This is a genomic window from Geobacillus sp. CAMR5420 (genome assembly GCF_000691465.1).
Classification (GTDB): domain Bacteria; phylum Bacillota; class Bacilli; order Bacillales; family Anoxybacillaceae; genus Geobacillus; species Geobacillus thermoleovorans.
In genome coordinates this window covers 1-56,850 of the sequence record NZ_JHUS01000028.1, presented here as the reverse complement: position 1 = coordinate 56,850, position 56,850 = coordinate 1, and the positions used below count along the sequence as shown (strand labels likewise).

At 52.7% G+C, this 56,850-nt stretch carries 57 protein-coding genes and 2 pseudogenes; 15 read left to right on the top strand and 44 right to left on the bottom strand.

Annotated features, from left to right (window positions below; translation table 11 throughout):
• Positions 1-97 precede the first annotated feature (97 nt).
• Positions 98-298 (top strand): YlaI family protein, encoded by a 201-nt coding sequence (locus DI44_RS11060; protein ID WP_013145887.1) that lies wholly within the window; start codon positions 98-100, stop codon positions 296-298.
• Positions 299-357: 59 nt separating this feature from the next.
• On the opposite strand, the gene DI44_RS11065 is transcribed toward DI44_RS11060, so the two are convergent.
• The 3 genes from DI44_RS11065 to typA all read right to left on the bottom strand — a co-directional run bounded on the left by DI44_RS11065 (position 358) and on the right by typA (position 2,879).
• Entirely contained in the window at positions 358-639 is a 282-nt protein-coding gene (locus tag DI44_RS11065) for a hypothetical protein (RefSeq protein ID WP_013145888.1), read from the bottom strand.
• A complete protein-coding gene (locus DI44_RS11070; protein ID WP_011230571.1) occupies positions 636-944 on the bottom strand; it encodes a YlaH-like family protein in 309 nt (102 codons plus the stop codon). Before DI44_RS11070 ends, DI44_RS11065 begins: the two co-directional genes overlap by 4 nt.
• Before the next feature lie 90 nt (positions 945-1,034).
• Positions 1,035-2,879: a translational GTPase TypA gene (gene typA / locus DI44_RS11075; protein WP_033025018.1), complete on the bottom strand. Its 1,845-nt coding sequence runs from the start codon at positions 2,877-2,879 to the stop codon at positions 1,035-1,037.
• A 521-nt stretch (positions 2,880-3,400) separates the two neighbouring features.
• Here typA and DI44_RS18975 point away from each other — a divergent pair.
• On the top strand, positions 3,401-3,571 hold the full coding sequence (locus DI44_RS18975) for a DUF5325 family protein (protein ID WP_157832555.1): 171 nt from the start codon (positions 3,401-3,403) through the stop codon (positions 3,569-3,571).
• A 50-nt stretch (positions 3,572-3,621) separates the two neighbouring features.
• Here the strand turns inward: DI44_RS18975 and DI44_RS11080 are convergent, their stop codons facing one another.
• From DI44_RS11080 to DI44_RS11090, 3 genes are all read right to left on the bottom strand, one after another.
• Positions 3,622-4,416, bottom strand: coding sequence for an inositol monophosphatase family protein (locus DI44_RS11080; RefSeq protein WP_013523314.1), 795 nt, complete (start codon positions 4,414-4,416; stop codon positions 3,622-3,624).
• A gap of 105 nt (positions 4,417-4,521) precedes the next feature.
• Positions 4,522-4,737 (bottom strand): hypothetical protein, encoded by a 216-nt coding sequence (locus tag DI44_RS11085; protein ID WP_013145893.1) that lies wholly within the window; start codon positions 4,735-4,737, stop codon positions 4,522-4,524.
• A gap of 232 nt (positions 4,738-4,969) precedes the next feature.
• Positions 4,970-5,929 carry a nitronate monooxygenase family protein gene (locus DI44_RS11090; protein WP_033025016.1) on the bottom strand — a complete coding sequence of 320 codons (960 nt, stop codon included), beginning with the start codon at positions 5,927-5,929 and terminating at the stop codon, positions 4,970-4,972.
• Between the two features lie 157 nt (positions 5,930-6,086).
• Between DI44_RS11090 and DI44_RS11095 the strand changes: the two genes are divergently transcribed.
• Positions 6,087-7,559 (top strand): aminotransferase class I/II-fold pyridoxal phosphate-dependent enzyme, encoded by a 1,473-nt coding sequence (locus DI44_RS11095; protein ID WP_011230565.1) that lies wholly within the window; start codon positions 6,087-6,089, stop codon positions 7,557-7,559.
• Positions 7,560-7,673: 114 nt separating this feature from the next.
• Here DI44_RS11095 and DI44_RS11100 read toward each other — a convergent pair whose 3' ends face one another.
• The gene (locus tag DI44_RS11100) at positions 7,674-7,799 is read right to left on the bottom strand and encodes a GapA-binding peptide SR1P (protein WP_011230564.1); all 126 of its coding nucleotides are present in this window, start codon (positions 7,797-7,799) and stop codon (positions 7,674-7,676) included.
• Positions 7,800-7,996: 197 nt separating this feature from the next.
• Between DI44_RS11100 and DI44_RS11105 the strand changes: the two genes are divergently transcribed.
• Positions 7,997-8,377, top strand: a complete 381-nt coding sequence (locus DI44_RS11105) for a DUF1885 family protein (RefSeq protein WP_013145895.1) — start codon at positions 7,997-7,999, stop codon at positions 8,375-8,377.
• 25 nt (positions 8,378-8,402) lie between these two features.
• Here the strand turns inward: DI44_RS11105 and DI44_RS11110 are convergent, their stop codons facing one another.
• The 5 genes from DI44_RS11110 to pdhA form a co-directional block, all read right to left on the bottom strand.
• Complete coding sequence (locus DI44_RS11110; RefSeq protein WP_011230562.1) at positions 8,403-8,645, bottom strand: hypothetical protein; 243 nt, start codon at positions 8,643-8,645, stop codon at positions 8,403-8,405.
• Positions 8,646-8,907: 262 nt separating this feature from the next.
• Positions 8,908-10,320 (bottom strand): dihydrolipoyl dehydrogenase, encoded by a 1,413-nt coding sequence (gene lpdA, locus DI44_RS11115; protein WP_011230561.1) that lies wholly within the window; start codon positions 10,318-10,320, stop codon positions 8,908-8,910.
• Positions 10,321-10,324: 4 nt separating this feature from the next.
• Complete coding sequence (locus DI44_RS11120) at positions 10,325-11,629, bottom strand: dihydrolipoamide acetyltransferase family protein (RefSeq protein ID WP_013145897.1); 1,305 nt, start codon at positions 11,627-11,629, stop codon at positions 10,325-10,327.
• A 72-nt stretch (positions 11,630-11,701) separates the two neighbouring features.
• On the bottom strand, positions 11,702-12,679 hold the full coding sequence (pdhB, locus tag DI44_RS11125; protein WP_011230559.1) for a pyruvate dehydrogenase complex E1 component subunit beta: 978 nt from the start codon (positions 12,677-12,679) through the stop codon (positions 11,702-11,704).
• A 3-nt stretch (positions 12,680-12,682) separates the two neighbouring features.
• Positions 12,683-13,792 (bottom strand): pyruvate dehydrogenase (acetyl-transferring) E1 component subunit alpha, encoded by a 1,110-nt coding sequence (gene pdhA, locus DI44_RS11130; RefSeq protein WP_033025015.1) that lies wholly within the window; start codon positions 13,790-13,792, stop codon positions 12,683-12,685.
• A gap of 527 nt (positions 13,793-14,319) precedes the next feature.
• On the opposite strand from pdhA, the gene def reads away from it, so the two are divergent.
• Positions 14,320-14,874, top strand: a complete 555-nt coding sequence (def, locus tag DI44_RS11135; RefSeq protein ID WP_011230557.1) for a peptide deformylase — start codon at positions 14,320-14,322, stop codon at positions 14,872-14,874.
• A 52-nt stretch (positions 14,875-14,926) separates the two neighbouring features.
• On the opposite strand, the gene DI44_RS11140 is transcribed toward def, so the two are convergent.
• Positions 14,927-15,709, bottom strand: a complete 783-nt coding sequence (locus tag DI44_RS11140; RefSeq protein ID WP_020278630.1) for a Cof-type HAD-IIB family hydrolase — start codon at positions 15,707-15,709, stop codon at positions 14,927-14,929.
• Positions 15,710-15,885: 176 nt separating this feature from the next.
• Here DI44_RS11140 and DI44_RS19630 point away from each other — a divergent pair, with 176 nt between their 5' ends.
• The 3 genes from DI44_RS19630 (at position 15,886) to rnjA (ending at position 18,046) form a co-directional block, all read left to right on the top strand.
• Positions 15,886-16,020, top strand: a complete 135-nt coding sequence (locus DI44_RS19630) for a hypothetical protein (protein ID WP_014195339.1) — start codon at positions 15,886-15,888, stop codon at positions 16,018-16,020.
• 146 nt (positions 16,021-16,166) lie between these two features.
• Positions 16,167-16,382, top strand: a complete 216-nt coding sequence (locus DI44_RS11145) for a DNA-dependent RNA polymerase subunit epsilon (protein ID WP_011230554.1) — start codon at positions 16,167-16,169, stop codon at positions 16,380-16,382.
• A complete protein-coding gene (gene rnjA, locus DI44_RS11150) occupies positions 16,379-18,046 on the top strand; it encodes a ribonuclease J1 (RefSeq protein ID WP_011230553.1) in 1,668 nt (555 codons plus the stop codon). The genes DI44_RS11145 and rnjA overlap by 4 nt, the downstream gene beginning before the upstream one ends.
• Before the next feature lie 71 nt (positions 18,047-18,117).
• Here the strand turns inward: rnjA and DI44_RS11155 are convergent, their stop codons facing one another.
• The 9 genes from DI44_RS11155 to fadH form a co-directional block, all read right to left on the bottom strand.
• Positions 18,118-18,780, bottom strand: a complete 663-nt coding sequence (locus DI44_RS11155; protein WP_033025014.1) for a TrkA family potassium uptake protein — start codon at positions 18,778-18,780, stop codon at positions 18,118-18,120.
• A 168-nt stretch (positions 18,781-18,948) separates the two neighbouring features.
• Positions 18,949-19,191 (bottom strand): YkuS family protein, encoded by a 243-nt coding sequence (locus DI44_RS11160; protein WP_011230551.1) that lies wholly within the window; start codon positions 19,189-19,191, stop codon positions 18,949-18,951.
• A gap of 55 nt (positions 19,192-19,246) precedes the next feature.
• The gene (locus tag DI44_RS11165) at positions 19,247-20,380 is read right to left on the bottom strand and encodes an N-acetyldiaminopimelate deacetylase (RefSeq protein ID WP_011230550.1); all 1,134 of its coding nucleotides are present in this window, start codon (positions 20,378-20,380) and stop codon (positions 19,247-19,249) included.
• Positions 20,381-20,439: 59 nt separating this feature from the next.
• On the bottom strand, positions 20,440-21,150 hold the full coding sequence (dapD, locus tag DI44_RS11170) for a 2,3,4,5-tetrahydropyridine-2,6-dicarboxylate N-acetyltransferase (protein WP_011230549.1): 711 nt from the start codon (positions 21,148-21,150) through the stop codon (positions 20,440-20,442).
• A 196-nt stretch (positions 21,151-21,346) separates the two neighbouring features.
• The gene (gene cbpB / locus DI44_RS11175) at positions 21,347-21,820 is read right to left on the bottom strand and encodes a cyclic-di-AMP-binding protein CbpB (RefSeq protein WP_011230548.1); all 474 of its coding nucleotides are present in this window, start codon (positions 21,818-21,820) and stop codon (positions 21,347-21,349) included.
• A 102-nt stretch (positions 21,821-21,922) separates the two neighbouring features.
• Positions 21,923-22,126 (bottom strand): antirepressor AbbA, encoded by a 204-nt coding sequence (abbA, locus tag DI44_RS11180; protein ID WP_013145903.1) that lies wholly within the window; start codon positions 22,124-22,126, stop codon positions 21,923-21,925.
• Between the two features lie 125 nt (positions 22,127-22,251).
• On the bottom strand, positions 22,252-22,485 hold the full coding sequence (locus DI44_RS11185) for a hypothetical protein (protein ID WP_033006687.1): 234 nt from the start codon (positions 22,483-22,485) through the stop codon (positions 22,252-22,254).
• Between the two features lie 48 nt (positions 22,486-22,533).
• A complete protein-coding gene (locus DI44_RS11190; RefSeq protein WP_011230545.1) occupies positions 22,534-23,751 on the bottom strand; it encodes an EAL-associated domain-containing protein in 1,218 nt (405 codons plus the stop codon).
• Between the two features lie 216 nt (positions 23,752-23,967).
• Positions 23,968-24,735 (bottom strand): 2,4-dienoyl-CoA reductase, encoded by a 768-nt coding sequence (fadH, locus tag DI44_RS11195; RefSeq protein ID WP_011230544.1) that lies wholly within the window; start codon positions 24,733-24,735, stop codon positions 23,968-23,970.
• Positions 24,736-24,878: 143 nt separating this feature from the next.
• On the opposite strand from fadH, the gene DI44_RS11200 reads away from it, so the two are divergent.
• On the top strand, positions 24,879-25,748 hold the full coding sequence (locus DI44_RS11200; protein WP_033025013.1) for a metallophosphoesterase: 870 nt from the start codon (positions 24,879-24,881) through the stop codon (positions 25,746-25,748).
• Positions 25,749-25,816: 68 nt separating this feature from the next.
• On the top strand, positions 25,817-26,251 hold the full coding sequence (locus DI44_RS11205) for a YkyB family protein (RefSeq protein ID WP_014195334.1): 435 nt from the start codon (positions 25,817-25,819) through the stop codon (positions 26,249-26,251).
• A gap of 305 nt (positions 26,252-26,556) precedes the next feature.
• Here DI44_RS11205 and DI44_RS11210 read toward each other — a convergent pair whose 3' ends face one another.
• The 5 genes from DI44_RS11210 to corA all read right to left on the bottom strand — a co-directional run bounded on the left by DI44_RS11210 (position 26,557) and on the right by corA (position 32,506).
• Complete coding sequence (locus tag DI44_RS11210) at positions 26,557-27,966, bottom strand: glycosyltransferase (protein WP_033025011.1); 1,410 nt, start codon at positions 27,964-27,966, stop codon at positions 26,557-26,559.
• Positions 27,963-28,865 carry a HEAT repeat domain-containing protein gene (locus DI44_RS11215; RefSeq protein WP_241766375.1) on the bottom strand — a complete coding sequence of 301 codons (903 nt, stop codon included), beginning with the start codon at positions 28,863-28,865 and terminating at the stop codon, positions 27,963-27,965. The genes DI44_RS11210 and DI44_RS11215 overlap by 4 nt, the downstream gene beginning before the upstream one ends.
• Positions 28,866-28,984: 119 nt before the next feature.
• Positions 28,985-30,613 (bottom strand): diguanylate cyclase, encoded by a 1,629-nt coding sequence (locus tag DI44_RS11220; protein WP_033025008.1) that lies wholly within the window; start codon positions 30,611-30,613, stop codon positions 28,985-28,987.
• Positions 30,614-30,786: 173 nt separating this feature from the next.
• Entirely contained in the window at positions 30,787-31,437 is a 651-nt protein-coding gene (locus DI44_RS11225; protein ID WP_033025007.1) for a glycoside hydrolase domain-containing protein, read from the bottom strand.
• A gap of 76 nt (positions 31,438-31,513) precedes the next feature.
• On the bottom strand, positions 31,514-32,506 hold the full coding sequence (corA, locus tag DI44_RS11230; RefSeq protein ID WP_011230537.1) for a magnesium/cobalt transporter CorA: 993 nt from the start codon (positions 32,504-32,506) through the stop codon (positions 31,514-31,516).
• A gap of 195 nt (positions 32,507-32,701) precedes the next feature.
• On the opposite strand from corA, the gene DI44_RS11235 reads away from it, so the two are divergent.
• Both DI44_RS11235 and DI44_RS11240 read left to right on the top strand, forming a co-directional pair.
• Positions 32,702-32,929 carry an IDEAL domain-containing protein gene (locus DI44_RS11235; RefSeq protein ID WP_011230536.1) on the top strand — a complete coding sequence of 76 codons (228 nt, stop codon included), beginning with the start codon at positions 32,702-32,704 and terminating at the stop codon, positions 32,927-32,929.
• 153 nt (positions 32,930-33,082) lie between these two features.
• Positions 33,083-34,240 (top strand): aminotransferase A, encoded by a 1,158-nt coding sequence (locus tag DI44_RS11240; protein WP_031212926.1) that lies wholly within the window; start codon positions 33,083-33,085, stop codon positions 34,238-34,240.
• Between the two features lie 236 nt (positions 34,241-34,476).
• Here the strand turns inward: DI44_RS11240 and DI44_RS11245 are convergent, their stop codons facing one another.
• The 13 genes and pseudogenes from DI44_RS11245 to DI44_RS11305 all read right to left on the bottom strand — a co-directional run bounded on the left by DI44_RS11245 (position 34,477) and on the right by DI44_RS11305 (position 50,750).
• A complete protein-coding gene (locus DI44_RS11245; protein WP_011230534.1) occupies positions 34,477-35,451 on the bottom strand; it encodes an NADPH:quinone oxidoreductase family protein in 975 nt (324 codons plus the stop codon).
• On the bottom strand, positions 35,448-36,230 hold the full coding sequence (locus DI44_RS11250) for a 2-phosphosulfolactate phosphatase (RefSeq protein WP_033008456.1): 783 nt from the start codon (positions 36,228-36,230) through the stop codon (positions 35,448-35,450). The genes DI44_RS11245 and DI44_RS11250 overlap by 4 nt, the downstream gene beginning before the upstream one ends.
• A 9-nt stretch (positions 36,231-36,239) precedes the next feature.
• The gene (locus tag DI44_RS11255; protein WP_011230532.1) at positions 36,240-37,298 is read right to left on the bottom strand and encodes a phosphotransferase family protein; all 1,059 of its coding nucleotides are present in this window, start codon (positions 37,296-37,298) and stop codon (positions 36,240-36,242) included.
• 98 nt (positions 37,299-37,396) lie between these two features.
• Positions 37,397-37,981: a TetR/AcrR family transcriptional regulator gene (locus DI44_RS11260; protein WP_011230531.1), complete on the bottom strand. Its 585-nt coding sequence runs from the start codon at positions 37,979-37,981 to the stop codon at positions 37,397-37,399.
• A 92-nt stretch (positions 37,982-38,073) separates the two neighbouring features.
• A complete protein-coding gene (locus DI44_RS11265) occupies positions 38,074-39,693 on the bottom strand; it encodes a long-chain fatty acid--CoA ligase (protein WP_033025005.1) in 1,620 nt (539 codons plus the stop codon).
• A 21-nt stretch (positions 39,694-39,714) separates the two neighbouring features.
• A complete protein-coding gene (locus tag DI44_RS11270; protein WP_011230529.1) occupies positions 39,715-40,497 on the bottom strand; it encodes an SDR family oxidoreductase in 783 nt (260 codons plus the stop codon).
• Positions 40,498-40,515: 18 nt separating this feature from the next.
• On the bottom strand, positions 40,516-41,727 hold the full coding sequence (locus DI44_RS11275; protein ID WP_033025004.1) for an acyl-CoA dehydrogenase: 1,212 nt from the start codon (positions 41,725-41,727) through the stop codon (positions 40,516-40,518).
• A gap of 174 nt (positions 41,728-41,901) precedes the next feature.
• Positions 41,902-42,771: pseudogene (locus DI44_RS11280) on the bottom strand (NAD(P)-dependent oxidoreductase); the annotation flags it as partial.
• A 23-nt stretch (positions 42,772-42,794) separates the two neighbouring features.
• Complete coding sequence (locus DI44_RS11285) at positions 42,795-43,580, bottom strand: SDR family oxidoreductase (RefSeq protein WP_033025003.1); 786 nt, start codon at positions 43,578-43,580, stop codon at positions 42,795-42,797.
• Between the two features lie 102 nt (positions 43,581-43,682).
• Positions 43,683-43,901, bottom strand: coding sequence for a hypothetical protein (locus DI44_RS11290; protein ID WP_033008438.1), 219 nt, complete (start codon positions 43,899-43,901; stop codon positions 43,683-43,685).
• A 119-nt stretch (positions 43,902-44,020) separates the two neighbouring features.
• Positions 44,021-45,289, bottom strand: coding sequence for a 2-oxoglutarate dehydrogenase complex dihydrolipoyllysine-residue succinyltransferase (gene odhB, locus DI44_RS11295; protein WP_033025026.1), 1,269 nt, complete (start codon positions 45,287-45,289; stop codon positions 44,021-44,023).
• A gap of 31 nt (positions 45,290-45,320) precedes the next feature.
• Complete coding sequence (locus DI44_RS11300; protein ID WP_033025001.1) at positions 45,321-48,173, bottom strand: 2-oxoglutarate dehydrogenase E1 component; 2,853 nt, start codon at positions 48,171-48,173, stop codon at positions 45,321-45,323.
• Positions 48,174-48,773: 600 nt separating this feature from the next.
• Positions 48,774-50,750, bottom strand: a complete 1,977-nt coding sequence (locus DI44_RS11305; protein ID WP_033025000.1) for a methyl-accepting chemotaxis protein — start codon at positions 50,748-50,750, stop codon at positions 48,774-48,776.
• A 150-nt stretch (positions 50,751-50,900) separates the two neighbouring features.
• Here DI44_RS11305 and DI44_RS11310 point away from each other — a divergent pair, with 150 nt between their 5' ends.
• The 3 genes and pseudogenes from DI44_RS11310 to DI44_RS19420 form a co-directional block, all read left to right on the top strand.
• The gene (locus DI44_RS11310; protein WP_011230519.1) at positions 50,901-51,098 is read left to right on the top strand and encodes a YbxH family protein; all 198 of its coding nucleotides are present in this window, start codon (positions 50,901-50,903) and stop codon (positions 51,096-51,098) included.
• A 77-nt stretch (positions 51,099-51,175) separates the two neighbouring features.
• A complete protein-coding gene (locus DI44_RS11315) occupies positions 51,176-51,856 on the top strand; it encodes a GNAT family N-acetyltransferase (protein WP_033024999.1) in 681 nt (226 codons plus the stop codon).
• Positions 51,857-52,042: 186 nt separating this feature from the next.
• Positions 52,043-52,144, top strand: a pseudogene (locus DI44_RS19420) (ISL3 family transposase); the annotation flags it as partial.
• Between the two features lie 421 nt (positions 52,145-52,565).
• On the opposite strand, the gene DI44_RS11320 reads toward DI44_RS19420, so the two are convergent.
• The 4 genes from DI44_RS11320 to DI44_RS11335 all read right to left on the bottom strand — a co-directional run bounded on the left by DI44_RS11320 (position 52,566) and on the right by DI44_RS11335 (position 56,788).
• Positions 52,566-53,702, bottom strand: coding sequence for an IS110 family transposase (locus DI44_RS11320; protein WP_033024998.1), 1,137 nt, complete (start codon positions 53,700-53,702; stop codon positions 52,566-52,568).
• Positions 53,703-54,254: 552 nt separating this feature from the next.
• Positions 54,255-55,103, bottom strand: a complete 849-nt coding sequence (locus DI44_RS11325; RefSeq protein WP_015374308.1) for a sugar phosphate isomerase/epimerase family protein — start codon at positions 55,101-55,103, stop codon at positions 54,255-54,257.
• Positions 55,104-55,136: 33 nt separating this feature from the next.
• Positions 55,137-55,781, bottom strand: a complete 645-nt coding sequence (locus DI44_RS11330; RefSeq protein WP_015374307.1) for an SDR family oxidoreductase — start codon at positions 55,779-55,781, stop codon at positions 55,137-55,139.
• A 62-nt stretch (positions 55,782-55,843) separates the two neighbouring features.
• Positions 55,844-56,788: an LLM class oxidoreductase gene (locus tag DI44_RS11335; RefSeq protein WP_033024997.1), complete on the bottom strand. Its 945-nt coding sequence runs from the start codon at positions 56,786-56,788 to the stop codon at positions 55,844-55,846.
• Between the last annotated feature and the right edge of the window lie 62 nt (positions 56,789-56,850).

Genomic DNA, 56,850 nt, shown 5'->3' with positions numbered 1-56,850 from the left:
AAATGCATTTGAATCAACAAACGATGGCGGGAAATGTGGTATAATGGGAACGAAAGAACACTCTACCATTTCGCGTTTGGATGTATTGAGGTGAACAATGAGAGTCAAATGCGTGCTTTGCGACCAAATCGATACGATCGACGATGAATCGCCGCTCGCCAAGCGGCTGCGCAACCGCCCGATCCACACGTACATGTGCCGCGAATGCCACGACCGCATCACCGAAAAAACGAAACAGCGGCTGGCAACAGGAAAGTTCCGCTTCTATCGCGGCCGCCGCGCAGACGATGATTGGTGATCCCGCAAAAAAAAACGGTGCGGAAGAGCGATCGCTTTTCCGCGCCTTTTTGGTTGTCATCATCCATACTTTTCCGGTTCGGCTTCGATCTGCCGCCACATCGCCTCAGCCAGCTCAAGCGGGAAACACGCCGCCCTTGTTTCCCCGCCGCGCACATATTCGACGATGTATTGCCCATTCGTTTCATCTTTGACGGCGTCTACGGCCGTCACACCAAAGTCGTTTTCCAAGATGGCGCGGAAAAACGAGGCCGTATCGCGCGCCGCCGCATCGTGCGGACGGGCTTTGGCGACGATGTGGATCGTCAGCCAGTTATAAAGGGCATCCTGCACGGATTTCATGACTTTTCTCCCTCTTTCGCCTGCTTCAGGCGCACTTTATAAATGATTAATACGAGGGCGGCGACGGCCAATCCTTCTGCCACCGGCAAAAAGACAGCAAAAAAGGTCAAAACCGTGCAGCCAAGCGCCAGCAAAACGTAAATGATGACGTTTTTCAACAGCGGCAGGCGGCGGGCAAAACCGAGTCGATACACAAGCGCGGCAAGCAACAACACTGTCACATACAATAGCCACATACCTCGCTCGGGATGATCGTGCACCTTATAAAGCGAGGCGAAAAACGTGAGCCGTTCGAGCACATTCACATCATTCCCCTCCCGTTCATCCTAATAGCGCCCTTCTCCAAGGCGTTTTCGATTGTTCGCAAACTAAAGACGCGCGCATGGCGCTTCCGGCTATTTCGCCTGCTCAACCGCTTTCTTTTTCTTCTCCGCCTTTTCACGCTCGCTTTTATTCAAGATTTTTTTGCGCAACCGGATCGAGGCTGGCGTCACTTCACAATATTCATCATCATTCAAATACTCGAGCGCTTCTTCAAGCGTCAACAGACGCGGCTTTTTCATCGTCACCGTCTGTTCTTTCGTCGATGAACGCATGTTGGTGACATGTTTTTCGCGGCAAATGTTGACGACCAGGTCGTTTTCGCGGTTATGCTCGCCGACGATCATCCCTTCGTACACTTCAGTGCCCGGCTCAACAAAAATGGCGCCGCGATCCTCAAGTTGCATGATGCTGTAAGCCGTCGCCTTTCCGGTTTCCATCGAGACGAGCACCCCTTGGCGGCGGCCGCCGATGGCGCCAGGCTGCACGGGGGCATAATGGTCAAACGAATGGTTTAAAATTCCATATCCGCGCGTCAACGACATAAATTCACTCCGATAGCCGATCAAGCCACGCGACGGCACAAGGAAGACGAGACGCACTTGCCCGTTGTCGCCGTGCACCATATCGACGAGCTCGCCCTTGCGGCTGCCGAGCGACTCCATGATCGCTCCCGTATATTCCTCCGGGATGTCAATGACGACCCGCTCGATCGGCTCGCACGTGACACCGTCAATCTCTTTTAGAATGACTTCCGGCTTCGATACTTGCAGTTCGTATCCTTCGCGGCGCATGCTTTCAATCAAAATCGCCAAATGAAGCTCCCCGCGGCCGGAGACAATCCACGCATCCGGCGACTCGGTCGGCTCAACGCGCAGACTGACATCCGTCTCCAGCTGGGTGCGAAGCCGCTCCTCCAGCTTTCTCGCCGTCACGTATTTGCCTTCGCGCCCCGCAAACGGGCTGTTGTTGACGAGAAACGTCATTTTGAGCGTCGGCTCATCGATGCGAAGCGGCGGCAGCGGCTCTTGATGATCGGGCGGGCAAACCGTTTCACCGACATTGATGTCCTCCATCCCGGCGACCGCGACGATGTCGCCAGCGTGCGCTTCTTCAATCTCAATCCGCTTCAACCCAATAAAACCAAACAGCTTCGTGACACGAAACATCTTGACGGCACCGTCGCGCTTTAAGAGAGCGACTTGCTGGCCTGTTTTCATCGTGCCGCGGAAAATGCGGCCGATGCCGATGCGTCCGACATATTCATTATAGTCGAGCAGCGCCACTTGAAACTGCAACGGTTCGCTGCGGTTGTCCGCCGGCGCCGGAATATGCTCGATGATCGTCTCAAACAAGGCGGTCATGTCACCGTCCTGGCGATCCGGATCGAGGCTTGCCGTCCCGCGCAGCGCCGATGTGTACACGACTGGAAACTCGAGCTGCTCCTCAGAAGCACCAAGTTCGATAAACAGGTCGAGCACCTCATCAACGACTTCCGCCGGCCGAGCAAATTCGCGGTCGATTTTGTTGACGACGACGATCGGCACAAGTTGCTGCTCAAGCGCCTTTTTCAGCACAAACCGCGTCTGCGGCATGCAGCCTTCATACGCATCGACGACAAGCAAGACGCCGTCGACAAGGCGCATGATCCGCTCCACTTCCCCCCCGAAATCAGCGTGTCCCGGCGTATCCAAAATGTTGATGCGCGTTCCTTTATACAAGACAGCCGTGTTTTTGGCCAAAATCGTAATGCCGCGCTCCCGCTCCAAATCGTTGCGGTCAAGCGCCCGCTCCGCGACTTGTTCGTTTTCGCGGAACGTCCCTGACTGCCGAAGCAGCTGATCAACGAGCGTCGTTTTCCCATGGTCGACGTGAGCGATGATCGCGATATTGCGGAGATCGATTCGTTTGTTCGTCAATGTCGGTCACTCCTGTTCGGCAAACTGCTTGTCTATTATATCACAACCGATAGAAAATCGGCATGTTTTCCTGTACACTAGAAAAAGACGCCCACTTTGCCAGAAAGGAGTCAACCCAGTCAACTACCCCCACTTCGCTAACGCTTGAAGTGGGGGCTTGCAACTCCCCAGAAGTGCAAACGGACTTCGTCCTCCTTCCTTGACTTGGGGTTGCATCAGGGGGCAGGTTGACGACTACCCAACGACGCAGGTCATGCCTGCATCGTTACCGATTCTCTCGGTGTGTCTGTTGGCAGTACTTGGCTTCCACACACAACAGACGGACCTACGCTCGATGTTTGACGGTTGCAACGTTTCCTGCAACCAACTCCATACATCGAGTAGCAGCTATTGGAGTGCCTTTATTGAACGGTTTTCTCCACGCCTTTATTCTATCATATAGAAAAGAAAGGGGGAACGCGCATTCCTCTCCCACTTACTCCCTTTGGTCGTTGAAGTGGGAGTCTCCTGCGCGAAATAGGATGAAACGGATCGAGCCTGTACCTCTGTTGCTCGCCATTCTTGCCGTCGCCGCCATCATGGCGATCGGCGTCTTCATCGCCGAGCAAAGTTTGATCGGCATCGCCGCTTCCACGCTCATCTTGATCGCCGCCATGGGCGCCGGGTTCGCCCATAAAAAACGGACGCGTTGAAAAACGGGACAAGCTGGATGCTTGTCCCGTTTTCGCGATTTCGCGCCCCATCAATCGTGAAGATAGCGCCGCAAAATTTCTTCGTGCACCCCAGGTTTCGCAGCAAGCACCGAATTGCGGCCAAGCAGATCCAGCGGCTTCCCGTCAAGGGTCGTCACCATTCCGCCCGCTTCTTCAATCAAAATCATCCCGCCGGCGAAATCCCACGGCGACAGGCGCGGCGAAATGTAGGCGTCCAAACGGCCGGCGGCAACATACGCGAGCTCAAGCGCCGCTGAACCATACGAGCGCGTGCCGCGCGCCTCTTTCGCCAGCCTCATGAGCGGGCGATGGTCGAGGCGCTTGTTTTCCATGAGCCATGTCCCGTTGATGGCGATGATCGACTCCGCCACTGGCGCGGGCTGCAGGAGGCCGAGCGGCTCCCCGTTCAAAAACACCCCCCGCCCTTTTTGCGCCGCATACAGTTCGTCAAACACGACGTCATACACGTAGCCGAGCTGCCCGATGCCATCTTCAAAAATGCCGATCGATACAGCAAAATGGCGCCGCTGATGAACGAAATTCATCGTGCCGTCGATCGGGTCAATCACCCAAACAACGCCGTCCAAGGCATCGATCCGGTCGCCAAATCCTTCTTCCCCCAACAGGCGGTGGCTAGGGAACTGGCGACGGATGTGCTCGGCGAAAAACTGCTCAATGGCGCGGTCAACATTCGTCACTAAGTCGTTCGGGTTCTCTTTCGCTTCCACCGTCAGCTGTTTGGCAAACGAGGCGCGGATGCGCTTTCCTGCTTCGTCGATCCATTGCCGGGCGTATCGGTCGATTTCTTCCCATTTTTCTGCCATATTGATTCCTCCTGCCTTCGGTTATGTATAGATCGCAACCGGAACGGGGGCGGACACCGCTCAAGAAAAAAACGAACCGGAAAGATGGTTCGCCTTGAATCAGAATCATACTTGAAGGCGCATCAGTTCTTGGCGCAGCTTTTCAAGCCGCCGTTTGCACTCTTTTTTCTTTTCTTCATCGTTTTCCATCATGGCCTCGTACAGCGTCGCTAATTCGTAATCGAGTTCGAGCCGCAACACCGCCATGCGTTTGTCTCCATCTGGTCGCTTCAGCGAATTGGCGGTTTTTTTCATATTCGTCCGCACCCCTTTCTCGATCATCCGCTAAACTTCCGGCGCCCGTCACGAATGTGCTGCTTCATTTTGTTTTATATTATATTATGTGGAAAAAGGGGTGTGTGCAACTAATTTGTGCGTTTACCTACCGCGCTTCCGTTGTGGCTCGAATGATACCACAGCGATAATCCCAGGGGAACTATGACCATCAATGATTTCTTGTGTTGACCAGTCGTAGGAAAATGGATAGGAATAACCCATTGTTCCACCTCCACCGTTAGTTTGCCCAACGGCGCCGAATTTGTTCCGCCTCTTCAATCATGCGGGCAAACAACTCAGCGACGGACGGAACGTCGTGAATGAGCCCGATCGCCTGCCCGGCCCAAGCGAATCCTTCGTCCACCTTTCCTTCGTAAATGAAGCGCCGGTTCGCTTCTCCGCTAATATATTCTTTTAAATCATCATACGTACCGCCTTGGCGCTCGATTTCCAATATTTTTTCCGCCCAGGCGTTGGCCAGCACCCGCCCTGGCGCCCCGAGCGACCGTTTAATGATGACCGTATCGTTTTCGGTGGCGTTGAGAATCATTTCTTTATATGCGGGATGAGCATGAACGCATTCTTTCGTGGCGATAAACCGCGTTCCCATCTCAATCCCTTCCGCTCCAAGCGCCAATGCCGCCATCAACCCGCGTCCATCGGCGATGCCGCCCGAGGCGATGACCGGAATCGATACGGAGTCAACGACTTTCGGAATAAGGACGAACGTGCCAGTATCGTATTTGCCGAGATGCCCGCCCCCTTCCTGACCGACGACCATCACCGCATCAGCACCGAGCTCCTCTGCTTTCACTGCCTGGCGGACGGCGGCAACGAGCACGAGCTTTTTCACGTTCGTTCCTTTCAATTGTTCAAAAAACGGCGCCGGATTGCCGCCGGTGACCGAAACGACCGGCACCCCCTCATCAAGCGCTGCTTCAAGCATATGAGCAAACGGGCGGCTGTGCTGGCCAATGGCGAAATTGACGCCGAACGGCCGATCGGTTTTTTCCTTCACCTTGCGGATTTCCTCGCGCAGTTGCTCCGGTCCATCGAGCGACATCGCCGTAATTTGTCCGAGCCCACCGGCGTTCGAGACCGCTGCGGCCAAATCAGCGTACGCCAAGTAAGCGAGCCCCCCTTGAATGATCGGATATGTAATGCCGAGCAGCTCTGTCACCCTCGTTCTCCATTTCATTTCGATAACGCCCCCTTTTTGCTTTGTCTTTCTTTTATTTCTCTCTTGAACCGCTGTTTTCCTTTTTCAGCGTCCATTCATTTCTTCTTTGCAAACGGAAAAATCCATGCTATAATGCACTTGTTTTATCCTCGAGATAAAGAGGTGTGAAAAACCATTGTCGCAACTCGAGACACCATTGTTTACCGGTTTGTTGGAGCATATGAAAAAAAATCCGGTTCAATTTCACATTCCCGGCCATAAAAAAGGGGCCGGCATGGATCCGGAGTTTCGCGCTTTCATCGGAGACAACGCCTTGGCGATTGATTTAATCAACATCAGCCCGCTCGATGACTTGCACCATCCAAAAGGGATGATCAAACGGGCGCAGGAGCTCGCTGCCGAAGCGTTCGGCGCCGATTATACGTTTTTTTCCGTGCAAGGAACGAGCGGCGCCATCATGACGATGGTCATGTCGGTCGCCGGGCCGGGCGATAAAATCATCGTGCCGCGCAACGTCCATAAATCGGTCATGTCGGCCATTGTCTTTTCTGGAGCGACGCCCATTTTCATTCATCCCGAAATCGACAAGGAGCTTGGCATTTCCCATGGCATTACGCCGCAAGCAGTGGAAAAAGCGCTCCGCCAGCACCCGGACGCCAAAGGGGTGCTCGTCATCAACCCGACGTACTTTGGCATTGCCGGCGATTTGAAAAAAATCGTCGATATCGCCCACTCGTACAACGTTCCGGTGCTTGTCGACGAAGCGCACGGCGTGCACATTCATTTTCATGAGGACTTGCCGCTTTCAGCGATGCAAGCGGGCGCCGATATGGCGGCGACAAGCGTCCATAAGCTCGGCGGATCGCTGACGCAAAGCTCGATTTTGAATGTGCGCGAAGGACTCGTCTCCGCGAAACACGTGCAGGCGATTTTAAGCATGCTGACGACGACTTCAACGTCGTACTTGTTGCTCGCTTCGCTTGATGTCGCCCGCAAACAGTTGGCGACGAAAGGGCGTGAACTCATCGACAAAGCCATTCGACTCGCCGACTGGACGCGCCGGCAAATCAACGAGATTCCATATTTGTACTGCGTCGGCGAAGAGATTTTAGGCACGGAAGCAACGTACGACTACGATCCGACAAAGCTCATCATTTCGGTTAAAGAGCTCGGGCTGACCGGCCATGACGTCGAACGGTGGCTGCGCGAAACGTACAACATTGAAGTCGAGCTTTCCGATTTATACAACATTTTGTGCATCATCACCCCGGGCGATACCGAACGGGAGGCGAGCCTGCTCGTTGAAGCGCTCCGCCGCTTGTCGAAGCAGTTCAGCCATCAGGCAGAGAAAGGGATCAAGCCGAAAGTGCTCCTTCCGGACATCCCGGCGCTCGCCTTGACGCCGCGCGATGCGTTTTACGCCGAAACGGAAGTCGTGCCGTTTCACGAATCGGCCGGCCGAATCATCGCCGAATTTGTGATGGTGTATCCGCCTGGCATTCCAATTTTTATTCCAGGCGAAATCATCACGGAAGAAAACTTGAAGTATATTGAGACGAACTTGGCTGCCGGCCTCCCTGTCCAAGGGCCGGAAGACGACACGCTGCAGACGTTGCGTGTCATTAAGGAATATAAACCGATCCGCTGACCGCACAAGCCGGTTTGCCTGGCTTGTGCTTGTTTGCCAAAAATAAACGGCGCGCATGTGACTTGTCGACATGCGCGCCTCTATCCGTTCCTTTCCCCCATCGGTTTGACCGTTTTATTCTTTTTCTCCGCCCTCATTGTCATGCTCGCAGCAATCACATTTCCCATAAAGCGTCGTCACTTTTTCATCTTCGAAATACGCAATCGTCGCATCACACGTTTGACATACGATCGTGCCCATCCCCAAAACCCCTTTGTGATGATAAATTCGCTTGTTGATTTCATAATAATATATCACATTTCAATTGTCAATCCTAATTTGTATATCACATTTAATAAAAAAGAACTTTTTTGAAAACGCCCTTTTTCCATTTATTGTCCGCCAACATATGGTACAATAAGGATAAAGACGCAATGGAAATGGTGGGAGGGGAAGGAATGATGAACACCGATCTAAAGCTGCCTGCGGGGAAAACGATGACCATCGAGGACGTCAAACAGCTGCTCGAGCGCTACCAGATGGCGCTCAAAAAGACAGGGGAACAGCTTGGTTGGGCGTACGAACAGGCCGCTTTCCCGTATACGGTCCGCATACACGAATCCGTTCTCTACTTGCAAGGCGACGGCCGCTTGTACAAAGGGATGGCGATTTCCGTGCGAACAGCTGGAGAAGAGACATTCATTGACATCGCACTGCCGCCGGGGGCGACGCATGGGGATAAAGGGAAGGCCAATGAATTCAGCAAATGGCTGGCGAAAACGCTCGGCGGTGAACTGCACTTGTTCAGCGGCCGGACAATGGTGTTTGGCAGCGCGTAAACAGCGGGCATTCGACCGCTGTTTTTTATTGAACGGCCTGCCAAATGACATGCTGACCGGCAAAGTACACCGCCGCCGTCCCAATCGTCGTCAGCGCCGCCTTGCGCGTCGCCAAGCCGAGCTGGCGGGCCAGCAAAAACGCGATGTACATAAAGATGCACAGCATCAGCCCGCGGAAAAACAGGCGGTCTCTTCCTGACAGCCACTCGATCAATGAGAAACTGCTCCAAATCATCATCTGCATCAAAAATGCAACGTAAGCTTTCATTTCAACTCCATCTCCCGCTTGTTCTTTACCATAACGATATGAAGCGAGAGCGGAAAATAGTATGGGAAATTGGACAAGAAATGGACCAGGCCGCTCCTTCGGACAAAAGACTGTCGACCGGGCGCAGCAACAGGCGAACATACAGCTGTCGCCGCAGATTCATTTCTTTTCTGCCAATCATCTTGCTTCTGGATGATGTTCCCTGCTTATTGCACCGCAGGAAAAAGGTGCCCCGCTGTGTTTGGGGCACCTTCGTTTTCCGTTACTTCGCAATGATATGAATCGGCGTGCCAAGCGCCACTTCCGCCGCTTCCATGGCGATTTCGCCAAGCGTCGGGTGGGCATGAATCGTCAACGCGATATCTTCCGCCGTCATGCCGGCTTCAATGGCCAGCCCAAGCTCGGCGATCATATCCGAGGCGTTCGGGCCGATGATTTGCGCTCCAATCACAACGCCGTCTTCTTTGCGGACGACAAGCTTCAGGAAACCGTCCGTATCGTTGAGTGACAGAGCGCGGCCGTTGGCGGCAAACGGGAATTTCGCCGTAATGACGTCGATGCCTTCCTCTTTCGCCTGTTGTTCAAAGTAGCCGACCGAGGCGCATTCCGGATCGGAGAAGACCACAGCCGGAATGGCGATGTAATCCACTACCGACGGATGGCCGGCGATGGCTTCCGCCGCCACTTTCCCTTCATACGACGCTTTATGAGCAAGCGCCGGGCCTGGAACGATGTCGCCGATGGCGAAAATGTTCGGCACGCTTGTCCGGCATTGTTGGTCCACTTCAATCAAGCCGCGGTTCGTCATTTTGATGCCGATTTGTTCAAGACCAAGTTCATCTGTATTCGGTCGGCGGCCGACCGTCACCAACACATAGTCGGCGTCGATCGTTTTCGTTTCGCCGTTCGCCTCATACGTGACCGTCACGCCGTCTGCACGCTCTTCGGCTCCTTTTGCGAGCGCATTCGTCACAACTTCGACCCCTTTGTTCTTCAGACGGCGCTTAATGATGGACACCATTTGCTTTTCAAAGCCGGATAAAATCTCACCGGCCCCTTCAAGAATCGTCACTTTCGCACCAAAATTGGCGTAAGCCGTACCGAGTTCGATGCCGATGTAGCCGCCGCCGATGACAACGAGCGATTTCGGGATTTCCCCGAGGTTGAGCGCACCGGTCGAGTCGAGAATGCGGCCGGAAAACTTGAAGTTCGGCAGCTCGATCGGACGCGAACCGGTGGCCAGAATCGCGTTTTTAAACGTATACGTCTGCGCGCTATCGCCGTTGACCACGCGCACCGTATTGGCGTCGACGAAGTACGCTTCCCCCTTGACGATGTCGACTTTGTTGCCTTTGAGAAGTCCTTCGACGCCGCCCGTCAATTTTTTGACGATGCTCGCTTTCCATTCTTGCACTTTCGAGAAATCAACCGTGACGTTTTCCGCCTTGATGCCCATCTCTTCGGAATGCTTCGCCTGCTCGTAGCGATGGCTTGCCGAGATAAGCGCCTTGGACGGGATGCAACCGACGTTTAAGCAGACGCCGCCCAAATTTCCTTTTTCCACAATCGTCACTTTTTGGCCGAGCTGTGCGGCGCGGATGGCGGCGACATAGCCGCCAGGGCCGGCGCCAACGACGAGCGTTTCTGTTTCAATTGCAAAATCGCCAACTACCATCGTTTTACGCCTCCATTAATAATAATTCTGGATCGCTTAACAGCTGCTTGATATGGTTGAGCGCTTTTTGCGCCGTCGCTCCGTCGATCATCCGATGGTCAAAGCTCAACGAGAGCGCCAAGACCGGAGCAGCGACAATTTCACCGTCGCGGACGATCGGTTTTTCGGCAATGCGGCCGATGCCAAGAATCGCCACTTCCGGATGGTTGATGACCGGCGTAAACCATTGCCCGCCGGCTGAGCCGATGTTCGTGATCGTGCACGATGCGCCTTTCATTTCGTTTGGCATCAGTTTGCCTTCGCGCGCTTTTTCAGCGAGTTCGTTGATTTCCTTCGCCAGCGCGAAAATCGGCTTCCGGTCGGCATGTTTAATGACCGGCACGAGCAACCCTCGATCCGTATCAGCGGCGATGCCGATGTTGTAGTAATGCTTATGAATAATTTCCTCCGTCGCATCGTCGATCGACGTATTCAGCACCGGATATTCACGCAGCGCGGAAACAAGCGCTTTGACGACATACGGCAAGAACGTCAGCTTGATGCCTTTTTCCGCGGCAATGGCCTTGAATTTTTTTCGGTGAGCAACAAGCTTCGTCACATCGGCTTCGTCCATCAGCGTCACGTGCGGGGCCGTATGTTTCGAATGCACCATGGCCTTGGCGATCGCCCGACGGATGCCGCTCATTTTCTCGCGCGTTTCCGGGAATTCGCCTTCCGGCACAACCGGTTTCGCCGCTGGCGCTTGCGGCGCTGCCTTCTCTTCCGCCGCTTGCGGCGTCGGCTCAGCCGCGGCTTTCGCGCCGCCGGCGAGGAAGGCATCAATATCTTCTTTCAAAATGCGGCCGTTTTTCCCCGTGCCTTGGACGAGGCGGATATCGACGCCTTTTTCACGCGCATATTTGCGCACAGACGGCATCGCGATGACGCGGCGGTTCGGGTCGGCTTCCGCTTCGGCCGCCGGTGCGCTCGGAGCAGCGGTCTCAACCATTTCCTTTTTCGACACCGTTTCCGCTTTTTCCTCTTTTTTCACTTCTTCGTGTTCTTGTCCTTTAAACGTCATGTTTTCATAGCCCGGCGCATCGAGCGTAATGAGCGTTTGCCCGACCGTCGCCACCGTTCCTTCCGGGACGAGAATCTCAAGCACTTTCCCCTTGACAGGAGATGGGATCTCGACGACCGCTTTGTCGTTTTGCACTTCGCACAACACGTCGTCTTCGTTCACTTCATCGCCCGGCTTGACGAACCATTTGACGATCTCGCCTTCGTGAATGCCTTCGCCAATGTCCGGCAGCTTAAATTCAAATGCCACTGTAGGTCGACCTCCTATCGTTTGCCGAAAATGAGCGGGGGAAGGCGCTTCGCTCCCCCGGACTTGTCCACATTAGAAGTTGATCACTTTTTTCGCCGTCTCGATCACGTCTTTAAAGTTCGGCAGCCACACCGATTCTGCTTGAGCGAACGGATAGACGGTATCCGGCGCGGCGACGCGCAATACAGGCGCCTCAAGGCTTAAAATCGCGCGCTCGTTAATTTCAGCAACGACGTTGGCGGCGATGCCGGCTTGCCGTTGTGCTTCTTGAACGACGATGGCGCGGCCCGTTTTTTCGACCGAACCAATGATCGTCTCAATATCGAGCGGCTGCACGGTGCGCAAGTCGACGACTTCGGCAGAAATGCCTTCTTTCTCTAATTCTGCCGCCGCCTTTAACGATTCATGCACCATGGCCCCGTACGCGATAATCGTAATGTCTTTCCCTTCACGCTTAATGTCTGCTTTACCGATCGGAATTGTGTACTCCCCTTCGGGCACCTCTTGTCGGAACGAACGGTACAGTTTCAAATGCTCAAGGAAAATAACCGGGTCGTTGTCGCGGATCGCCGAGATGAGCAATCCTTTCGCATCATACGGCGTCGACGGGATGACGACTTTCAAGCCCGGCTGTTGGGCGACGAGTCCTTCTAAGCTGTCTGAGTGCAATTCTGGCGTATGGACGCCGCCGCCAAACGGCGAACGAATCGTAATCGGAACATGGTAGCGGCCGCCAGTGCGGTAGCGGATGCGCGCCATTTGTCCGCAAATCGCATCCATCGCCTCATAGACGAACCCGAAAAACTGAATTTCCGGCACTGGGCGAAACCCTTGCAAGGCCAAGCCGATCGCCAAACCGCCGATCCCCGATTCGGCCAGCGGCGTATCAAACACACGTTCTTCGCCAAACTCAGCTTGCAGCCCTTCGGTCACCCGGAATACGCCGCCGTTGACCCCAACGTCTTCGCCAAACACCAGCACGTTCGGATCGTTTCTCATCTCGATGCGCAGCGCATCGGTGATCGCTTGAACCATTGTCATTTGCGCCATGGCTTACTTCGACTCCTTCTCTTTATAAATTTCATACTGCTCTTTTAAGTTCGCCGGCAGCTCTTCGAACATGATGCTGATTAAGTCGGTCACTTTTTGTTTCGGCGTTTCGTCCGCTTTTTTGATCGCTTCCTTGATGTCCTCTTTCGCCTGCTCGATGACGCGGTTTTCTTCCTCTTCGCTCCATAAACCTTTCGCTTCTAAAAACTTGCGGAAGCGGACAAGCGGGTCTTTTTTCGCCCATTCGTTTTCGAGTTCTTTCGAACGATAGCGCGTCGGATCGTCGCCGGACATCGTGTGCGGACCGTAGCGGAAGCAAAGCGTTTCGATGAGCGTCGGCCCTTCGCCGTTAATGGCGCGTTCGCGGGCTGCTTTCACCGCGGCGTAGACCGCAAGCGGATCCATGCCGTCGACTTGAATGCCCGGAATGCCGGCAGCGACCGCTTTTTGCGCCAATGTTTTGGCGATCGTTTGCTTCTCCACTGGCGTCGAGATGGCAAAGCGGTTGTTTTGCACAACAAAGATGGCCGGTGCCTTAAACGCCCCCGCGAAGTTGATCCCTTCATAAAAGTCGCCTTGCGATGTGCCCCCATCGCCGGTATATGTAATGGCCACCGCCTTTTTGCCCCGCATTTTCAAGCCGAGCGCCACGCCGGCCGCTTGAATGTATTGGGCGCCGATGATGATTTGCGGCGGCAAGACGTTGACGCCTTCAGGAATTTGGTTGCCATGAAAGTGGCCGCGCGAGAACAAAAACGCTTGATAAAGCGGAAGCCCGTGCCAAATGATTTGCGGAACGTCGCGATATCCCGGCAAAATGAAATCTTCTTTCTCAAGCGCAAAATGGCTGGCGATTTGGCTCGCTTCTTGCCCGGCGGTCGGCGCGTAAAACCCGAGTCGGCCTTGGCGGTTCAACGAAATGGAGCGCTGGTCGAGGATGCGCGTATACACCATGCGGCGCATCAGCTCTTTCAGCTGCTCATCGCTTAACTCCGGCATCGCCTCTTCGTTGACGATTTCGCCTTCTTCATTCAAAATTTGAAACATCGGGAACTGCTCGGCTACTTTCTCGAGCTGCTCCGCAAATCGAAACTGGGAGGTTTTCACACCCATGTCATCCACCTCTGCCTTTCATTAGAAATTTTAGAAATGAGAATACATTCGCCCATATACTATTAATGTACCCAAAATGAAAGAGAAATAAAAAACGGCCGCCATCCGGCGCCAACACAAGCAACAAAGGCGCCGAAATCTGTTTCACTATTTTTCAAGACTGAATTAGTACAATATGCATTTGCAAGTTTTAGTTTACACGTTCTTGGATCAACCGTCAACGACTTTGATTTCTCATGTTTTTTTGCTTTATTTTTTGGGTGAAATTGGAATTGGCAATATTCCGCCCACAAACTGTTATATTACATTCCTCACCATCTGTATGAGTTCTGTATTATATTTTCACAAAATATAAAACACACAGTGGCTTGACAAGATAATGAAAACGTTTTCTCGAATTTGTCTTATTGTTTTCCTTATACTCGAATAATATATTCGTGCGGTTGCGTTTTTATTTACGATCGATGCTCATTTTGTTAGACTAAACGATAGACAGCGATGCCAAACGTAGGGAGTGAACGAAGCGAATGATCACGATGAAGGACATCATCAAAGAGGGGCACCCGACATTGCGGAAAATCGCCGAACCCGTTCCGTTGCCGCCTTCAGAGGAAGATAAGCGCATTTTGCAAAGCTTGCTTGACTACGTGAAAATGAGCCAAGACCCGGAGCTGGCAGCTAAATACGGCCTGCGGCCCGGCATTGGCCTTGCCGCCCCGCAAATCAACGTCTCAAAGCGGATGATCGCCGTCCATGTCACCGATGAAAACGGGACGCTGTACAGCTACGCCTTGTTCAATCCGAAAATCGTCAGCCATTCCGTCCAGCAATGTTACTTGACGACCGGGGAAGGCTGCCTGTCGGTCGACCGCGACGTGCCAGGGTATGTGCCGCGCTATGCCCGCATCACGGTCACTGGGACGACGATCGACGGCGAAGAAGTCACACTGCGCTTGAAAGGGCTGCCGGCCATCGTCTTCCAACATGAAATCGATCATTTAAACGGCATTATGTTCTATGACCGCATCAACCCCGATGACCCGTTTCAAGTGCCGGACGGGGCGATTCCAATCGGGCGCTAAAAAGCCCGCTGTCAATGGCGAGCGGCCTCGCCGAAAAGGCCAAGGCCGCTTTTTATCGGATGAGCTGCAGCTGTTTCAATCCGTACCAAATGCCTTCCTTATCGACCGGTTTCGTAACGAAGTCGGCGACCCTTTTCACTTCCTCATGGGCGTTGCCCATCGCCACCCCGGTTCCGACGAACGAGAGCATTTCAATGTCATTCAATCCGTCGCCGAACGCGTACACATCCTTCTTATCGATCCCGAGCTTTTCGATCATCATGCGGATGCCTTCCGCCTTCGAGCCCCCTGCCGGCAGCACATCCGTCGAGACGTCATGCCAACGGACGAAGCGAAATTCGGGATAGTTGCGCACATACGGTTCTTCTTCCTCGGCGCGGCAAAACAGAAGCGCTTGATAAATGTCTTTGTTCTCATAATAAAGAGGGTCGACAGGCGGGTGGGCGAATTTTAGACTCGCCATGCTGACGTGGATGTGCGGATGGTCGCCGATGCTCGCTCTCATTTTCTCCGCATCCATAAAGACGAGCGGATGGCCGTTTTTGTGGGCTTCCTCTGTCAGCGCCCTGACTTTCTCGCGCCGGAGCGGCTGCTTGTATAACACGTTCCCTTCAAAAACGACGTACTGACCGTTGAAGCTGACGAACGAATCGATGCCAAGCTGTTTGCGCACATGCTCAAACATAAACGGAGCGCGTCCGGTGGCGATGGCGACATAAACGCCCGACTGCTTCAGGCGGCGAACCGCTTCGATCGTTGACAGCGGCAGCTGCTTTTGCTCATCAAGAAGCGTGCCGTCGATGTCGAAAAAGACGATTTTTCTGCCCACGTTCACTTCCCCTTGTTAAAAAATTGTTCATTGTCTACCGTACTGAAAAACGCCCGGAATGTCAACCAAGAGGCACGATCTGTTCCATTTTTACCCATGAAAAACAAACCTCCGCCTACATATCATATATAATAGAACATTTACTTTCGCCGCAAAATGAGTACAATAAAAGGTAAGGAGTGATGAAACATGTTGAAAAAGCTGAAAAAAAAGCTGCTTCAACAGTGGAAAGACCTGCTCCGGAAAAAATTGATCGCCTGACCGTTACAACAACAGCCCTTCCATTCGAAGGGCTTCTTTCCCACTTTGGCGAATAAAGCGGGCAACATTCGTCAAAGATGATGCATATCGTCGGCACATCTCACGCCTGTTTTTTGCTTTTGGCAACAAAATACATGAAAAGAACGTTACATTCTTATATAATAGATAGAGCAACCATTGTACGATAAGGAGAGATTTCACGATGATTTTCAAAGTGTTTTACCAAGAAAACGCAGACGAGGCGCCCGTGAGAGAAAAAACGAAAACACTCTACATCGAAGCAGAATCAGAGCGGGATGTACGCCGAAAACTCGAAGGCCGTCCGATCAATATTGAGTATATTCAGCCGTTAGAGGGAGCGCATCTAGAATACGAAAAGAAAAGCCCGAACTTTCAAGTATTGGAGATTTCATCATGAAGCTGTTGACAGATCAGCAAGTTGGCGTTTTTGCCCTCGGCGGACTGGGTGAAATTGGAAAAAATACATACGGCGTACAATTCCAAGACGAAATCATTGTCATTGACGCAGGCATTAAGTTTCCGGAAGATGAGCTGCTCGGGATCGACTATGTCATTCCAGACTACTCCTATTTAGTGAAGCACGCGGACAAAGTGAAAGGACTGTTCATCACCCACGGGCACGAAGACCATATCGGCGGCATTCCGTATTTGCTCCGGCAGGTGAACATCCCGATTTACGGCGGCAAATTAGCGCTTGGGCTGATTCGCAATAAGCTTGAGGAACATGGATTGTTGCGCCAAGCGAAACTCATTGAGATTCGCGAAGACGATGTCATCCGCTTTCAAAAAACGGCCGTCACCTTTTTCCGGACGACACACAGCATTCCGGACAGCTACGGTATTGTTGTGAAAACGCCAGTCGGGCAAATCGTTCACACTGGGGATTTTAAATTCGACTTTACGCCGGTCGGCGAGCCGGCCAATTTGACAAAAATGGCCGAAATTGGGAAAGAAGGAGTTCTTTGCCTGCTGTCGGACAGCACGAACAGCGAGATCCCGCATTTTACGATGTCGGAGCGGCGCGTCGGTGAAAGCATTCACGACATTTTCCGCAAGGTGGAAGGACGCATCATTTTCGCCACATTTGCATCAAACATCCACCGTCTCCAACAGGTGACGGAAGCAGCCGTCGCCAACAACCGAAAAATCGCTGTCTTCGGTCGAAGCATGGAAGCGGCGATTGAGATCGGACAAGACCTCGGCTATATCAAATGTCCGAAAGGCACGTTCGTCGACGCGAACGAAATCAACCGCCTACCGGCCAACCGGGTGACGATTTTATGCACCGGCAGCCAAGGGGAGCCGATGGCCGCCTTGTCGCGCATCGCCAACGGCACGCACCGGCAAATTCAAATCATCCCAGGCGACACGGTCGTCTTTTCCTCATCGCCGATTCCGGGCAACACGGTGAGCGTCAACCGGACAATCAACATGCTGTACCGCGCCGGCGCAGAAGTCATCCATGGCCCGCTCAACGACATCCATACGTCCGGCCACGGTGGGCAGGAAGAACAAAAATTGATGATCCGGCTGATGAAGCCGAAATATTTCATGCCGATCCACGGCGAATACCGCATGCAAAAAATGCACGCCAAGCTCGCCATCGACTGCGGCGTGCCGGAGGAAAACTGCTTTATTATGGACAACGGCGAAGTGCTTGGCATCAGCGACAAAGAAGCGCGCATCGTCGGCAAGATCCCGTCCGGCTCCGTCTACATCGACGGCAGCGGTGTCGGCGACATCGGCAACATCGTCTTGCGCGACCGCCGCATTTTGTCTGAGGAAGGGCTCGTGATTGTCGTCGTCAGCATCAACATGAAAGAGTTCAAAATCGCCGCCGGCCCGGACATTATTTCTCGCGGCTTCGTCTATATGCGTGAGTCAGGTGACTTAATCAGCGAAGCGCAAGTGTTGATCTCCAAGCATCTCGAAAAAGTGCTGGAACGGAAAACGAACCAATGGTCGGAGATCAAAAACGAAATTACGGAAACGCTCGCTCCGTTCTTGTACGAGCGGACGAAACGGCGGCCAATGATTTTGCCGATCATCATGGAAATCTAAAGAAAAAAGGGCGTCCTTGTAAAAGGATGCCCTTTTTCCGTCATCATCATGCACAGGCCGCCTGCCAGCCGTCAACCGACCACTTTTTCCTCAAACCGGTCAATGTCGCTGTCAGCGCCGATGACGACCAACACGTCGCCTTTGCGGATGATTTCCGAGGCGAGCGGGGAGACGATGACGCTTGTTCCACGCTTGATGGCGACGATGTTGATGCCATAGCGGGCGCGGATGTCAAGCTCCAAAAGCGAATGGCCGTCAAGCCGCTCGCTTGCCACGATTTCGACAATGCTGTATTTGTCCGACAGCTCCAGATAATCTAGGACGTTGTTGGAAATCAAGTTGTGGGCGATCCGCTCGCCCATGTCCCGTTCTGGATGCACGATTTGGTCAGCGCCGATTTTTTTCAGCACTTTCTCATGGTAATCGTTCGTTGCCTTGACCGTAATATAGTTGACGCCGAGCTCTTTTAAAATCAGGGTCGTCAAAATGCTCGCCTGGATGTTGTCGCCGATCGCGACAATGACATGGTCGAAGTTGCGGATGCCTAAACTTTTCAGCACGTTTTCATCGGTCGTGTCGCCGACGACGGCGTGCGAAGCGATCGACGCAAATTCGTTTACCCGGTCTTCATCAATATCGATGGCCAATACTTCCATCCCTTGTTCGCTCAGCGTCCGGCAGATGCTGCCGCCAAAGCGCCCGAGGCCGATGACGGCAAACTGTTTCTTTTTCATTGACACTCCTCCATCGTTGATCAAGCATTGTTTCTTCCCCTTATTTTAGCAAAAAAGAAAAAGGAACGAAAACGTTCTTCGTTCCTTTTCCACCATTCCTTTACGCTATGCGATTTCGCCATTTCGCCAAAAACGGGCTGCCAGCGCACACAGTCCGAACGTTCGTCATCAGCGAAGTTTTTCTTCGACTTTTTGGCAAATCTCTTCTGCGGTGAGCCCGCTCGCTTCAATGACCGGACCGGACGTCACGATGTTGTGAATGCCGGCGATATTGGCGTCCAGGCCGGTAATGACGCAGCAGTCGCAGCCTCTTGCGTCTTGCTCCCCTCGGAGCGGCACAACGTCATATCCTCGCTCTTTCAACGCTTCCTGTACGTCCGTCAACGATGGCTCAACACCAATTTTCGCCATCACAATCCACCTCCTCACACTCATTAATGTGTGTTGCTAGAGGCGGAACTATACTTCATTCTGCGTTTCCTTTCCATGAAAAATAGTCGATTAAAAACGCGATGGCGCGGTCGATCGCTTCCTCGTTCGGAGCCAGTTTTGCATGGTGCAGCCCATATGGTGAGGCGACGCCAAGCCAAAACATAAAACCCGGGATGTCCGCCAGCATATAGCCGAAATCTTCGCCAGTCATCGCTTCTTTGCAACGGATCACATTCACGCCGCCGTGCGCCTTGGCAAACTTCATAAATTCCGCTGTCAGATCCGGATCATTATACACTTCATGGTACATGGCACCGTAATCGATGGATGCTTCACATTCGTACGCGACTTCAATGCCATGCACGATCGCTTCAATCCGCCGCTTCACCTTCTGCATCGCTGCAGTCGACAGCGTCCGAATCGTTCCTTCGAGCCGGGCGTGCTCCGCAATGACGTTCTGCACCGTCCCGCCGGCAATTTTTCCGATCGTAATGACCGCGCTGTCGAGCGGATCGACGTTGCGGGCGACGATCGACTGCAGCTGCGTCACCAATGCGCAGGCGGCGACGACCATGTCATTCGCTAAATGCGGAAACGCCGCGTGGCCACCTTTCCCCTTCAGATCGATAAACAGCTCCGACGTATTGGCAAACAGCAACCCTTCTTTCGTTGCAATCGTGCCGACGGGATATTCCGGCGCAATATGCAAGGCGACGATGATATCCGGCTTCCATTCCCGCATGATGTCGCTTTCTAACATCGGCTTTGCTCCGCCCGGTCCTTCCTCGGCCGGCTGGAATACAAACAGCAAATCGTCTTTCAGTGGATGATGAGCAAAATGGGTGAGCACACCAAGAGCGATGCTCATATGCACATCGTGGCCGCACGCGTGCATGCGCCCTTCATGTTTCGACCGATACGGCAAGCCGGTCTCCTCGCGAATCGGCAGCCCGTCCATATCGGCGCGGTAGCCGATCGTTTTGCGCGGCGATGTTCCGTTGACTTTGACGAAAATCCCCGTTTTCCACGTCCGGACTTGAAGCCGCTCTTGCGGCAGGGACTGGATATAGCGAAGCAAATATTGCTGCGTTTTAAACTCCTGAAACCCAAGCTCCGGAATTTGATGCAAGTCGCGGCGAATGGCGACAAATGGGCTGATCGCAGACATCGTCTCTCCTCCATGGGCAAAAAAGCTGTCCTCGTGTGAAGGGACAGCTTTTATGATGATTATAATTGGCGAAGCTCCTGCTTAATCTCCGTTTTCGCCCGCGTTTGCTCGTCGATCTGCTTAATGACGCGCGCCGGCACGCCGGCCACGACCGTATACGGCGGCACGTCTTCGACAACAACGGCGCCGGCAGCCACAACCGCTCCTTTGCCGACCGTGACGCCTTCCAAAATAACGGCATTCGCCCCGACGAGCACATCGTCTTCAATGACGACCGGCTTGGCTGATGGCGGCTCGATCACGCCTGCCAACACCGCGCCGGCGCCGATATGGCAGTTTTTCCCGACCGTCGCCCGGCCGCCGAGCACCGCATTCATGTCGATCATCGTTCCTTCGCCGACGACGGCGCCGATATTGATGACCGCTCCCATCATAATGACGGCGTTGTCGCCGATTTCGACATGGTCGCGGATGATGGCGCCCGGCTCAATGCGCGCCTTGATGCCTTTCAAATCCAGGAGCGGAATGGCCGAGTTGCGGCGGTCGTTCTCGACGACATAGTCCTCGATTTTGTCTTGATTCGCTTCGATTGCCGCTTGAATGTCTTGCCATTCGCCAAACACGACGCCGACGTTGCCCGTGATAAATGTTTTGGCGCTTGAGCCGAAATCGATGCCTTCGAGATCCCCTTTTATGTATACTTTGACTGGTGTCGATTTTTTGCTGTTTTGAATAAAGGAAATGATTTCATTGGCGTCCATCATCTTCATGGGCGATATCCTCCTTTACACCTGTATTCTTTTTTACTTTAGCAAAACAGAGATCATTGTGACAAGCACAAATTCATCGAGCAAAATGCTGTAAATATCTTCTCGAAGGCTTGCACTTGCGGAAGTTGCCACGCAGCTTCCGAACTGATCAGCCAAAGCCAGCTGCTCTTGTTATTGCACACGATTATCTTTCTGCTCATTGTTCAGCCTCTTTTCGGCCTAGCTTCCGGCCGCCATTAGGCCTGTGCAGCTGTTTATTCAGTTGCTTCAGTACTTCCCGTCGAGTGAAAATGCCTGCAAAATATCCGTCGTCATTTTCCACACACACGAACGGATGATTGACAATAAGCCCCACTGCCTTCATCAGGCTGTCGTCAAGCCGCAGGCGCGGAATGTTTCGGTTCATCACTTCTTCGACCTTCATCGTCTCGAGACGTTCAAATTCGATGCGCTCCAATCCTAAAATTGCATCCATCATCATCGTCATGCTGATGAGCCCATGCAGTTTATACGATGTATCGAGAACTGGAATCGCTGAATAGCCGGTTTTCGTCAGGACGAGCAGCGCATGATCCAAATAATTTCCCGGCTGCACATGCGCCACTTTATCCGCCGGAATCAGAAATGGCTTGACAGTCATTTGCATGAATTCATTGTGTTCCCATGTCATGCCGATGTTCCGCCTTTCTTCTGCATCTTCTCCTCTCCACATTGTTATCATACCATAAAAAAGACTATCGCTTCCTGCGATAGCGATAGTGCACAACAATTTTTATCCTTCCTCTTCCTCTGTCAACAGTCGGTCGTATAAACGCAACAGCTGCCGGTACCGGTGTTCATCGACCTCCTTGTCTCCGTTTTCGATATCCGCCAGCTCGGAGCGGATGAGCTCGAGTGCATATTGCTGGCTGAACAAAACGTCAAGCAATAACGCCGCTTCCTCGCCCGACAGCCTTGTCGGCAGCCGCTTCGTCATCTCCATTCCCCCTTTGCCTCTTCCGCTTCCATATATATTCGCCGGCAAAGGAAAAAAGTCGTGGAAAAAAGCGTCATTTGCGGACAGGCAAAAAGGCCACCCATATGAATGGAATGGCCTTTTTTTCAATAATAGCGCAACGCCAAATAACCAATGGCAAAAATGGCGAGCAAGACAGCGAGTACGTAAGCGAGGAACACCGGGTTGCGCAAGTAGGCATGCTCCTCGACCGTTTTCGGAATCGGCCCGTCAAGCTCCCCTTGCCAACGCTGTTGGCGGCCGAGACGGACCGTATAGATAAATCCAATCACCGCAATCAATACAGAAAGGACAGATAATACGAAAGTCAGCTGTGCCATACGTTTCACCTCATGCTTACTTTGCCGCAATGAGGCGATTTTATGCAGTCAATAATGGGCGTCATGCTCAAACAAATAGCTGTACGACAAGTCAATAAACAAGTAATGGCGCTCATCGATCGGATACGAATACGTCCGGATCGTTTCCCCTGTTTCAATATCCGTGTATAAATCGGACAAAATCCCTCTTCGGCGCGAGCGCATGCGAATAATGTTTTCCAAAAAATACGGGCGCCAGCTCCAGTTTTTCATATAATATTGCGGCTGAAGCTCCCACCGGCCGCCGCGCTTGAACATATTGCCCGACTGCTGGAAGCCGTCCTCATCACAAACATAAATGCGGAAGCAAACATCGTCGAGCTCGCCGGCCAACAAGGAAATGAGCTCGTTAAAATCGGCGGCTTTTTTGTATTTGCCAAGCAGCGCGCTGATCCGCTGCTGAAACTGCTCAGCAATTTGATACAGCGTTTCAAGCTTTTTCTTTTCCTGCTGGATGAAGCGATGGCACTCTTGGCGGAGCAAGTCTTTCAACAAATCGCGCGGCACAACCTCTGGCGCCGGCTTGGCCAAATAATACCCTTGATAATAGCGGCCGCCATGCCGCCAAGCATACTGAAGCTGAAATGACGTTTCGATGTCCTCATACAGGAGCGTCGCTCCGATTTTGCGCGCCAACAGCGAAATCGAGTGAACGATTTCCTGGTATGCTTGATGAACGGACGTTTTCCGCAATTCACGCAAATCGATTTTTAAAATGTCAGGCGACAAGACGCCGATTCGCTCAAGATGAATGCTATGTTCGGCGATGTTGTCGACCGCCACTTTAACGCCGTATGTACGAAGATACGTCAATAAATGGCTGAGCTGATCGACGTCTCCCTTGAAATGCTGCTCGTTGATTTCCAAAACGATGCGGCTTGGGGCCAACCCTTTCGCTTCATAGGAGAGAAGCAGCTGCAAAAACGACTCGCCGCGGTCAAGCATCAGCAAGTTGGCGTCGCGGTTTAAAAAAATGAGCAGCGTTTGATCATCAAGCGACAGAAAATAGTCGAGCGCTTTTTTCGTGATCACATCATCCACTTCGATGCGAAATTCTTCTGGAATGGTTTCATCGTGAAAAAACGGCCCAAGGCTGACCGGCCCTGTTTCCGTTTGAAACCGACCGAGCACTTCATAGCCGACGACCCCATGCTCATCGGCGCTGAAAATCGGTTGATAGTGCGGAATCACTTGCGGCAAGTTGGCCATCACGTCTAATGCATCCATCGTGTTCACCTCATCCCCATCGACCATCTTTGCCTTTATTATAGCATAATTGCCCAATCGTTCCTGACTCGTAAAAAAAGCGGCTCCCCTGACAGCAGGGAATCCGCTTGTGACAAAGGCCGTTGCGTGCAATGAGCCGGTTGCCCGCGATAAATGAAGAAATACCGCCTGCAATCCCTTTTGGGTGAGGACCATCTTGCTTTATGGCAAATTTGATTAAAACGGCCGCCGGTTCAGCCATTGGCCGCCGTCGACTGTGATGCAAGCGCCGTTAATGTAAGCGGCTTCATCCGAAAGCAAAAACGAAGCGACCGCCGCGATTTCTTCCGGCGTCCCGAGCCGCCCGAGCGGCACGCTTTCCAACGTCATCCGCTCCGCTTCCTCTGATTCCCAAAGCCGCTCCGCCCCGCCGGTCCGCTCAATCGGTCCGGGAGCGATCGCATTGACGCGGAAGCCGTACTTTTTCCCCCATTCCACAGCAAGCGTGCGCGTCATTGCCAGCACTCCAGCCTTGGCGCTCGCTGAATGAATGACCCCGGCGCCGGCATGCCAGGCATATGTCGCAACGATGTTGATAATGTTCCCTTTCAAGCCGCGCTGAATCCAGTAGTTGCCGACTTCCCGGCTGCAGTAAAACGTGCCGTTTAACACAATGTTAATGACGCTGTTCCAGCCGTTGATCGACAACTTTTCCGCCGGGCAAATGAAATTGCCAGCCGCGTTGTTGATGAGGGCATCGATGCGGCCGAATTCCGCATCAGTCCGCTCCACCATGTGCGCCACTTGTTCCGGGTTGCGCACATCCATCGGGATCGTAAGCACTTTCCCTCCATCCGGCGCGGCGATTTCCCGCTTGGCCTCTTCGAGCGCCTCGGCCCGCCTTCCCGTAATGACGACGTTGGCCCCATCAGAAACAAACCGCTTCGCCATATATTTCCCCATTCCGCTCGACCCGCCGGTCACAATGATCACTTTTCCGTTCATCCATTTCTCCTCCTATGACTGATTACTCATTCATTTTTATCATATCATAAAATAGTGGAATATTCGAACATCTTAGTCCTCCTATTGTCCTTTTCCCTCTCTTTTCGTTATAATAAAGCTGCTTGTGAAAGGACGGCGAAACGATGCACCATATCGAAACAACCAAACTAAGCCGGCGCGCCTTTTTGAAAAAGCTGGCGCGCACAAGTTTCAGCGCAGCGCTGGCGATGGCAGCCGCCTCTGGATACGCCCGCTGGATTGAGCCAGCCGAGCTGACCGTGACGCACCATGCGCTGTCGCATCCGCTGATCCCAAAGTCGTTTGCCGGCGTCAAGCTGCTGCAGTTCAGTGATCTCCATCTCGGCCATTATTACGGCTTGAAACGCTTTTACCGCATTATCGGCCTCATCAACGAACTCGGGCCCGATCTCGTCGTATTCACAGGTGATCTGCTCCATGAGGCGAACCGGTATCCGCACGTCAACGCGGTCGCTGAGGCGTTGGCTGGCGTCCGTGCTCCTCTTGGAAAATTTTGCATTTACGGAAACCATGATCACGGCGGCTACGGGACAGATATTTACCGTCGATTGATGGAACGAGCCGGGTTCCGCGTTCTCGTCAATGAGCATGCACTCGTCCGGCGCGGCCATGACGCCATCGCTATCGCCGGCAGCGACGATATGATGCTCGGACGCCCGGACTGGTCGAAAATGACGAACGGCATTCCGCGGGCGACATATACGATCGCCCTCGTTCATGAGCCGGACGGTGCCATTGAGGCTCGCCGCTTCCCTATTCACGTTCAACTCTCCGGCCATAGCCACGGCGGGCAAATTCAGTTGCCGTTTATCGGACCGCTCATCACGCCGCCGTTGTCTGAGCGGTATTATGAAGGGTTTTACCACGTCGGCGGACTCTTGTTGTACGTCAACCGCGGCCTTGGCACAACAAGGGTGCCGCTTCGCTTCTTCGCTCCGCCGGAGTTGACCGTTTTTTCGCTTACCCCCGGATAGAAGTAGGACAAACCGGGCAACAACACCGCTTCCTATGTTATAATAGAAAGAAAAAAGGAGACATGCCGATGAAACCGGTGCAATTGACGGTCGACAATATTGCCAAAGCGATTTTTACCGTCAACCGCCATGCCAAAACAGCATTGAACCCTTCGTTTCTTTATCTTCTGAAGAAAAAAGCGATCGAGAAGCTGCTTGAGGAGGGCAAGGCGAAAAAAGTGGGCCTCCATTTTTCCCGCAATCCGAGATACAGCCAACAGCAATCCGACGTGCTTGTCGCCGTCGGCGACTACTACTTCCACATTCCACCGACAAAACAAGATTTCGCCGCCCTTCCGCACCTTGGCTCTCTCAACGATTCATACCGCAACCCTCCAGCTCGGATGCCGCTGTCAGAGGCAAAAGCCATTCTCATCGCCTACACCGGACTGAAGGAAAAGCCGGAACAAAAGCCGAAACGGCTGACAAGACCCGTATTTAAACGGCTCGGCGACCGCTATTAAGCGGACGCCGGTTTTTTTCAACAGTGGGCACATCTTAGCGCCGGGTCGGCAACAGGGGCATCGATGTCTCTTTTGCTTCAACCTGCTTTTTCGCCCACCCTGTCTTGCAATGAAAGTCCCCTCTCGTTTTCGCTGCACTAAGAGGCCGGTGAAAAGCAACCATTTTCCCTAAATTGATGATTCTCGAATGAAGAGGAGAACAATATCCGTAAGGCTTCTCCATTTGAGGAGAAACATGATTGGGCCGCCTTTCCTGTTCAATCACCGGCCTTCTAAAACAAATAAGCCAGCCGCTGTTCTGTCGGCTACGCTGAGACCCCTTTCCTCTTTATGCTTCCCCATTGTTTTTTTCGACGAATGGCATCGATCACCCCTTCGCACCGCCACCAAGCGGTAAGCGGACGGTACCAAAACGTCTCGGTCAACGCGAAGAAAAACAGCTTCACCAAATCAGAGATGCTCGGGAACTTCCGCTCAGTCCACTCTTCAAGCAAGACGGCTACTGCTGATAACAGCGAACCGTACAAAACCGAAACCGTCAGCAACAAAAGAGCGAATTCGACGTACAAGTTTCCGAGAAATAAGGAGAAAACAACGACAATATAGCCCATCAATTCAACGATCGGACCAAGAAGCTCAATGAACCAAAAATACGGCAGCGAAAGAAGGCCGATTGAGCCATATTTTGGATTGAACAGCATCGATCGATGCATCCATAAGCTTTCCAAAAGCCCGCGATGCCAGCGCCGCCGCTGCCTCCGCAAATCGCCATACGTTTCCGGTGCTTCCGTCCAGCAAACCGGGTCGGGGATGTAGATGATTTTTTTCGCCTCGTTTTTTTCCCGCGCCAGTCGATGCAGACGCACGACGAGCTCCATATCTTCGCCAACTGTATCAGCATATCCCCCTGCTTCAATCACCCAAGGCTTGGAAAAGACGCCGAACGCCCCAGACACAATCAGCAGCAAGTTGTGGCGGCTTAAGCCGAGACGGCCGAGCAAAAACGCACGCAAATATTCAATCGTTTGCATAATGACGAGCGGCCGCCGCGACAACCCAACCTGGACGATCTCACCGCGTTCAATCCGGCAGCCATTGGCGATGCGGACGCTTCCTCCAGAAGCGATGATCTCCCCGTCGGACTCAAGCATTGGTTTCATCACTTTCAAAAACGCGCGCCGCTCCAAAACCGAATCGCCGTCAATCGAGCAAATGTATGGATAGCGAGAAGCGTTGATTCCCGCGTTCAACGCATCCGCTTTCCCACCGTTTTCTTTATCCAGCACAAACAAATGAGGATAATCAAGGGACTGATAAACCGCCTTAATTTCCTTTGCGTCCAGCTGGCGGCGAATGACGCGATAGACCAGCTGCAAATGAAAATGCTCAATCAGCCGTTCAAGCGTTTTGTCAGTCGATCCATCGTTAATGACAATGACCTCGTACTCAGGATATTCAATAGCCAGCAGCGACCGCACCGAGCCGACGATGCCCGCTTCCTCATTATAAGCGGGAACAAGAATGGACACCGGTTTGGCATAGCTCGCATCGAGCAGCTCTTCATACGGCTCCCAGTCATCAAGACGATGAATGCGGCGCAAATGGATGAACGAGACAACAAGCAAAAAGGCATAAAAAAGAAGAACGATGACCATGTAAATCAGTACAATATGTCCTGCGACCCAAAGAAACGAACGCCACGCTTCCACTATCATTCTCCTCCTCCAAGCCACTGCCTCGCCATATCACGAGCATAACGATCCGATGCTGTGCGCGCCGCGGCGCGCAACGCCGTTCGGCCTCCCGGCAGACGCGCGATGGCCGCGGCGGCTTCGGAACGAACAACAAATGAACGGTCGCTAAGCCGCTCATACAGCAACGGAAGAAGCCGCTCTTCGCGGCATTTTCCCGCCAGGCGGGCAGCCATCAGCCGCTCTTGCCAATGGGAGGAGCACAAATGCTGCTTGAGCCTCTCCGCTTCAAGCGGCATGCCGATTTCCGCCATCGCCTTGAGCGCGCGAACGCGAAGTTCCGACTCATCGGATGCCAACAGCTCCAGCAAAAACGACCGCTCCTCGCGCCGGCGGATGCCGATCATATCCACGAACGCGCACTTCCCCGCCCGCGTCAGTTCATCAAATCGCTGTTCCACCTGTCGAAGCAGCCGCTCGCTCATATGGCCAAAAATAACTCGGTACGCAAACTCGGTCAATTCGTATTTCGGCTCAAGCACGTAGGTCACCACTGGGCTATAGTCAAATCGGGCAAAAATTGTCAACAGTTTTGCTTCTTCTCCTCTCGTCACCCGGTCGGAGCGGTACAATCGCTCCATCTCCGGCAACATCGCCTTCATCTGCAAATCCTCTATCAAAAACAGTGCGTTCATCCGCTCGCTCCAATCCCGACTTGACAACCGGCGGCGCAGCCATCCTTGAAAATGCTTTTCCGCCAATGTTCGGATTCTCTCCTGCACCTGTTCGCCTTTCAAGAGCGAAGCGAAATGGTCAAGGAGCTCCATCATCGCCTCACGCTCAAGCGGCGAAGACGGCAACGGCAGCTCTTCCTCTTCGCCGAGCACATGACGAAACAGCGGAAGATGGAACCGCTTTTTCAAAGCCCTGATCTCTGCCTGGCGTCTATTTTCCCTCCATTTTCGCACCACCAAATAGAGAAATAGGTTTACTAACAGTGCAAGGAAAACAATCGTTGCGGCTAAGGCAGAAAAAAGCGCCATCACTCCTCCAACTCCTTCAACAACCGGCGCAGCCGCGCCTCAAGCTCAAGCCATTTAAACGGCTTTGTCACATATTCGTCCGCTCCTCGGTTCAGCGCATGGGCAATATCCCGCTCATCTTGGCGCGACGTCAGCATCATCACCTTGTATGGCTTTCGCTCTTGACGGAGGCGGTTCAACACCTCAAGGCCGTCCATTTTTGGCATCACCCGATCCAAAATGACGACAGATTGCCGCCCGCTTTGATAAAACGGAGATTCGAGAAACGAAAGGCCGTCGCCAAACTCGTAAATGTCTGCTTTCCTCCCCTGCTCATTGACGAGCTTGCGGACAAGATCAGCAATCATCATCCGCACGAGTTCATCGTCGTCTACGATGGCAATCGCCCATCGCCGCCGATCCGTTGATGCTTGGCTTGGGGCCTCATCCGAAGAACCGCTTTTCTCACGCGCCGCCTCTTCGATCCGATTGCCACCGCCTCGTTTCGCCGCATACAGCGCCTTGTCGGCCAGACGCAGCCAATAGTCAAGCGGCCGATCCGGTTCATCACACTCAACCAGGCCGGCGGAAAACGTACATGATAGAAGTGCGCCATCCGCCGCGATTTTTTCGGCGGCGAACTGGCGTTGCAGCCGCTCAAGCACTGCACGAGCCTCGCTTTTGGACGTTTTGGCCAGCCAAACGACAAACTCTTCGCCCCCAAAGCGAACGACGGTATCCACTCCACGTGTATGTTGGCGCAAAAAGGCAGCCAGCTTTTGCAATACCGCATCGCCTGCAAGGTGGCCGAAACGGTCATTGACTTGTTTGAAATGGTCCAAATCAAGCAACGCCAAACAGCTTGGCGCTCCGTAACGCTCGAGGTCGCTCCGAAGGCGGGCGTATACCCGCGGCAAATACTTCCGGTTGTACACACCTGTCAATTCGTCAATGAGCACAAGGTCATCGATTTTTCGTTTTTTTTCAATGAGCCGGCGAACGCGAACGAACAGCTCATCTGCCGCTGGGGTGGTGATGACATCATCCGCGCCAAGCTCATAACCTTTCAACCGCCCCTCTTTGCCCTCGTCTCTCCTCACAATGACAACAGGAAGATAGGGGCGCTGTCCGGCGCGCTCAAGCAAAACCGTCAAGTCCGGATTCTCCCACTCTCCCTCCTTCACGCTGACGATGATGCAATCCGGGCTGAGACGAAACATCGACGCGGCCGCCTGCTCAAGGGAGGGAATCGTCGTGAAACGCCATGGCACGGTTTGCAGGGCGCCGCGGACGTAAGCAAAAAACAGGGGATCATTTCCACAGAGGAGAATCGCTGCTTTCGGCCCTTGGCGGTGCGAAGAGGGAATGGTGGCAGAAGCCGCTTCCCCGGCTTCATAGAAGCAGCGAAGGAGAGGAACCATCTCCATCAGCGCCTCCTCCGCTGTCCATTGCCGTTCCGTTTGGCCGTTCAACCGGTGAATGAGCCGCTCTGCTTCAGCAGCGATGTCGCTAAGGCCAATCACCGCCGCCGTCCGGCCGACAGCATTGAAAAATCGGGCCAATTCCACACCGTCAAGCGGCGGTCCCGTCCTCCATCGTTCGTATTGTTCATGGATGCGATCCAACAGTGAGGCGACAGATCGATCCATATTCCCTCTCCTTTCGATCATCGTTCCGTTTTCCCCAACCGACTGACATCCTCCTTTTTTCCTATTACTAATATAATCGATCCAAGCAAAAAAATTAAAAGAAAAGACGCGCAACAGCCAACAATTTCCCAGCCGCATAAAAAAGCCGCTGCCTTTTTTTGCAACGGCTTTGTTCAATACAAAAAGTCCAATAGGCGTCGGTCAGCTAAATTCGTGTCAACCGGGCAGACTTCTGCATCACGTCCGTACTGCCACACCCAGACATTCGCGCTGCAAGGCGGGGCAGCCGGCTGATAGCGCGGCGCTTTCTGCTCTTTCGTCGTTCCCGGCCTTGGTGCGGCGCTCCAAATGACCGCCTGCACCGCCACTTGGTTGTTCCGGCTGACCGCCTCGCAATAGGCAGCGGCGAAATCCCCTTTCGTCGGGTCCGCGTACAGCCCCGGCCGGTATCCGGTCGGATAGAGCGTTTCCACCCAAGCAGCGATCCAAGCGGCATCCACAGCGAAAAAGTCTTCGATGTTGGCAAACAGCAGTTTATTTTTCGGAATGCCGAGCCGCCGCGCATGGAACACCGCGTTGCGCGCCGCCACCTGACCGTTCGCATAGCCGACCGCTTCGCGGAAGGCGTTATAAATCGGCAGCACCTTCACGCCATAGCTGCGGATGCGGGCGATCTCGTCGCGTGTCAACCCTTCGGACACGTTCGGCACTTCCGACAAATAACGGCCCCAAAATTTCGGATAGCCAAGCTCCGTCCGCACGCATTGAAACAGCTGATCCGTTACGACTTGCGCCGAGTCGACGCCCCAAATTCCTCTTGCCATCGGTTCCCCTCCTTCGCGCTTACGCTGCCGTCATGATGTAATTATGTATATGAGGGGAACAGCCCGTTTTATACGGCTACTGGCGGCGCTCTCGCTCCTCCTTCGCCCAGTCGCCTTTCAACAACTGAAACCAGCCGTTGCGCTTAAACCAGACGAACATCGTCATGCCGATCACCGCCATGGCGGCCAATACAACAAAGTATCCGTACTTCCAGTGCAATTCAGGCATATAATCAAAGTTCATCCCATAAATGCCGGCAATAAAGGAGAGCGGCATGAAAATGGTCGTAATGGCTGTAAATGTCATCATAATATTGTTCATTCGATTCGAGTTGAGCGATAAATAGCTGTCGCGGATATCCGCGGTAATTTCTCGGTTTGTCTCAATCATTTCCGACAGCTTCAGCAAATGATCATAAATGTCATGAAAGTACAGCTGCCGTTCTTTCATGCGCTGCAGCCGGTCGGAATGGATGATGCGGTACAACAAGTCGCGCATCGGCACGATCGTTCGGCGCAGCTTCGATAAATCGCCGCGGATGTCAAACACTTTTTCAATAATGTCGTGAATCGGTTCATTGTTCGTATTCTCCTCTAAATCGTTCAGCACGTCTTCAATATGGTAAAGCGGTGGAAAATAATCATCCACAAGCTTGTCGATCAGCCGGTACATGACGTGAAACGGCCCCTGCTGAACATCTTCTTCATGCTTCAATCGCTCCCACACCTCATCGACCGCGTGAATGGCCGACTTATGAAACGAAACGATGAAATTTTGCCCGACAAACAAATCGACTTCCTCAGCCTCCAGCGTCATCCCGGCAATGGCATGAAGCACAACAAACAAGTAGCGGTCATAAAAATCGAGCTTCGGCCGCTGCACATATTCGAGACAGTCTTCAATCGCCAGTGGGTGAAAACGGAAAAAGGAGGCGAGCAGCGCCGATTCCTCATCCGTCGGCTCATGAAAGTCAACCCAATACCATGAGACGTCCGGGCTGTTGACAAGCGTTAAGTCAACATCATACAAAATCTCAAATTCTTTTGTCACGACACACGTGCGAATCATCGCCATCACCTTTGCCTTGTTCTCCTCTTATCATAACCGAAAAACTGTTAAGTCCCAACAAAAAACGGGTATAAAAATCATGTAGAGAAAAAATTGACAAAAAATATTTATCTAAATTTTCTTTACATTAGCATCAAAAACGACGATAATATAAGAAAGGGAACTGTTTCGTTCCCATATGGGAGGGACTGAATCATGTACGAAAAACAATACCCGAATGAAGGCGCCGTTTTGTTCAACCAGCCGGAAGAAAAAAGCAGCTACGGGCCGATGGCCGAACAAGTGCTGAAAGAAGCGATCTTCCAGTTTCAAAGAAAAAAACTGATGGAACAAATTGATGAAGCGCTCGCGGCCGGCAACAAGCCGTTGTTTTTCAAGCTTTCCGCCCAATATAACGACCTGTTGAAAAAATACGGCGCGTAAAAGGAGCGAACGAAGTTGGAAAGTGAATCGTCGATGACCAAGTGAGCCCCATTTCCGTTTGTGGGAACAATCCGGACGGAAAGGGGCTCATTTTTGTTTTTTCGTTTTCCTCGCCAATGGTACAATAGAAACAAAAAAGAAAGGTGGACAACCGTGAAACACCTCATTCAACCACGTGTTCAAGCCATTCAGTTATCAGGCATCCGCCAATTTTTCAACCTTGTCGCCGACCGGCCGGGACTTGTTTCCTTGACGATCGGCCAGCCTGATTTCCCAACGCCCGATCATGTCAAAGCAGCCGCTCAGGAGGCGATCGCCGCCGATTTCACGACGTATACAGCGAACGCCGGCCTGCTGGAACTGCGCCAGGCGGCTTGCCAATTCGTCGCTGACAAGTACGGCCTTCGCTACACGCCGGATGAAGTCATCGCCACCGTCGGCGCCAGCCAGGCGCTTGATATTACGTTTCGCACCATTTTAGAAGAAGGGACAGAAGTGCTTCTTCCCGCACCAGTCTATCCCGGCTATGAACCACTCATTCGCCTGTGCGGGGCGAAACCGGTGTACATCGACACAAGGCCAAACGGTTTCCGTCTGTCGGCTGAGCTCATTGCGCCTTATTTGACGGAAAAGACGCGCTGCCTCGTTCTTCCATACCCATCAAATCCAACCGGGACGGCGCTGTCAGCCGAAGAGCTTGAGAACATCGCTTCCCTTTTGAAAGGACGGCCGATTTGGATCGTTTCCGATGAAATTTACAGCGAGCTCGTCTATCGCGGCCGCCATCACTCGATCGCCGAGTGGCTGCCGGAGCAGACGATCGTCATCAACGGTTTAAGCAAATCGCACTCCATGACCGGTTGGCGCATCGGGTTTGTCTTCGCTCCAGCGTTCGCCGTTGAACAAATGGTGAAAGTGCACCAATACAGCGTCTCGTGCACGTCATCGATCAGCCAAAAAGCGGCGGTGGAGGCGCTGACCGCCGGCAAACACGACGCCGAGGCGATGCGCGCCGCTTACGCCGAACGGCTTGAGTATGCCTATCATCGTCTCACCGCCATGGGGTTGCCGGTTGAGAAGCCGGATGGAGCCTTTTACTTGTTTCCGTCAATCGCCGCCTTTGGCATGTCTTCGTTTGATTTTGCCCTCGATGTCGTCGAAAACGCCGGCGTCGCCCTCGTTCCCGGCAGCGCCTTTTCCGAATACGGTGAAGGCCATGTCCGCCTGTCGTACGCTTATTCGCTCGATGTGCTCAAAGAAGGGCTCGACCGGCTCGAGCGGTATATCCAAACGAAGCGCCGCAGACCGTAATGGTTTTCAAAAATCGTATTGGCTTAGACCGCCATGCCCCCATAAGAAAAAGGCTGCTTTTCTTTCGACTTTTGTTCACCATTGGCTTTAGGGGAATATACAAGAAAAGGGGGTCCCAAAAGGATCGGGACACCCTCTTTCGTCTCTATATATACGCACTGACCGATTCTTCCGCACTATATTTTGTGTCTACCCTGAAGGCAGACAGCCTTTTGGGTCAGCCCCCTCTTCTTTACTTATGGCACAAGCAATAGCTTGCCATGCGTTTTCCGCCCCTGCAGCAGCCGATGCACTTCAGAAGCCTGCTCAAGCGGGTAGACGCCGCCGATCATCAGCTTCAGGCTTCCTTCCTGCACCCACGCGAGCAATTCCCGCAAACTTTGTTCGTACAACGCCCGCTTTTTCATGATTTGCGGCAAGAAAAAGCCGATCACTGACCAGTTTTTCGCCATCAGCCGGACTGGATTGAGACGCGTCATTTCCCCGCTCGCCGCCCCATATACGACCAGGCGGCCGAACGGAGCAAGGCAATCGAGCGTCTGATGAAAGACATCGCCGCCCGCCATTTCCAAAGCGACATCGACGCCGCGCCCACCGGTCGCCTCCATCACGTCCGCAGCCCAGCTGTCTTTTGTATAATCAATGGTGACATCAGCGCCAAGCTGTTTGGCGAGCGCTCGTTTTTCCTCCGTGCTTGCCGTGGCGATGACCATTTTGGCGCCGAACCGTTTCGCCAATTGGACGGCAATCGTCCCAACGCCGCCGGCTGCGGCATGAACGAGCACCGTCTCCCCTTCTTCCAAGCGGCCCATCGTTTTGAGAATATGGTAGGCGCTTAGCCCTTGCACCGGCAAGGCCGCCGCCTGGCGGGCATCCATTCCATCCGGAAGCGGCACGACCGCCCGTTCATCGACAGCGACAAACTCAGCGTAGCCGCCGGATTCGATCAACGCGACGACGCGTTGCCCCGGGCGGATCGTTTGCACTTCCGGACCAACTTCACGGACAACGCCGGCCACTTCCGTCCCAGGGATGAACGGAAGCGGCGTCGGCACAACATAGCGGCCTTCCCGTCGGGCTGTATCCGCATAGTTGACGCCAATCGCTTCAGCTTCAATCACGACTTGCCGCCCCGTGGGTTTCGGACGTTCGCCTTCACAAACACGCAAGACATCCGGTCCACCGTATTCAACGAATTGGACAAATTTCATGGCGATATCCCCTCTTTCGTTACTTTTGTCGACGCCATATTGCGCAGTTCCAGGCCGAACGGCCCCAGCTCAAGTTTTGGAACGGCAGAAAGCGACCCGTGCCGGTTGATGTAGTCGATTTCTTTTTCCAAGCCGTACGCCGTCATCCAACGGCCGACGCGCGAGGCAGACAACACTTCTTTCGCCTTTCCTTCATCTGAATATTGCCGGTAAAAGAACCATGCGGCCGTCGCGCTGTCGGACAGCTCCGCCGCGTTGATCCCTTGCTCGATCAAGCAGTGCACAAAGTAGCCGGCGCCATAAAAGTCTTCTAGGCAAAAACGGCCCGACGAGCCGGAACAAATCACAATGATCGTCTCTTCCTGATGCAAACGGCAAATATGCTCGCTGACCGCCGGGCTGTTCAGCAAGCTCGCCGCGTACACCGCACGGGCTGGCTGAGCTCTGCGAATCGCCACCGTGCCATTGGTCGTCGATAGCACGACTGTTTTCCCTGGACAAACCGTTTGCAAAAATAGCGGCGCCGGCGGATGAAAACCGGCGATCGTCCGCCCTTCGTATTCGCCGACGAGCTCATAGCTGCCCTCTGGCAAGCGAAGCGCGATCTCCTTGGCCTCCTCGGCATCGCGCACCGGGATCACCGAACGAGCGCCGGCAGCGAGAACTGCTGTAATCGACGAGGTGGCAAGCAAAACATCGAACACGACAGCCACCTTTCGATCAGCAAGCGCCATCTCATCAATGTCTTCTTTGCGCAGCACGACATGCACTTTTGTCATCACGCCGCCTCACCGTCCTGTCGCCAGCTGCCATGCATGCTCAATGAGCGCTTCGACAAACTGGCCAAAATGGCGAAACCGCTCATCGTTCGTCTGTCCGCGGCGGTAGCGGTAATAAATTTGCTGGCAAATGACCGCTAATTTAAAGTAGGCAAACGTTAAATAAACGTGTATATCGGACACATCACGTCCACTTTTTTTGGCATATGCCTCAATAAACTGTTCGCGCGTATAAAAACCGGGACGGACGGTGACCGGCGCGCGGCCAAACCCACTTTTAATGAGTGGAGGATCGTCTTCCTCAATCCAATAACTCATGGCCACCGCCAAATCGGCAAGCGGATCCCCGACCGTCGACATCTCCCAATCAAACAGCCCAACCATTTTGGTGATGTCGTCTTTGGCAAACAAAGCGTTATTCAGCTTAAAATCGTAATGGATTACGGTTGCTTCGCGCTGCGGTGGAATATGAGAAGCGAGCCACTTCATCAGCGCCTCGGCTTCCGGAATATCATCCGTCTTGGCCCGCTCATAGCGCTGGATCCATCCGTGCACTTGCCGTTCCATAAATCCATCCGGCTTTACCATCTGAACGAGGCGTGTGTTCGTATAATCAATTTGATGGATACGGACAAGCGTCTCGACCATCGTCTCGGAAATGCCGCGGCAAACCTCCTCCGTCGGAGTGATGCCATCGGGAAAATCACTGTCAATCACGACGCCATGCCGCCGCTCCATGACGAAAAACGGACTGCCGATCACCGATTCGTCTTCACAAAAATAGAATGGTTTCGGGGCGAGCGGGAACAGCGGATGGATTTCAGAAAGCCACGTGCTCTCCCGCTTCATATCATGCGCTTTCGGCGGCACCGGGCCAAACGGCGGCCGGCGCAGCACCGCCTCCCACTCCCCACAGCGGAGCAAATACGTCAAATTCGACCGGCCGGCGGAAAATTGCTGGATCTCGAGCTCCCCATCCGGCATGTCCGGCAGCACCGTGCGCAAAAACTTGGCCAGCTTCCCTGCCGGCAGTTCTTCCCCCTTGCGCACTGGAATAATCGCTGTCATCTCCCTCTCCCCCTTGGTCAACAATTCAAGCGCGCCATTGCCGCCGCACGAACAGCATCCATCGACACACCTCGGATCAAACTTGTTTGTCTCTCTTTTCACTCGGCTTTCGAGACAGACGGCGCGCTCATGCCATCAAGCAGGATCTCCACCATCTGCTTCGCCACCTCGGCATCGGTCAGCTCTCCGTCCGGACGAAACCATTGGTAGCTCCAATTGGCCGCCCCAAGAACGGTAAGCGTGGCGATCGACGGCGACAAATCGCAGCGCAGTTCACCGCTTTTCATTCCTTCCTCAATCAACGACTGCAGCCGATAGCGGAACAAATCGCGCTTTTCTTTTACTTTTTGTAAATGCTCCTCACTCAAATGCTTCATTTCACGAAAAAAAATGCGAGCTTCCCTTCCTTGCCGCTCGACATTATGAATGAGCATGAAGATAATGTCATACAGCTTCTCCCGCAACGGGCGCCGTTTATCGCTTATAATGCGCTCCTCTTCGTCAAGCAGCCCTTCAATGTAGCGAAGGTGAATATCCATCAACAGTTCTTCTTTGCTTGTAAAATAGTAATAAAACGTCCCTTTTGTCACCCCGAGGGCGTCAACGATGTCTTGGATCGATGTTTCGCTGAACCCATTTTGTTCAAACAGCTCAATGCTGGCAGCCATAATTTTCTCCTTCATGTTTTTACACCTCTTGCCTAAAATGTAGTCGCTGCCAGCTATTGTACCATAAAACGGCCAAGCCTGCTTCGGACTTGGCCGAAAGCCCTCTGTTATTGCGGGCGGGACGCCTCTTCACGCAAGGCGCGGCGCAAAATTTTCCCGACGTTCGTCTTCGGCAGTTCGGCACGGAACTCGACAATGCGCGGCACTTTGTACGCCGCTAAGTTTTTTCGGCAATGGGCGATGATCTCTTCCTCGCTTGCTTGCATCCCCTCTTTCAGGACGATGATCGCCTTCACCGTTTCGCCGCGGTACGGATCAGGCACACCAACTGCCGCCGCCTCTTTCACCGCTGGATGTTCGTACAGCACTTCTTCGATTTCACGCGGATAAATGTTATAGCCGCCGGCGATGATCAGATCTTTTTTCCGGTCGACAATCGTCACATACCCTTCCTCGTCAATCGAAGCCAAATCGCCAGTGTACAGCCATTCGTCGCGCAGCGCCGCCGCCGTTTCTTCCGGCATGTTCCAATAGCCTTTCATCACTTGCGGTCCACGGATAATCAGCTCGCCGACTTCGCCTGGCGGCAGCTCTTGCGTGCCAGTCGCCACATCGACGACTTTGTACTCGGTCAGCGGCATGCCGATGCCGACCGTGCCTGGCTTGCGCGCCGCAAACGGCGGATTGCAATGCGTCACTGGCGAGGCTTCGGACAAGCCGTATCCTTCAAGGATAACCGCTCCCGTTTTCGCTTCGAAATCGCGCATCAATTCAAGCGGCATCGGCGCGCTGCCGCTGTTGCACGTTTTAATGCTACTGATGCCGTATTGCTCGACTCCAGGAGTATTTGTAATAGCGACATACATCGTCGGCACGCCTGGAAACACGGTCGGTTGCTTGTCGCGAATCGTCTCCAACACTTCTTTCAGCTCAAAGCGCGGCAGCAAAATGTTTTCCGCTCCTTGGTAAATGGCCAAGTTCATTCCCGACGTCATCGCGAACACGTGGAACAACGGGATGACAGTTAAATATCGCTCTTTCCCGAACTCAAATGTCCCTTTGAAAAATTCGGCGCATTGCAAGACGTTGGCGAAAATGTTGCGGTGGGTGAGCATCGCCCCTTTTGAGCGCCCTGTCGTCCCGCCAGTATATTGCAACACAGCGACGTCATGCGTTGATTCGATCGACACCGGGCGCACAGCTCCGCTTCCTGCAGCAAGAAATTCGTCAAACGTGACATCTCCTTCAGCCAGCGAAACGGATGGCGGCGCTCCGAAGCTGACAGTGATCGCTTGTTTGACGGCTGTCTCCCCTCTGACGGCGGCAAGGCGCGGATAAAGCGGTTCATAAATGACGATCGTCTCGGCGCCGGAGTCTTTGAGCAAATAGGCAAGTTCGCGCTCAACAAGCATCGGGTTCACTTGTGTGACGATCGCGCCCGCCTGCAAAATGCCGTAGTAAGCGATGACATACTGCGGGCAGTTCGGCAGCATAATCGCGACGCGGTCGCCTTTTTGCACCCCAAGCGCCTGCAGGCTTGAGGTGAAACGGTTGACCGCCGCCTCAAGCTCGGCATAGGTGATCGTCTTGTCGTAAAATGTCAGCGCCGGCTGGGAGCCGAATTCCGCCGCTCGTTCATGCAGTACATCGCATACCGTTTTGTCGGGAATATCCATATAGAACGAAATGTGTTCCGGATAAAGAGACAACGCCCGTTTTTCGCTCATTTGCGTTTCCCCCTTTTTTAATTAAATGCCGGTCGCATGGCTGCCGCCGTCAACGACGAGGAGCGCGCCCGTGACAAAGGCGGACGCCGGGGAAGCGAGAAACAAGACGGCCCCTTTCAAGTCATCTTCGCCGCCAAAGCGGCCGAGCGGCGTATGCTCGAGCACTTTTTTCCCAACGCGTTCAAGAACGACTTTTGACATTTTCGTCGGGAAAAAGCCCGGCGCCACCGCGTTGACGCGAATTCCGTGCTTCCCCCATTTGGCTGCTAGGTCCCTCGTAAACGTAATAACCGCCCCTTTGCTCGTGTTGTAGCCGATCGTATTTAAAATGTCCGGGTGCGTGCCGCCAAGGCCAGCGACGGAAGCGATATTGATGATGGAACCGCCGGTTTGTTTGGCGATCATCACCTTGCCGACCGCTTGGCTCATGAGAAACGTGCCGGTAACGTTGACGTTGATCACCTTTTGCCATGCCTCAAGCGGCATTTCCTCGACCGGCGCTCCCCACGTCGCTCCGCTGTTGTTGACTAAAATGTCGATGCCGCCAAACTCTTTGACGGTCGTTTCGACGACATGTTTGACCTCCTCCGGATTCGTCACATCGCACCGCAGCGCCAGCGAACGGACGCCGAGCTGTTCAAGCTTTTCTTTCACTTGCTCGCACGCTTCCACTTTCCGCGAACAAACGACGACGTTCGCCCCGGCTTCGGCAAGACCGACGGCAATTTGCTCGCCGAGCCCGCGCCCACCGCCAGTGACAATGGCGGTTTTCCCCTCGATTTTAAATAAGTCCAACACATGCATACGACCACTTCCTCTCCCTTATTGTTGATATTGCCGCAATTCAAGCTTGGCAACTTGCTCTTTATGCACTTCGTCCGGCCCATCGGCCAGACGGAGCGTGCGCGAGTTCGCCCACATGGCGGCAAGCGGAAAATCGTTGCTCACCCCAGCGGCGCCAAACGCCTGAATGGCACGGTCGATGACCTTCAAAGCGACATTGGGCGCCACCACTTTAATCATCGCAATTTCTTTGCGCGCCGCTTTGTTGCCGACCGTATCCATCATGTACGCCGCCTTTAGCGTCAGCAAGCGCGACTGCTCGATCTCAATGCGCGACTGGGCGATCCACTCGCGGATGACGCCGTGTTCAGCGAGCGGCTTGCCGAACGCCACCCGCGACTGTACGCGCCGGCACATGAGTTCAAGCGCTCGCTCCGCCGCTCCGATGAGGCGCATGCAATGGTGGATCCGTCCCGGGCCAAGCCGGCCTTGAGCGATGGCGAACCCTTTTCCTTCGCCCCAAATGATGTTTTCTTTCGGCACGCGCACATGGTCATACGTAATTTCGGCATGCCCGTGCGGCGCATGGTCAAAGCCGAACACCGGCAGCATCCGTTCGATTTTCACGCCCGGCGTATCAAGCGGAACGATGATCATCGACTGTTGCTCATGTTTTGGCGCATCGGGGTTCGTTTTTCCCATCACGATGGCGACTTTGCAGCGCGGGTCGCCGGCGCCAGACGACCACCATTTCCGTCCGGTGATGACATACTCATCGCCGTCGCGAACGATCGAAGCGCGAATGTTCGTCGCATCGCTCGACGCGACATCCGGCTCCGTCATCGAAAAGCACGAGCGGATTTCTCCGTTCAAGAGCGGGATGAGCCACTTTTTCTTTTGCTCCTCTGTGCCATAGCGGACGAGCACTTCCATATTGCCCGTATCGGGCGCATTGCAGTTGAACACTTCCGGGGCGATGAGCGAGCGGCCCATTATTTCGCAAAGCGGCGCGTACTCCACATTCGTTAATCCCGCGCCGTATTCGCTGTCTGGCAAAAATAAATTCCAAAGCCCTTCTTTTTTCGCCTTTTCCTTTAATTCTTCGATGATCGGCGGCACGCCCGACCATCTCGACTCTTGTGCGTTCAGCTGCTCCTCATACACCCTCTCGTTCGGATAAATGTAATCCTCCATGAAAGCGCTTAATTTTTTGATCAACTCTTTCACTTTTGGTGAATAAGAAAAGTCCATATGCTCCCCTCCCTTTTATACTAACCGGTTGGTATGTTGTTTCTACTTTTACTATACCTCTACCAGAGGAAATATTCAATATTTTTCGATAAATACATCCGAATTTGCGCTTCCCATCTCCCCTGCTTCGCTGAGAAGACAGAGAAGATAAAAAAGGGCGAACAACCGCCCCGATTACGCCTTAACATACCGCTTGTATAGCGCTTGCGTGCCGCTGTTTTCCTCACCGGCTTGCGCCAACTCTTCGTACAGTTGTTTGGCGAGCGCCAGGCCTGGCAGCGGCAAGTTCATCCGCTCGGCTTCCTCAAGCGCAATTTTCATATCTTTAATGAAATGCTTGACGTAAAACCCAGGAGCAAAATCTCCTGACAACATGCGCGGCGCCAAGTTGCTCAGCGACCAGCTGCCGGCTGCCCCTTTGGCGATGCTTTCAAGCACTTTGAATGGATCAAGACCAGCCCGCTTCGCATACGCCATTGCCTCGCACACCCCAATCATGTTCGTCGCGATGGCAATTTGGTTGCACATTTTCGTATGCTGGCCGGCTCCAGCTCCTCCTTGCCGCACGATGTTCGTGCCAAGCCGCTCGAGAATCGGCTTGCACGCCAAAAAGACGTCCTCATCACCGCCGACCATAATCGTCAACGTTCCTTCGCGCGCGCCGATGTCGCCGCCGGACACCGGGGCGTCCAAAGCATGGATGCCCTTTTGCTTGGCCGCCTCGTAAATCGATTGCGCGAGCGTCGGCGTTGACGTCGTCATATCGATGACATATGTTCCCGGCCGCGCATTCTCCAAAATGCCGCCCTCGCCGAAATACACTTGCTCGACATCGCGCGGATCGCCAACCATCGTCATGACGACATCCGCCTCCCGCGCCAAATCAGCAACCGTTTCCTTCCAAACCGCTCCTTCTTGAAGCAAGTCTTCCGCCTTTTCTTTTGTGCGTGTATAAGCTAGAAGTGGATAGCCCGCCTTCAGCAAGTGGCGCGCCATGCTTTTCCCCATGACGCCAAGGCCGATGAATCCGATCGTTTTCATCCGGTCTTCCCTCCTGTCGGTTTGCCTTAAATCGCCTTCACCATGCCGCCATCGACAATGAGCGCTTGACCAGTAACGTACGAATTCGCTTCGGACAGCAAGAAGACGACGACATTGGCAAACTCTTCAGGGGTTCCGTAGCGGCCGAGCGGAATGGCGCTTTTCATGCGCGCTTCCATTTCTTCTTTCGTAATGCCGAGTTTCTCGGCATTCACTTTGTCCAAAAAGGCGACGCGCTCCGTCGCGATCCGACCAGGAGCCACCGTATTGATTAAAATGCCATCCGAAGCCAGCTCAACAGCAAGCGTTTTCGTCAGCCCAACGATGCCAGTGCGGAACGTGTTGGATAAAATAAGTCCCGGAATCGGCTCTTTAATCGATGATGAGGCGATGTTGACAATTTTTCCTCCCTTTTTCTTTAAGTAAGGGAGCGCTTCGCGAATGAGGCGAATATAGCTCAACAAATTGAGCTCAAACGCATATTGCCAGTCTTCGTCGCTCACCGTTTCAAACGTTCCCGCCGGAGGGCCGCCGGCGTTGTTGACGAGCAAATCGATCGTCCCAAACGTCTCGACCGTTTTGGCGACAAGCTGGCGAATGTCGTCGGCGTTGGTGACATCTGTGCGCGTATAAGCGACGCGTCCCTTATGTAAACTGTTCAATTCTTCCGCCACTTCGTGCAACTTTTCTTCGTTTCGGCTCGTGATCATCACGTTTGCTCCTTCAAGCACAAGCGCCCGGGCGATCGCCTTGCCAAGCCCTTGGCTCGAGGCAGCGACAAGCGCCGTTTTTCCCGCCAATCCAAGTTCCATCGTCATCCCTCCAACAAAAGAATGGGTGTTACGTAACCATATTCGCGCTCATTCGTCATTTTCCTTCTTTCGATCAGCGAAAAAAGTGATCCGCTGGGCGGATCACCTCTCTTCGAAAAGCGACTGAAACCGTTTCATCTCTTCCTCGACGTCAAGGCGATCAACGTGAAACGGATTCGGATTGGCAGCCTTCATCGGATCAGCATCAGTCCGCACCCCAATCGCCTCGGCGCCGTCGGCGGTCGGATCGTTGATGACGCTTTCACGCGCGCCGTCGCGGTAAAACATGTGCGGGTGATCGTTTCGTCCACGCTCTGGCATCAAATTCCCCCCTTTTTTCCGGTAGTGTTCCGTAAGACATGGAAAATCATTCACCGATCAGGGAAAGGCGGGGAAAAAGAAAGAGCCCGCGCATCGCAGGCTCCCCTTTTCCTTCCTAATCAACTTTCAAGCAGCAAATCTTCCGGATTTTCGATCAAGTCTTTCACCGTTTTTAAGAACCCTACGGCCTCTTTGCCATCGATGATGCGGTGGTCGTATGACAAGGCGACGTACATCATGGGACGGTTTTCGATCCGCTCTTCATCGACGGCGACCGGACGCAGTTTGATCGAATGCATCCCTAAAATGCCGACTTGCGGCCCGTTGAGAAGCGGGGTCGACAGAAGCGAACCGAACACACCGCCGTTCGTGATCGTAAACGTGCCGCCTTGCAAATCGGCGAGCGACAACTTGTTGCTGCGCGCTTTTGCGGCCAATTCGGCAATGTCGCGCTCAATTTCAGCGAAGTTTTTCCGGTCGCAGTCGCGCACAACCGGAACGACAAGCCCTTCGTCCGTCGACACGGCGACGCCGATATCATAATATTTTTTCAACAAAATTTCGTCGCCTTGAATTTCCGCATTGACGTACGGATATTTTTTCAGCGCGGCGACAGCCGCTTTGACGAAAAATGACATAAAGCCGAGGCGGACGTCATGCTCTTCGAAAAATTTATCTTTTTTCCGCTTGCGCAGATCGATGACCGCCGACATGTCAATTTCGTTGAACGTCGTCAACATCGCGGTCGTTTGTGTCACTTCCAGCAGCCGTTTGGCGATCGTTTGCCGACGGCGCGACATTTTTTCGCGGATGACCGGCTTGCCGGCCTCAGCGGCTGGAACGGCGGCCGGCGTCGACGTCGGCGCGGCTTGCGGAGCCGGCTGCGGGGCGGCGGCCGGTTGTGCGGCAAACGAGGCGACGTCTTGTTTGCGCACGCGCCCAAGCGGATCAACGGTCGGCACTTGCGTCAAATCAATTCCTTTTTCGCGCGCCATCTTTCGAGCGGCCGGCGAGGCGATCGGTCGTTGGCCCGGAGCTTGGGCGGCCGCGACTGGCTGCGGCGCTGGCTGTTCATTGCTGTCGGCCGGCGCGACCGTTTCCGTTTCATCGGCTGGCTGCGGAGCAGCTTGCAAAGCGGCAGTCGGTGCTGCCGCTCCTTCGCCGATAATGGCGATCGCTTGGCCAACCGCAACCGTATCGCCTTCATTGGCCAGCAGCTGCTGCAAAACACCCGACTCTTCCGCCATAATTTCCACGTTCACTTTATCCGTTTCAAGCTCGCAAATCGATTCTCCTTTTTCCACGTAGTCGCCCGGTTTTTTCAGCCATTGGGCGATCGTTCCCTCCGTGATGGATTCTGCTAACTCTGGTACTTTGATCTCAGCCACGTTGATGCCCTCCTCAAATGTTCCGTAGTCATCATTCATGCTTCGTCAATGCACAGCGGATGATGCGCTCTTGCTCTTTTCGGTGGACGACCGGATCGCCTTCCGCCGGGCTGGCCCGCCGGCGCCGCCCAATGTAGCTGACATCGACACCCTCTGGAGCCAACGCCCGCAGGCGCGGTTCCATATACAGCCATGCCCCCATGTTTTTCGGTTCTTCTTGCACCCAGACGAGTTCTTTAACGTTCGGATAGCGGGCGATGATGTCTTTCACCGCTTCTTCCGGGAACGGATACAGCTCTTCAATGCGCACAATATGCAGCCAGTCAAGACCTTCCATTTTGCCGATTTGTTCCGCCAAATCGATCATCAATTTGCCGGTGCCAAACACGATGCGTTCCACTTTGCCAGCGTCAGCGCCCAATCCCGGCTGTTCCAGCACCGGCGAGAACGCACCGTCAACGAACGCTTCCGCATCCGATGCCGCCAGCGGATGACGGAGCAAGCTTTTTGGCGTCATGATGATGAGCGGGCGTACTTCTTCTCTTGTCAACAGCGCCGCCTGCCGCCGCAAAATATGGAAATATTGCGCGGCCGTCGATAGGTTGGCGACCGTCCAGTTGTTTTCCGCCGCCAGCTGCAAAAACCGCTCGACGCGGCCGCTTGAATGTTCAGGGCCTTGCCCTTCGTAGCCGTGCGGCAAGAGCATGACAAGCCCGGATTTTTGCCCCCATTTCGCCCGGCCGGATGAAATGAATTGATCAAACATCACTTGCGCCATGTTGGCAAAATCGCCAAACTGCGCTTCCCACAGCACGAGCGTCTCCGGGGCGTACACGTTGTAGCCGTATTCATAGCCGAGCACGGCCGCTTCCGTCAGCGGGCTGTTGTACACAACAAACGAAGCTTTCGCGCCGCTGATATGGTGAAGCGGCACATACTCTTTGCCGGTTTTGACGTCATGCAGCACTAAATGGCGCTGTGCGAACGTGCCGCGCTGCGAATCTTGACCAGTCAGACGGATCGGCACCCCGTCTTGCAAAATCGTGGCGAACGCCAAAATTTCCGCATGCGCCCAATCGACTTTGCCGTTTTGCGCAAACACGCCGCTTCGCCGTTTTAAAATGCGCTCAAGCTTGTTAAAGACGTTGAATCCGTCCGGAAACTCCAGCAATTCTTCGTTCACCCGATGGAGCACGTCTTTCGCCACGCCCGTTTTCACTTCCGGCAGCCGATCGACGACCGGTTTGGGCGGATCCATGATGAAATCGAGTTCGTCTTCGTTTTTCGGCACCCGCTCGTAGGCGATTTTCAGCCGTTCGGCCACCTCTTGCTCCATTTCGTCGACTTCCCGCTCGGTGATGATCCCTTTTTCCATCAATTTTTGCGCATACAGCTGGCGTACGGTCGGATGTTGGTTGATGATCGCGTACATCGTCGGGTTCGTCGCCATCGGCTCATCCATTTCATTATGACCGAAACGGCGGTAACCGATTAGGTCAATGACAAAGTCTTTTTTAAACCGCTGGCGGTAGGCAAACGCCAAGCATGCGGCCGCCAAACAAGCCTCCGGGTCGTCGGCATTGACGTGCACAATCGGCACCTCAAACCCTTTCGCCATATCGGAAGCATACGTCGTCGAGCGTGAATCGTAACTCTCCGTCGTAAAGCCGATCATGTTATTGGCGATGATATGGATCGTCCCGCCGGTCGTATAGCCGCGCAACTGGCTTAAGTTGAGCGTTTCCGCGACGATCCCTTGTCCCGGGAACGCGGCATCGCCGTGAATCAAGATGGCAAACGACGCATCCGTATTTTGCACCGGCACTCCTGGTTTTGTCCGATCTTCTTGCGCGGCGCGCGTGTAGCCAAGCACAACCGGATTGACCACTTCGAGATGGCTTGGGTTGTTCGCGAGCGTGATCCGCATCGTATGCGCGCTCTTATTGCGCAGACGGCGCGCCGCCCCCAAATGGTATTTCACGTCGCCCGTCCAGCCGTAGGTGATGGCCACCGCTCCTTCAGATGGAATAAAGTTTTTGCTCTCTGCATGCTGAAACTCGGCGAAAATCATTTCGTACGGCTTGCCGAGCACGTGAGCCAGCACGTTCAACCGGCCGCGGTGCGCCATGCCGATGTTGACGGCGTCGATTTCATGCTCGATCGCCTGTCTGACAAGTTCATCCAAAAGCGGCACCATGGAATCAAGCCCTTCGATCGAAAACCGTTTTTGCCCGACATACGTCCGGTGGATGAACTTTTCAAACCCTTCGACTTCCGTCAAGCGACGCAACAAGGCGACCCGCTCTTTGTTCGCCAGGCTCGGATAGTACGCTCCGGACTCGATTTGCTGAATGAGCCAGTTCCTCTCTTCGAGATTATGTACTTGCGAGAATTCGAACGCGATTTTGTCCGTGTAAATTTTGCGCAAATGCAAGATGGCGTCCCAGCCGTTTTGAACATGGGCCGGAGCATGCGGGCAAAGGAACGCAACTGGAATGCGCTTTAAGTCCTCTTCCGTCAAATCGTACTCGTCAAGCTCGAGACGGCGCAGCTTTTTCTCTTCTTTGACGAGCGGATTCGTGTCGGCAGCCAGATGGCCATAATGGCGAATGCTGTCCGCCAGCTTGACAGCGGCGACAAGCTTGCTGAAAATCGTCGGCGTCTCCGGCAGCCGGAACGTTTGATGCGTTTTGGCTGTTTCGTCATCCGCAGGAGAAACCGGTTCTTCCAAGACCGGCGCCCCCCACTGTTCGAACAATTGTTTCAGTTCCGGGTCGATGCTGTTAGGGTCATCGAGATACTGTTCGTACATTTCGATGACATAACCGAGGTTCGGCCCGTAAAACTGGCTCCACGGTTGAGCGTAGTTCGTCTGTTTTGCCATCGTGAAAAAACCTCCACCTTGTTTTCGCATCGTTCGGGCTGGGCAACAGCTATGCATGAAAGTCCTCATTTAGCTGCCAGTATCCCCAAACGTACAGCAAAATAACAGTATAAACGTTTTCACTGTTTATTTTAGCACTATCGCCCACTAAAATCGACGAAGAAGCTGAAAAAATTTCACTTATTATCATTGTATGAATACAAAAAAGATCGTGACTGCACGGCGGCGGGACATTCATGATTTTAAGTAAACGCCGACCGACATTCATCTCCCGCTTATTTTGGACTGCACCCTGTACAAAGCGAAAGTGAAAGTCTCCTATTCGAAAATGATTGAACGCCTCTTGCCTGCGCAAACGTTTAGCGGTGGGAGATTCTTTGGAACAACCGCTCCACGACAGGCTTGCCAGCCAAGCCATCCTCGTGTGTCCCACGGTTCCGTTGTCTTACGAAGACAGCAAGCGAAATCCTTCTTTTTTTGGGCGGCGTTAGGGAACATCCTTGATGCTTCATCCCCCACTTACGCACGCGGAAATGGGAGCCTTCTCGGCTGGAGATGATAAAAAAGGCGCCCCGTTGCCGCTAGGACGCCTTCCATTTTTTATGAAATCTTAAACTTCTCAACCAGTTGTTTCAACTGCCGGCTCATTTCGCTTAACGCCTCCGCCGATTCGGTCACCGTCGAAAGCGCCTGCAACTGATCATCAGCCGAAGCAGCCACTTCTTCCGCCGCTGCCGCTGCTTGTTGGGCGATGGCGGCGATGTTTTGCATCGCCCCGACGACATCGTCTTTGCTCGCGTTCATCCGCTTTGCTTCCTCCATAATCCCAGCAAGCGCATCAGCCACTTGCTCCATCATGCCGGTGATTTTGACAAACGAATCGCCGGTCGTGTGCACCGCTTCCCGCTGTTCGTCGTACGCCTGCTTGGAGCGGCGGACCGCCTCCATCACCAGCCCGGCTTGCTGCTGGATGGCGGCGATCGTCGCGCGGATCATCTCCGTCGCTTTCGCGGATTGTTCGGCCAGCTTGCGCACCTCATCGGCGACAACGGCAAACCCTTTCCCATGCTCGCCAGCCCGCGCCGCCTCGATGCTGGCGTTTAACGCCAGCAAATTCGTCTGTCCGGAAATGGCCGTGATCGTTTGAATGACACCGTCAATTTCATCCATCTTTTTCACAAGGTCGCTAATGACATTTTCTACAGACTCGAGTTCATTTTTCGCTTCCTCCGATTTTTTCTGCAAAATGTTTAAATGCTCCAAGCCGTCGTAGCTCGCGGTTTTCGTTTCATCGGACAGCGACTCCATGCCAGCCGTCGCATTCGTGACCGCTTCGATTTGCTGCGACAGCGCCGTCGTCCGCTCATTGATCGTATCAAGGCTTCCTGCTTGATCGGTCGTTCCTTTGGCGATTTCGCCGATCGCTTTCGCCACTTGTTCGCTTGTGGCCATCGTTTCTTCGGAGACAGCGCTCAAATGGTCGGCCGAAACGGCCAATTCATTGACCGAGCGGTTCACCTCGCTGATCAGCATCCGCATATGGTCGATCATGTCATTGAAGTGGCGGGCGAGGCGGCCAATCTCATCTTTGGCAGTGATGCGCGCGTGCACCGTCAAGTCGCCGCCCGCCGCCTTTTCGACTTGCTCTTGCAGCGCAGCAATCGGCCTTGTGATCGAACGCGCCAAGAAATAGACGGCAACAAGCGCTACAACGAGCGCAATGACGGTAATGACAAGCATGTTCTTCCCAATGGAACGGCTCATGGCGGCTAAGTCTGCTTCTTTATAGACAGCGCCGACTTTCCAGCCGAGCTCTGGAATCGTAGTGAAGTAAATCACCCGCCGTTCGCCGTCTTGCTCATATTCGTGCATTCCTTTTTCATGCTCGAGCATATAGCGGACCGTCGCGTTTTTCGCCATGTTTTTCCCCTTGTATTGTGGGTGGACGACCGCCGTCCCCTTCGCGTCAAACAGCACCGGATAGCCGTGATAGCCGACGTCGCTCGCATTGACGATTCTCGTCACCGCATCGAGCGTCATATCGATGCCGATGACCGCAGCAATGCGGCCGTTTTCGCTCACCGCTTTGGCCAACGTCACAACGTGCTTGCCGGTAATCGCATCGACGTACGGTTCGGTCCACACCACTTCATCCGGCCGCTTCATCGCCGCTTTATACCACGGGCGGCTCGTCGGATCGTATCCGTCCGGGAGCTCTGTCATCGGCGATATATACATTTTCTTCTGCTCCGTGCCAATATAGATGAATTGCACATTCTCATGCAGGCGCAAAAACGTGCGGAACTGTTTCTCAAGCTGCAGCCACATTTTTTCATCTTGAACCATTTGCAAAGCCAACGGCGATTCACTGAATTGCACTAAGCTATTCTCCTCACTTTGAAAACTGTCGCGAATATCGCCGAGCAGTCCGTCAAGCGCCGTCTGCGCTCGATGTTTCACATCAGCGTCAACAAGCCGTTGCGTTTGCCAAACAACGATGAGCTGCGTCGCCGCCAACGAGATGATCAATAATAAGGCCATCAAGACGATCAATTTGCTGCGCAATGTCCGGAACACTCGCTATTTCTCCCCTCTGTTTCCTCTTTTTTGTCGAACTATGTTTCATTATAAAAGGACAATCGTCCTCCGTCTATAGGATTAGCTTCTTAATTCATACATAGAGGGCCACCGTGTGCGAGACAATAAACTAGAGGCAGGTGAATGATGATGGGTGCCATCGAACACGAAGGATATCGATTTGAGATCGAATACAGCGTCCTGTTGCAAAAAGGGGCGCTGCATGTTTACCGCAACGGCGAATTCATCGATGAAATTGTGTTTCCCTTTCGCGGCGAAAAGCCCGATGAACAGCAAATTGAAGCGCTTGTGAGCGAGTATGTCGAGCAAAAAGCCCGCGGCCGCTAACAGCGGCCGTTTTCTTTTCTTGCCATTTTTTCGAGTTTTCCGTTATGATGAGGGTAAAAAAAGCAAGGGGGATCGGCATGTACTATAAACGTTTATACGTCTTTGACGGCAACACCCCGCGCGAAGCGGTCATCCGCAACTATACGACAGACGACTTCGCTGATCTCATCCGCGTGCAGCAAGAAAGTTTTCCGCCCCCGTTTCCATCGGAGTTGTGGTGGAACGAGGAACAATTAACCAACCATGTCACCTTGTTTCCCGAAGGAGCGCTTTGCGTCGAAGTCGACGGGCGCATCGTCGGATCGACGACCGGCTTGATCGTTGATTTTGATCCAGCCCATGCCGATCATACATGGGAAGAGATCACCGACGGCGGCTACATCCGCAACCACCGCCCGGATGGCAACACGCTGTATGTCGTCGACATTTGCGTCTCGCCGCCATACCGGAAGCTCGGCCTCGGCAAGTGGCTCATGCAGTCGATGTATGAAGTCGTCGTCCATCTCGGCCTTGACCGGCTGCTCGGCGGCGGGCGGATGCCTGGCTACCATCGACATGCGGCTGAACTGTCGCCGGAAGCCTACATCGACAAAGTCGTCGCCGGCGAGCTGAACGATCCGGTCATTACATTTTTGCTCCGTTGCGGGCGAACGCCGCTTGCGATTGTCCGTAATTATTTAGAAGACGAAGAATCGCTCAACCATGCCGTGTTAATGGAATGGCGCAATCCATTTAGGCAGATGACCAAAAAAAATTAACAGACACCAAATGACAGGAATTGTCGGCAACGAACGCAAAAAAATAAGGTTCATCACCACAACGTGTACTTGACAAGCGAGGCTTTTTCTCGTGTCACCATGTAGGAAAATCGTTGATTTACTGATTTTCCTTATGCATGTAAGCAAGACATGATCTGAAACAGTCAAGTACAACTTTTGGTGAAGAGCTACAAGATCAAGCTGATGAAACGTCGGGGATACGGATACCGAAATATCCAGCGTTTTGCATTGCGGGTTCGGCTAGAAACAGCTAACATACTTTCATGACAGGTGCAAGTACAACTTTTGGTGATGAACCATATAAATTATCTTACCCTATAAGGCTTGACATGGAGCCTCTGCATGCATAGATTCTTTTGCGAAGGCCGCAGCACAAAAGGAGTTCGCAGAGGCAACCAACCTACCATGCACGCCACTTCATGTAAAGCCGTGTCTCTGAAATTAATTGTAAATTATCATTTTATTTCAGCACAAAACGCCCATTTTTTTGCACATTCTTTCAGAAAGCCCTCTCCCCTTTTCTGAAGGAATGTGCTGGAACTTTTCTGTGAAAATCCATAAAACCCGGTCAACTCTGTATATCCTGTGATCAGTTTGGATACACTACAAATGGCCAAAAAAGACAACAGGAAAGCAGAGGTGCCTTATTTTTAGGCATCTCGTATATTCTGTATTCATTTTGGCTATACTAACTTACTTGTGGTCCCCAAAACGGTTCTTTTCGGGAAAGCATGCAGTAAATGGTGACAAGCATTCGGTGCGCGATCGCAACGAGTGCTTTTTTCTTTCCCCGGCGAGCCGCCAATGACCAAAATTTCGCCGCCAACGGTTGATTCCTGCATCGGGATAACGCCCATGCCGCCTCGCATAACGCGGATTTAATATGAGGATTCCCCTTTACCGTTCGTGTACTTTTGCGTTTTCCAGCGCTTTCGTGATTTCCCGGGGCCACCCCAGCCCAAGAAGCGAGGCGCTGCGGTGTCGGGAACTGTCCCATATCCACTCCGATTTCGGCGATGATGACGGCGGCGGTTTCCTTTTTCACTCCAGGAATCGTCATCAGAAGATCCACTTCCTGTTGATACGGTTGTAAGAGATGGTCGATGCGTTGGTCCATCTCCTGAATCAAGCTTTCCAAATACTCGATGTGCTTCCACGATTGGCGAATCATGAACAACTCATGTTCGGTTAATGTCCCAAAGAGCGATTCCTGAATTTGTTGCTTTTTCCCTTTCTTTCTTCCGTGAAGGCAAGCGTCGATATCGGCTTCTTCGATGTACCCCTGTTCCATTAAACGGGTCAAGAGTTTTCGGCCCGATACTCCGAAGATGTCGGAAATCACCGTACCCAGCTTGATATTGGAACACTCCAATACTTTATGAATTCGGTTTTTTTCCGCAATCAATTGACCCACCCACTTTTTGCGTAAACGGGTCAAGTCCCGCAATTCTCGAATTGGCGCGGGTGGCACAAAACTCTTTTCAATCAGTCCATAACGCAATAATTTAGCGATCCATTCCGCATCGGATACATCCGTTTTTCTCCCTGGGACATTCTTGATTCGCTGAGCGTTGGCCAAGGTAATGTCAAAGTAGTCCTCTAAAATGTTAAAGACCGGTTTCCAGTAAACCCCCGTACTCTCCATCGCTAGATGAGTGATTTCTCGATCCTCGAGCCATTTCAGGAGGCGAAACAAGTCTTTGGTAAACGTCGAAAACGTTTCGATCTCCTTTTGAATGTGGTCTTCTTCTCCCCAAAGCGCACAAACGACAATCGTTTTGGCATGAACATCTAAACCTGCGCAACGATGATAAAGCACATCCATGATCCGGACTCCTTCCATTGATGAATTCGCAAACAGTGAGTCCACTTGTTCGTTAGGCATTTTTCTGTTCGTAGTCACCTTTTCCAAATGAAAAGGGCTTACAATGGGTGGAACACCAAATGGACTCAAACAGTTTTTTGTACAGGGTCGAACCACCATTAAAAAGCACGTCTTTCCAAACTGTTTGCGTTCATCCTCCATTATGGAAGGAGAGATGGATTTTCATGCCTGGGTGGGGAGTAAAATTTACTCATGGATGTTTTTGTCACTAAATCACAAAATTTGGTGATGAACCTAAAATTTATCATTAGAATCATGATTGGAGCTTCAATTCGATGAAGCTGATATCTGTTATGTATCCCTTATTCATCTCATCTTTATCCAACTATAACGAAAAACGAATATAAACAAAATACGGCAAGAGTCCGGTGGAATGCCGAACTCTTGCCGCATAAGGTTCACTCTTTTATACGTATCTATTTGACAGGTATTATTATTTAGCCAACCTGTATCCTTTAAACGAATCAATCAAAGGAGCGGATGAAGGAATGATTATGGAGTTAATTTTAAATCCGCCCAATGTGGGTGTGCCTCAAGTCTACGCTCCATATCGCGGAACGCTTTGAGTGAACGGCTTAGCTTGCTGTAAGCGTCGCCTCCTTCACCCCAACCTTGGTAGCCAATCATCCCATTATAGCCCATCTTTTTAAGCTGTCCAAGCAACGCAAAATTATCTAACTCTCCGACATCCAAAGGCTCGATTGTCGCCACTCCCCCAAAACCGTGAGGATCTCGGCGGCTGCCAGAAATGTTTACTTGTTTTAAGTAAGGGGATACCGCTCTAAGTGTACCTAATAGGTTTGTTCCATCGACTGCGTACCAATGGTAGCCGCAAAATACAATGCCGAGATTAGGATGATTGAGACGCTTGCAAAGTCTTACTGCATCTTCATGGCGTTCAACCCAGAATGATAAGTGTGTGTAAAGTAAGATATTAATGTTTCTTCGTTCCGCAATCTTCAGTGCTTTTTCCAGCCACTTCACAGCGATGTCGTCCCCTTTAGGGTCTGAAGGGCGTATATGATGTCCGACAGATTGAATCGCCAGCTCGACCGTGGAGCATCCTTCCATGATCTCCAGCATTTTTAAAATACCCGTATTTCTTGGATGGTCCTCACCTAATGAAAGGTCTAACACAACGTACACGCCAGCGACATCCAGTCCATATTTCTCCTTAACGTTTTTCAGCTTCTCTACATCTCTCCACCGTTCTCCGTGCCAGACGGATAAATGGGTCGCATCATACCCGATCTCTTTTAGCATTTCACACCGAGCTTCAAAGCTATAAATGCCCATGGAGTTATAAAAAGCAAAATCCATTGCATAAAATTTGTAAGCCATGTTTCTAAATTCTCCCTTCGGATGAATGCTTCATTACAGTGATTTCAATGCTTCCGCAATCTCTGTATCCCCCGACATTAAATCGAATGCTTTTTTATACGTATTTGGTTCATCAAGAGATTGAACGATTGTTCTTGCTACATCTTCACGTGGAATGCTCCCGACATTTAAGTTTTCTGCTACAGCAACCAACCCTGTGCCTTTTTCATTAAGAAGATATCCAGGACGAATAATCGTATAATTTAAACCACTATTCATTAACATACGGTCAGCATAATGTTTAGCGACATAATAAGGTTTGAGGTTTTCTGGCCAGTTCTCACGGTTGTGGGCCTGGAATGAGCTCACCATGACAAATCGTTTAATTCCGACTTTTTCTGCAGCTTCCATCGCTTTTACGGCACCGTCTAAATCGACAAGCAATGTCTTATCCGCTCCTGTGTGTCCACCTGAACCGGCAGAGAATACGATCGCGTCACAGCCTTTGGCTGCTTCGGCAATTTCATCGACAGTACCTTCAAGATCAGCGAGTACCGCTTCAATTCCTTTTTTCTGAAAAGCCTCCAATTGCTCTTGTTTTCGAACCATTGCACGAACGGTGTGCCGCTCATGCGCATGAAGCATGCTCACCACTTGTTTGCCTACTTTTCCGTTGGCGCCAATGACCAAAACTTTCATACGCATCCTCCCTTTCTTATATTTACGTCTTTAAAGGTTATCAACCAAATGGATTGTCCTCATCATGATAAAGCCGGAAAGTGTGGAAGCACAAATTCACCTAATTCTTCGATCACTTCTTCTACTGGGCGTTGGCCATATTTTAAGTTGATGATGACATGGTTCACACCTGCATCTCGTAAAGCTTCAAGAAATTCGATAAGGAAAACGCGGCCCGTACGGAATCCAAGATGAATCGGTATTGGTACATGATATGGGTCTTCCGCCAAATCAACATAAAGCGATTGGGTAAATGGCTTAAATTCCTCTGTTAACGAACGCCAATTCTCGATTAATGCTCTTTGAAATTTGAGTGCACGTGGATAGTAAATCCAGCCATCACTATGTTCAGCAATCCATTCAGGAGGCTGTCCACTGTGACCTGTCACCATTACTGGTATGTCTGACAATTTCGGTTTTGGCAAAAGATCTCCATTTGTCATATGCACTCGTAAAGAGTCAATGACAGGAAAATGCTCTTTCCATGCTTTTTTCATGACACCAATTGCTTCTCGGAATAATTCGCTCCGATCTTCTGGATTCACAGAGAATGCTGGAAACTCGATTGGACGGTCACCTGTTGCGACACCGAGAATAAGTCTTTCACCAGATAATCTGTCTACAGAAGCCGCCGCTTTTGCGACATGAAGAGGATGGCGCAATGTTAAAATAATACTTCCCGTTCCCAAGGCAATCTTTTCTGTGTTGGCAGCAACATACCCTAAATACGTAAACGGGTCATATATTTGCCCGACATCCCCGAAATTAGGATCGCGCAACGGTACATCTCTCACAAATAATGAAGCGAAATTGAGTTCTTCTGCTCGTTTGGCTAACTTCATTTGCTTTTCTATATTCATCTCAGGGACATCGCCCATATACGATTCAATCGGAAAGAACAATCCTAAAGTTAGTTTGTTTTCTTGATACATGCGTGAATACCCTTTGTGATTTTTAAATTTTTCCATTTCACATCTACCTTCCAATTATTTTTTAATTTTTTTAACCCATGGTGCTAGATAAACTTGAG

What these genes read in the sequence shown, in the direction of transcription:
- DI44_RS11060 (WP_013145887.1), top strand. Translation starts at nt 98, where the DNA reads ATGAGAGTCAAATGCGTGCTTTGCGACCAAATCGATACGATCGACGAT.
- DI44_RS11065 (WP_013145888.1), bottom strand. Translation starts at nt 639, where the DNA reads ATGAAATCCGTGCAGGATGCCCTTTATAACTGGCTGACGATCCACATC.
- DI44_RS18975 (WP_157832555.1), top strand. Translation starts at nt 3,401, where the DNA reads ATGAAACGGATCGAGCCTGTACCTCTGTTGCTCGCCATTCTTGCCGTC.
- DI44_RS11080 (WP_013523314.1), bottom strand. Translation starts at nt 4,416, where the DNA reads ATGGCAGAAAAATGGGAAGAAATCGACCGATACGCCCGGCAATGGATC.
- DI44_RS11085 (WP_013145893.1), bottom strand. Translation starts at nt 4,737, where the DNA reads ATGATCGAGAAAGGGGTGCGGACGAATATGAAAAAAACCGCCAATTCG.
- DI44_RS11090 (WP_033025016.1), bottom strand. Translation starts at nt 5,929, where the DNA reads ATGAAATGGAGAACGAGGGTGACAGAGCTGCTCGGCATTACATATCCG.
- DI44_RS11100 (WP_011230564.1), bottom strand. Translation starts at nt 7,799, where the DNA reads ATGGGCACGATCGTATGTCAAACGTGTGATGCGACGATTGCGTATTTC.
- DI44_RS11105 (WP_013145895.1), top strand. Translation starts at nt 7,997, where the DNA reads ATGATGAACACCGATCTAAAGCTGCCTGCGGGGAAAACGATGACCATC.
- DI44_RS11110 (WP_011230562.1), bottom strand. Translation starts at nt 8,645, where the DNA reads ATGAAAGCTTACGTTGCATTTTTGATGCAGATGATGATTTGGAGCAGT.
- lpdA (WP_011230561.1), bottom strand. Translation starts at nt 10,320, where the DNA reads ATGGTAGTTGGCGATTTTGCAATTGAAACAGAAACGCTCGTCGTTGGC.
- pdhB (WP_011230559.1), bottom strand. Translation starts at nt 12,679, where the DNA reads ATGGCGCAAATGACAATGGTTCAAGCGATCACCGATGCGCTGCGCATC.
- pdhA (WP_033025015.1), bottom strand. Translation starts at nt 13,792, where the DNA reads ATGGGTGTGAAAACCTCCCAGTTTCGATTTGCGGAGCAGCTCGAGAAA.
- def (WP_011230557.1), top strand. Translation starts at nt 14,320, where the DNA reads ATGATCACGATGAAGGACATCATCAAAGAGGGGCACCCGACATTGCGG.
- DI44_RS19630 (WP_014195339.1), top strand. Translation starts at nt 15,886, where the DNA reads ATGAAACATGTTGAAAAAGCTGAAAAAAAAGCTGCTTCAACAGTGGAA.
- DI44_RS11145 (WP_011230554.1), top strand. Translation starts at nt 16,167, where the DNA reads ATGATTTTCAAAGTGTTTTACCAAGAAAACGCAGACGAGGCGCCCGTG.
- rnjA (WP_011230553.1), top strand. Translation starts at nt 16,379, where the DNA reads ATGAAGCTGTTGACAGATCAGCAAGTTGGCGTTTTTGCCCTCGGCGGA.
- DI44_RS11155 (WP_033025014.1), bottom strand. Translation starts at nt 18,780, where the DNA reads ATGAAAAAGAAACAGTTTGCCGTCATCGGCCTCGGGCGCTTTGGCGGC.
- DI44_RS11160 (WP_011230551.1), bottom strand. Translation starts at nt 19,191, where the DNA reads ATGGCGAAAATTGGTGTTGAGCCATCGTTGACGGACGTACAGGAAGCG.
- DI44_RS11165 (WP_011230550.1), bottom strand. Translation starts at nt 20,380, where the DNA reads ATGTCTGCGATCAGCCCATTTGTCGCCATTCGCCGCGACTTGCATCAA.
- dapD (WP_011230549.1), bottom strand. Translation starts at nt 21,150, where the DNA reads ATGAAGATGATGGACGCCAATGAAATCATTTCCTTTATTCAAAACAGC.
- cbpB (WP_011230548.1), bottom strand. Translation starts at nt 21,820, where the DNA reads ATGACATGGGAACACAATGAATTCATGCAAATGACTGTCAAGCCATTT.
- abbA (WP_013145903.1), bottom strand. Translation starts at nt 22,126, where the DNA reads ATGACGAAGCGGCTGCCGACAAGGCTGTCGGGCGAGGAAGCGGCGTTA.
- DI44_RS11185 (WP_033006687.1), bottom strand. Translation starts at nt 22,485, where the DNA reads ATGGCACAGCTGACTTTCGTATTATCTGTCCTTTCTGTATTGATTGCG.
- DI44_RS11190 (WP_011230545.1), bottom strand. Translation starts at nt 23,751, where the DNA reads ATGGATGCATTAGACGTGATGGCCAACTTGCCGCAAGTGATTCCGCAC.
- fadH (WP_011230544.1), bottom strand. Translation starts at nt 24,735, where the DNA reads ATGAACGGAAAAGTGATCATTGTGACCGGCGGGTCGAGCGGAATGGGG.
- DI44_RS11200 (WP_033025013.1), top strand. Translation starts at nt 24,879, where the DNA reads ATGCACCATATCGAAACAACCAAACTAAGCCGGCGCGCCTTTTTGAAA.
- DI44_RS11205 (WP_014195334.1), top strand. Translation starts at nt 25,817, where the DNA reads ATGAAACCGGTGCAATTGACGGTCGACAATATTGCCAAAGCGATTTTT.
- DI44_RS11210 (WP_033025011.1), bottom strand. Translation starts at nt 27,966, where the DNA reads ATGATAGTGGAAGCGTGGCGTTCGTTTCTTTGGGTCGCAGGACATATT.
- DI44_RS11220 (WP_033025008.1), bottom strand. Translation starts at nt 30,613, where the DNA reads ATGGATCGATCTGTCGCCTCACTGTTGGATCGCATCCATGAACAATAC.
- DI44_RS11225 (WP_033025007.1), bottom strand. Translation starts at nt 31,437, where the DNA reads ATGGCAAGAGGAATTTGGGGCGTCGACTCGGCGCAAGTCGTAACGGAT.
- corA (WP_011230537.1), bottom strand. Translation starts at nt 32,506, where the DNA reads ATGATTCGCACGTGTGTCGTGACAAAAGAATTTGAGATTTTGTATGAT.
- DI44_RS11235 (WP_011230536.1), top strand. Translation starts at nt 32,702, where the DNA reads ATGTACGAAAAACAATACCCGAATGAAGGCGCCGTTTTGTTCAACCAG.
- DI44_RS11245 (WP_011230534.1), bottom strand. Translation starts at nt 35,451, where the DNA reads ATGAAATTTGTCCAATTCGTTGAATACGGTGGACCGGATGTCTTGCGT.
- DI44_RS11250 (WP_033008456.1), bottom strand. Translation starts at nt 36,230, where the DNA reads ATGACAAAAGTGCATGTCGTGCTGCGCAAAGAAGACATTGATGAGATG.
- DI44_RS11255 (WP_011230532.1), bottom strand. Translation starts at nt 37,298, where the DNA reads ATGACAGCGATTATTCCAGTGCGCAAGGGGGAAGAACTGCCGGCAGGG.
- DI44_RS11260 (WP_011230531.1), bottom strand. Translation starts at nt 37,981, where the DNA reads ATGAAGGAGAAAATTATGGCTGCCAGCATTGAGCTGTTTGAACAAAAT.
- DI44_RS11265 (WP_033025005.1), bottom strand. Translation starts at nt 39,693, where the DNA reads ATGAGCGAAAAACGGGCGTTGTCTCTTTATCCGGAACACATTTCGTTC.
- DI44_RS11270 (WP_011230529.1), bottom strand. Translation starts at nt 40,497, where the DNA reads ATGCATGTGTTGGACTTATTTAAAATCGAGGGGAAAACCGCCATTGTC.
- DI44_RS11275 (WP_033025004.1), bottom strand. Translation starts at nt 41,727, where the DNA reads ATGGACTTTTCTTATTCACCAAAAGTGAAAGAGTTGATCAAAAAATTA.
- DI44_RS11285 (WP_033025003.1), bottom strand. Translation starts at nt 43,580, where the DNA reads ATGGAACTTGGATTGGCGGGAAAAACGGCGCTTGTCGCTGCCTCGAGC.
- DI44_RS11290 (WP_033008438.1), bottom strand. Translation starts at nt 43,901, where the DNA reads ATGCCAGAGCGTGGACGAAACGATCACCCGCACATGTTTTACCGCGAC.
- DI44_RS11300 (WP_033025001.1), bottom strand. Translation starts at nt 48,173, where the DNA reads ATGGCAAAACAGACGAACTACGCTCAACCGTGGAGCCAGTTTTACGGG.
- DI44_RS11310 (WP_011230519.1), top strand. Translation starts at nt 50,901, where the DNA reads ATGGGTGCCATCGAACACGAAGGATATCGATTTGAGATCGAATACAGC.
- DI44_RS11315 (WP_033024999.1), top strand. Translation starts at nt 51,176, where the DNA reads ATGTACTATAAACGTTTATACGTCTTTGACGGCAACACCCCGCGCGAA.
- DI44_RS11320 (WP_033024998.1), bottom strand. Translation starts at nt 53,702, where the DNA reads ATGGATGTGCTTTATCATCGTTGCGCAGGTTTAGATGTTCATGCCAAA.
- DI44_RS11325 (WP_015374308.1), bottom strand. Translation starts at nt 55,103, where the DNA reads ATGGCTTACAAATTTTATGCAATGGATTTTGCTTTTTATAACTCCATG.
- DI44_RS11330 (WP_015374307.1), bottom strand. Translation starts at nt 55,781, where the DNA reads ATGAAAGTTTTGGTCATTGGCGCCAACGGAAAAGTAGGCAAACAAGTG.
- DI44_RS11335 (WP_033024997.1), bottom strand. Translation starts at nt 56,788, where the DNA reads ATGGAAAAATTTAAAAATCACAAAGGGTATTCACGCATGTATCAAGAA.